We start from the raw sequence: 56,531 nt of genomic DNA, 5'->3' as shown, positions 1-56,531 counted from the left end.
TCCCGGCTGACCGTTGCCAGTGAAGACCACCCGCTTTCCAGGCACCTGTTCATGTAAACACCTGGCGATGATACAGCGGCCATGGCGAAAGACTTCGTGGAATTCGTACTTGATGCGGAAGGCCAGGCCATTGTTTCCAGATCAGGTTTCGTTTCCCAGAATCCACTCGCCGTCAAACCCGACTTGGCCGATACCACACCGCCCACCTTCAAGTTACTGACACAGAACTACAAGCGGCTGACCGTCAACTTCAGGTTCTCGGAAGGACGCACCAAACTGGACAATAAGGCGCAGAGAGACCTGCGACGGTTAGCAGAGTATCTCATCAGGGAAAGCCGCAGTGCCGACGACCTGATGCTAATCGGTTTCGCTGATCAGTAAGGTAACGAGTTGCGAGCCCAGATGATCTCGGAATTGCGAGCGCTTTCAGTGCGCAAGGCTCTCGCGGATTTCAATGTCCCGGATGTCGACTACACCGGCTACGGTCACTTCATGCCTGTAGGCATGGCCTGAGGCGCAAGCGGCCAGAAACGGAACGGACGCGTGGAAGTCTGGGTTCGCGACCGCTAAGGGCAATCACTTATCCGCAAAAAGCCCAAATATATGTTTGGGTTTCCTATACTGTCCGTGCCACTCTCAACCAACAGAACGGGAAAATGGACATCCATAACGACCAACGCTTTGCGATCAACCTGAATGTTCGCGGCATTCAGCCCTCGGCCACCTTGCGTATTAACGAACTGAGTAACCAGCTCAGATCCGAAGGTAAGGACATCATCAAGCTCGGGCTGGGGCAGTCACCCTTCCCTGTTCCTGAGCGTGTAGTGGATGCGTTAAAAGAACACGCCCACGAAAAGGACTACCTTCCAGTCAAAGGCCTCAAAAGCCTGCGTGAATCCATTGCCGGCTATATCAACCGCAGTGAGCGCATGCGTTGTACCTGGGAAGACGTACTGATCGGTCCTGGTTCCAAAGAACTGCTATTCATTCTGCAGTTGGCCTATTACGGCGACCTTCTCATTCCACGCCCAAGCTGGGTTTCCTATGCCCCCCAGGCCCGCATTATCGGTCGCTCGGTGCACTGGCTGCCCACCCACGCAGAGAACAACTGGCAGCTGACCGCTGAGGAACTGGACATCATCTGCCGGGACGACGTTTCCCGCCCACGCATTCTGATTCTCAACTACCCGTCCAACCCCACCGGTTGCACCTACACCGACGACCAGCTGCTGGCCATTGCCAATGTGGCCCGCAAATACAGACTCATCCTGCTTTCCGACGAGATCTATGGAGAAGTGCACTTCGAGGGACGCCACAAGTCTATCGCCCGCTACTATCCCGAAGGCACCATCATCAGCACCGGCTTGAGCAAGTGGGCGGGTGCCGGCGGCTGGCGCCTGGGCACCTTCATTTTCCCGAAAGAGCTGCGCCCGCTTCAGGATGCCATGGCCATCATCGCCAGCGAAACCTACACCGCCACCAGCGCTCCGATTCAGCATGCTGCAATCACCGCGTTTGACGGTGGCGATGACATAGACGAGTACCTCAAACAATCCCGCCGGGTGCTTAAAGTGATTGGTGAGTATATGCACCGGCGCTTGAGCGACATGGGGGCCGTCGTGCAGAAGCCGGAAGGCGCGTTTTATCTGTTCCCGGACTTCTCCAGCTTTCGCGACCAACTCACACGAAAAGACATCAAAACCAGCCAGGCGTTTTGCCAGTCACTGCTGGAAAACACGGGCGTTGCCATTCTCCCTGCCAGTGACTTCGGGTTTGCGCCCGACCACCTGGCCGCGCGCTTGGCGTTCGTGGACTTTGACGGTGCTGAGTCTCTGCGGCTGGCCGGCGGAGACTATGGTGATCAGGAGCTGGCTGATGACTTTATCGAGAAGGCCTGCCCGCGCCTGATGAAGGCCATGGACAAGATGGAGGCCTGGCTGAACCACCTGTAATCCAGCCATGGTAGACTGGCGACCTCACTCTTACGAGATCCAAACGAGGGCGCCATGTCTGATTCTGTTTCCCTGCGGGGCATTACCGATTTTGCTGAAGATCTGGCCCGGGAGGCCGGAGAACTGATTCGCCGGGAGCGTGATCACAACATCCTGCGCACCGATTATAAGCAGCAGACTGAACTGGTCACCCACGCCGACATCATGGCCGATGAGTTCATCACCGGCGCCATCCGCAAGCGCTTCCCCGATCACCGCATCCTGTCCGAAGAATCCATGCCGGATCTCAGCCAGGCTGAGGAGCTGGAAACACCCCTGTGGATCGTTGACCCCATCGATGGCACGGTAAACTATGCCTACGGCCACGCGCAGGTTGCAGTGTCCATCGCCTACGCTGAAAACGGCCGTGTACAGTCCGGCGTGGTACACGCACCTTTCCCGGGCGAAACCTTCCGCGCCACCCGCGGCGATGGCGCCACGCTCAACGGCAATCCTGTTTATCACAGCGGCGCTACGGTTCCGAGGGACTCGCTTTTTGCAACCGGCTTCCCCTACACCAAGGACAATCTGGCTCCCTTGATAAGCCGCCTGGATGCAATGATTCACCAGTGCCGCGACCTGCGCCGCATCGGCTCTGCTGCTCTGGATATCTGCTGGGTGGCCTGTGGTCGACTGGACATTTACTACGAAAACGTCAGCCCCTGGGATTTCGCCGCCGCCCGCCTGATAGCCCTGGAAGCAGGCGCTACAGCCGGCCACTTCAGCGAGGTACCTGACGGTTACCCCGCCGACCTCTGGGGCCGCGACATCCTGATTTCAGCGCCCGCCATCTGGGAACCTGTTCGCCAGATTCTTCGTTCTGCTTCCGGTTATGAGTGAGGTTTGACCCAGGGGAGTTTTCTTTTTGTAGCTTTCCATCTTCGGGGGCAGGCACGGTCAGGCCATAAAGAAAAAACCACCAAACTACGACCAAACAGCCTCAGCAACCAACCCCCAGCTTTCGTCGAAATCGGTTGAGGGCAGCCGGGAAAACGACGAGCGGATAAACCGCTGAATCCGGCCTTCCATGAACACCAGAACAAAATCCGCACCCCGAGTCGCACTGGTGCGCGGCCGCAAACCCTGGCGGATCTCGCCTTCTTTCAATGTTTGTCGCACCTGGGTTTCCAGACGCTCGAAGAACTGAGAGGCACGCTTGCGCAGCGCCTCATTTTCGCCCACCAAAGCATCTCCCGTAAGAACACAACACAACCCCGGATTGCGCTCGGCGAAGACGAGCACCAGATGCACCAGCTGCTGCAACCGGACTCGTACATCATCCTGTTCCTGAAGGATCACCTGGCAGCGAGAGAACACAGCTTCTTCCGCAAACTCCAGAAGCGCTTCAAACATTTTCCGCTTGCTGGGAAAGTGACGGTATAGTGCCGCCTCGGTCACACCAACAGACCTGGCAAGCACAGAGGTAGTGATTCTGGCCCCTGGATCGTTTTCCAGGAGTTCCAGAAGGGCGTGGAGAATCGCTTCCCGGCGACTGGGTTTCTGATCGGTCATGGCAATACTGCAGCGCTCTGTATCAGAAGAAGGTGCCATCAAGGGGCGACGACGCGCTCGCGTAGAGCTTTTTGGGCATCCGCCCCGCGAGATAGGCTTCCCGCCCAGCTTCAATGGCCAGGCGCATGGCGTTGGCCATTTTAATCGGGTCTTTCGCCTGGGCGATGGCGGTATTCATCAACACTCCATCACAGCCCAACTCCATGGCGATGGTGGCATCGGATGCGGTGCCTACACCGGCGTCCACCAGCACGGGCACCTTGGCATTTTCGACGATCAACCGGATGTTGTAGCGGTTCTGGATGCCCAGGCCAGAGCCAATCGGCGCACCCAGCGGCATGATCGCGATGCAGCCCATCTCCTCGAGGCGCATGGCCAGCAAGGGATCGTCGGAGCAGTAGACCATTACCTTGAAGCCGTCTTTGATCAGCTCTTCCGCAGCCACCAGGGTTTCCGGCATGTTCGGGTACAGGGTCTTATGTTCACCCAACACTTCCAATTTGACCAGATCCCGGCCGTCGAGCAGCTCCCGCGCCAGTTTGCAGGTACGTACAGCGTCTTTGGCCGTATAACAGCCCGCCGTGTTGGGCAGAATGGTGTAGCGCTCTGGAGAGATTACATCCAGAAGGTTGGGCTCATCCGGATTCTGCCCCAGATTCGAACGGCGAACGGCTACGGTCACGATTTCAGCGCCGCTCATTTCAATGGCGTGGCCGGTTTCCATCAGGTCGCGGTATTTGCCAGTGCCAACCAGTAGCCGTGACTGATAAATACGGCCTGCAATTTCAAGAGGCTTGTCTTCGGGCAACTGGATCTCTTGCGTGTCGGTCATAGTGTTTCCGGTTTGATAAAACGTAGTGATGTAAATTCTTCAAGAGGCATATCACGGCCAGGCTTTTACCCGGCCAGGCGAGGCTTTAGCCGCCCCCGATCGCGTGCACCACTTCAACGCGATCGCCGTTACTCAGTGTAAATTTGGCGTGCTGGCTGCGGGGTACAATGTCTTCATTCACTTCCACCGCCAGCCTCTTGCCCGCGAGGGTCATTCTTTCCACCAACGCTGCAACCGTGGCTCCTTCAGGGAGGTCCATGGCTTCACCATTTACCTGAACTTGCATATCGTCCTCAACCTCTGTCTTTATTTGCTTGCCGGCGTACGCCAGCTGTCAGCAACAATGCCCAGCCAATCATAAAGCATACGCCACCCATCGGCGTGATAGGGCCGACCCAGCGTATGTCGGTCAACACCAGTGTGTACAGGCTGCCACTAAACAGCAGGATACCCGTGAGAAAGAACCCGGCAGCGAATCCCAGCAGTCGCCGTGAAAGGCCAAACCCGGACAGCAGGGCAACCAGCAACAGTGCAATGGCGTGATACATTTGATAGGTAACCGCCGTCTGGAAGACTTCCAGGCTGCGCTCGCTCACAACATTGCGCAGCCCGTGAGCACCAAAGGCGCCTGCCATAACCGCCATAAGGGCAAAAAAAGCACCGGTAACTATGGGCAGGCGCATAAGGCCCAGGGAGTGCAGTTTTACGGATTCAGCAGTCACAATGGATCTTTTCTCCAGTATCCAGGTTCATCATCGTGAGTGTACCGCCCCAGACGCAGCCGGTATCTAACCCGATAAACCGGTCGATGCCGGTTTTGCCTTCAAGGGCAGCCCAGTGCCCGAAGATCACGCGCAGATCATCAGTGCGGGGGAATTCAAACCAGGGTGCAAAGCCTTCCGGCGCGCTGTCGGCGGACTCTTTGGCGGTCAGTTCAAGCCTGCCATCACTGGCAATAAAACGCATCCGGGTGAAGTAGTTAGTGATGACTCGCCAGCGATCCATACCTGCGAGATTCTCATTCCAACCCTCCGGCTTGTTGCCGTACATCCGCGCAAAATATTCCGGGGCATGCTCCCCGCGAATTACCTCTTCCACTTCACGGGCATAGGCCAAGGCCTGCTGAATGCTCCAGATATGGGGCACTCCAGCATGAGCCATCATGAAGTTGCGTTCAGAGTCGTGCACACACAGATGCTGCCGGCGCAGCCAGCTCACCAGCTTATCGCGATCCGGGGCGTTCAGTATTTCTGCAAGCGTATCCTTGCGCTTCGGCGCGTGGCCACCAAGAGCCACAGCCAACAGATGCAGGTCGTGATTACCCAGAACCACCACAGCCGAATCGCCAAGGCTTTCAATGTAGCGCAGGGTTTTCAGGGATGACGGTCCCCGATTGATCAGATCACCCGCCACCCAAAGGCGATCTCGGGAAGGTGAAAAATTCACCTTGGCCAGGACATCCTTCAAGCGATCGTAACAGCCCTGAATATCGCCTATGGCGTAGTCAGTCATTGCTGTCCCCACCACTGCCATCGATGCCTTTCTCGCCTACCAGGAAGTCCGCGATACTCACATAGTCCGCCAGACTGAGGTTTTCCGGTCGCAGGCCATCATTGATTCCCAGGGCCTGCAGCTGCTCAACGGTCACCAGGCCACCCAGCGCCTTGCGCAGGGTTTTTCTGCGCGCGTTAAACGCGGTTCTTACCACGGCTTGCAGCGTACCGAGATCTTTCGCCGGATGAGGCAGCTCAGTGTAGGGAACCAGGCGCACAATGGCAGAATCAACTTTAGGAGAAGGCCTGAACGCGTCGGGCCCCACTTCAAACAGGGGCTGAACCTTGCAAAAGTACTGGGTCATGATACCCAGCCGGCCATAATTGTTGTCGCCGGATACTGCGGCCATCCGCTGCACCACTTCTTTCTGCAGCATGAAGTGCATGTCCTGCACCACGCCCGCCTGAGACAGCAGGTGAAAAATCAGAGGCGTGGAGATGTTATAAGGCAGGTTGCCGATAATACGCAGGGGTTTTCCGTCTGTGAGCTGGCTGAAATCAAACTTCAGCGCATCGGCTTGGTGTAAACGGAATTCCGGGTAGTTAAAAAACTTGGTGCGCAGTATGGGAATCAGATCGCGATCCAGCTCCACCACCTGGAGCTTCGGATTGACGGCCAGGATCTCCTCCGTCAGAGCACCAAGGCCGGGGCCGATTTCTACAATGGCATCGTCCGGTTTAGGGTGAATGGCGCGAATAATGTGCTCGATAACGCCCGGATCGTGAAGGAAGTTCTGGCCAAACCGTTTCCTGGCCTGATGGCCGGCTTTTTTGCTCACTCAGATTTCTCTTTATTGGGGGCTTTGCGATGTTTAGCAGTTTTCGAATTCGCAGATTTGAGGGAGCGTGCCATCTGCTCACCCACTCGAATCGCGGTGTGCAAGCTGCCAGCATTTGCCTTGCCAGTGCCGGCAAGATCCAGAGCCGTACCGTGATCCACCGATGTCCGCACAATGGGCAAACCAAGGGTGATGTTTACCGCGCGACCAAAGCCCTGGAACTTGAGAACCGGCAGCCCCTGATCGTGGTACATGGCCAGTGCGGCATCGGCATCGTCAAGCCAGTGCGGAGTAAACAACGTATCTGCCGGTAGCGGGCCAGTCAGCTGCATGCCATCAGCACGAAGCTTCTCGAGCGTCGGCTCGATGACATCAATTTCTTCTCGCCCCAGGTGGCCGTTTTCGCCGGCGTGAGGGTTCAGGCCAGCTACAAGAATTCTTGGCCGCTCAATCCCGAAAAACTTTTTCAGGTCGGCATTCAGAATGGTGACGACCTGGGTCAGCCGTTCCTGCGTAATCGCGGCGGGCACATCTTTAAGGGGCAAATGCGTTGTGACCAATGCCACCCGCAACTCTTCTGTAGCCAGCATCATAACCACCCGCTCCACACCGCAGAGCTCCTGAAGGAACTCGGTGTGACCGCTGAACTCGATGCCCGCTTCGTTGATAACACCTTTATGAACCGGCGCCGTGACCATGCCGTCAAAGTCTCCTGCAAGGCAGCCTCTGGCAGCAACTGTCAGGGTTTCCAGCACATAGCGGCTGTTGGCAGTATCCAGTTTGCCAGCCTGAAGCGACGCACAACCCGCAACGTGCAATACAGAAAGCTCGCCCGCACCTTTTCTCGGCACCAGGCCCGGTTGCCAGGGGTGCAGCGTGACGTCGAGACCCAGCAATCTGGCTCGCTCCTCCAGCAATGACTGGCTGGCAATTACAACCACACCGACACCGCGCTGCCCGGTAGCCAACTGCAGGCAAAGCTCGGGGCCTATGCCTGCGGGTTCGCCGGCAGTCAGGGCCAGAACAACCTCATCGCTCATTATTCTGCGGCTTCCTGCGCATCGCTGGATTCGTCTTCAACGGCGTCTTTCGCGTACTCACCCTTGAATTCGATAAAGGCTTCATCACGGATTTCCCGAAGCCAGTTCTGCAACTCGGTTTCGAACTTGCGGCGATAGATTGCCTGGCGGGCCTCTGCTTCCTTCACGTCGCCACTGATGTCTTTCTGACGGCGCTCTTCAACCTGAAGAATGTGCCAGCCAAACTGTGAGCGGAACGGCCCTTTGAACTCGCCTACATCCGCCTCCTGAACTGCCTGCTCAAACGCCGGCACCATCTGGCCCGGGCTTACCCAGCCAAGATTGCCACCGTCAGAGCCGGATACGGGATCGTCTGAATACTCGCGTGCCAGCGCGGCAAAATCAGCCCCGTCCTGGATCTGCTGAAAAAGGTCCCGGATGGTGGCTTCCGCCTCAGCATCTGTTACCGCTTCGGACGGCCGTATCAGAATGTGCCGCACACGGTTCTGCTGAATGACCTGCTTCTGAGAACCTCCGCGCTTGTCCATCACCATCACCATGTGGAAACCGCTGTTATTCTCCAAAACCTCCGACGGTCTGCCAACTTCCAGTTCTGGCACAACCGGCGCAACCAGTGACGGTAACTGACGTTCACTGCGCCAACCCATATCGCCGCCTTCAAGCGCATTGCCGGCATCGGATTCAGCAACCGCCACTTCGCGGAAATCCCGGCCGTTCAGAATCGCAGCGCGGAGTTCTTCCGCTTTTTTACGGGTCGCGTCTACAGAGGCATCATCGGCGGGGTCATCCAGCTCAAGAAAGATATAGGCAAGCCGGTATTCCGCATCGTTACCACCGCTGGACTCCAGCGCCTGCAGATAGTTCTCAACCTCCCGATCCGTAACACGAACGCGGTTGCCCACCTGGCGCTGCTGTACCCGGCTGGTGATCATTTCCTGGCGGATCTGCTCTCTGGCCTGGCGGTAGCTTACGCCCTCAGCGGCAAGCTGGTCTTCAAACTCGGGCAAGCTCATGCCATTGCGCTCGGCGATATTGGCCAGAGTTTCATTAAGCTCGTTATCGCTGATGCGCATACCCATCTTGTCCGCCATCTGCAGCTGGACGGATTCGGTGATCAGCTGCTCCAGAACCCGCTCTTCAAGAAGGCGACGCGGCGGCAGGCCGGTGCCCTGAGCGCTGAGCCGCCCGGCAATGGTGGTAATTCTTGCTTCCAGCTCGGTCTGGAGGATCACATCGTCATCAACAATGGCAACCACCTGGTCGAGCAGTTTGCGCTCAGCCTGGACCGAAAAAGAAAGCGCCACTGCCAACAGCATCAGCAGTGTTTGTAAACCCTGGCGAATCGTCGCCTTCATAATCACCTCTTAATGAAGATATAAGCCTGCGGATAGCGTACCGGAATGGCACGGCTGTCGTCAGGGGGTACCAAAACGGCGCCGCTCGCGCTCATCGAAACCGTAAATGGCCTCGGAGATCGACGTCGAAGCCCCTCCGCTGCCGCCCAGGCCTTTGAGCTGAATCTGAAACAGGATACGGCTGTCCAGCTCCTCATCGTCAGTCAGATAGTTCTGATGAACCACCTGAACGCTCCAGCAGCAATTGTTGTACTCAATCCCGGCAAGGGAGCCTACGGTGCGATCCAGATCCGAATCGTACACCCAGCGGCCTATCAGACTAACACGGTCTGTTGCCGGTATAACCGCCGCAATATCCGACTGTTCCAGCTCGTCCTTGCTGTAAGTATGACCAACGCTGGCCAGATACCGATAGTCCTGCGAGTGGAAAATCAGTTGACTGCGACCCTCTTCGGTATCGCCGGTGTCCGGATCCCAGAGCCCGGAAGACCGGATTTGCAGATTCTGTAGCGGGTTAAGCACTACCTCACCAGCCAGTGGCGATCGACTGCGATTGCTCGCGCCTTCACCGAACAGCGTCACCTCGCGATCCTCGAAATACTGAATCTGGCCAATACTGAAACGGGCTCTCTCGGCACCGGTAACGAGATCATTGAATCGACTGGTCAGGGCCACCGTCAACTGGTTGGTATTACCGACCCGGTCGCCCCCGACAAAGCGGTCGGGCTGGAACAACTGCCCAAAACTGAAGCTCTGCAAGGCTGTGTCAAATGCCGGAATATCGTTCTGGTCTGCCTCAGCGTCGGCCCAAGCGTAATAGAGCCGGGGTTCCAATGTCTGATTGTAGGGTAAATCAAACAGACTCGACCGGCGATCAAAATACAGGCCGTTATCCCATTCCACCACGGGAACCGTACGATCAAACCCTCCACTCCCGGCGCTATAGTCTTCCAGCTCGTAACGGGTGTAGTCCAGACTGAATGACGGGCGACTGAAGCCCCAGAGTGCGCGCATTGGCAGAGCCAACTCGGGGCGGGCACGAAAGCGTTGGCCATTAGCCTTGTCGAGCCCGGTCAGCGAGTCGTTATCACGGTAAAACCAGCTGTATTGACTCTCCAGCCCGGCCTCAAACCAGCCCGCCTCGGCGGTTCCGGCATAAATAATTTCCGGCAACTGAGCATAGGGTCTGTCTGCCTGTGCAATCCGGTCAGTGACGGTCTGGTAGTCATTGAGGTACATATCGAAGTACTGGTTCGGGCCGTGATAGCGTATGCCGCCTTTGCGCTGCAGGTGCGTGGCCTGATTGATTTCCAGGCTGCGGTTCAGATCACCAAGGTAGTCCGCGTCACTGACCACGGAAAAATCGCCGTAGCCGTTCCAACCACTGCCAAGCGCCGCACGGGTGGAGGCATCCAGCGCCCAACGCTGACCAGATTCACCGGGGTTCTCGTCTGCGTATGCTGAATCGTTATCTATGTAGCCCAACTGCAACGTCGTCTGACCAAAACGGCTGAGGTACCGGCCTTCTGCCTCGTTAAACAGACCACGCCCATGAATGTATTGGGGCGTGAGCGTGGCATCGTAATGTGGAGCCAGGTTCAGGTAATAGGGTACCGCCAGAAATCCACCACTGCCGGCGCTGGAAGAACCAAACTGCGGATACAGAAAACCACTTTTGCGGCGGTCGTCAAGGGGAAAGCTGGCATAGGGCCAGTAAAACACCGGAACATCCAGAACCTCCAGGCGAACATGCTTTGCGGTTCCGAAGCCTTTCGCCTGGTTCAGCTCGATATCAGAAGCAACAAGCGCCCAGTCGTTCTGTTGCGGACCACAGGTGGTGAGCATGCCGTCACGAATCTCTACTCTGGAGTCATCCACCCGGGAGAGGCTTCCGGCACGCCCGCGCATTTCCGGGCCATGCAGCAGGAAGGTAGCGGTGTTGATATCCAAACGCCCCGAGTCCACGCTGTACTCGGCGCGCTCCCCGGTCAGCAGAAATCCGTTACCGCGGCTGACCAGAGGGCCCTGAATCGATACCTGGCCGATATTCTGACTGTAACGAGCCTCAGAGCCGGTCACCTGAAAGCTACCCTGGCGCAGGCGGACATCACCCTCAAGGTATAGCTCCCGGTCAATTTCGTAGCGGCCGTTCAGGCCACTGGCCTGCAAGGGAGCAGCCCCGCCAGTTCCTTCGCCAAAAACACCCGCGCCATCATCTCCGGCACCTGATGGCAGATACCCGCCCGCGCAGAACGCCGGCAGCGAGTTCCGGACAGAATCCGGGAGGTCGCTTTTCAGGCGCCAGTCCAGCTCGGCAGCAGATGGCGCTTCCTCAGCAGCAGAAAAGCCGGCCACTGACATCAGGGCAAATACGGCAAGCAGGCTCGCGAACCGGCGCTGCAACCTGCCTTTCTGCGCTCGCAGATAGCTGTCAGACATTGGCACGGTAGCAAGGTTCCTGTTCCGGGTGCGTGAAGGGGTGTGGATAGCGCAACGGGGCACGAATACACAAACAATTGCGCCCTAGTTTACACATGCCCCTGAGGCTTGTTAACGGAAACGGAGCCTGATAAGCGAAACTCCGCTGCAAAACCGTTTTACCCTCTTTATACTCCTTGCCAAGGAGTCTCTGAAAAAGCCCCTGATGTGGATGCCATTCAAGGCTCACTCACTTTTGCTCTCAATGCACTCATTACTTCAGGATAACAGCCCGAGCTATGGACAACCGCCTGCAGATGCTTACCGCATGGGTCAAACAGTTTCCCGGCTTTGAGAACGCCGAAGTCAGGCCCGTTTCCGGAGACGCCAGTTTTCGACGATACTTCCGGGTTTGCAAAACGGCAGCTAACAGCAGCAACGTGCCATTCATTGTTATGGATTCGCCTCCGGAGCAGGAGGATTGCAGGCCTTTCATCAGCATTGGCAGGCACTGGCACCAGGCCGGAATTACCGTTCCGAAGATATTCGAGGCCGACCCTGTAAGCGGTTTTCTGTTGCTGGAAGACTTCGGCGACCAGCTGATGCTGGGCCAGCTCAACCCCGGCAATGCAAGCACGCTTTACCAAAGCGCGCTGGAGGAACTCGTTCTTATCCAACAGGTGTCCGCACCGCCTGACGGCCCATTGCCAGTCTATGACGCAGCCTTGCTGAACCGTGAAATGGCACTGTTCCGGGACTGGCTGCTGGAAGGCTACCTGGGGCTGAAGCTGGACAACATCGAGAAGTCCATGCTCGATACCACATTTGCGCTGCTTCGCGAGAGCGCACTGGCCCAGCCCAAAGTAACCGTGCACCGGGATTACCACTCCCGGAACCTGCTGGTGCGACAACAGGGCAGGCGACCCGGCGTTATCGATTTTCAGGATGCGGTAACCGGGCCGGTCACCTATGATGCAGTCTCACTGCTCAAGGACTGCTACATTCAATGGCCCGAGGAGCGCATTTGCGAGTGGCTGGAAGCCTTCCGAAAACAGACTCTGGAAACAGGCCTGCACCGAGCCGACAGCGACACTTTCCGTCAGTGGTTTGAACTGATGGGCATGCAGCGCCACCTGAAGGCCGCTGGCATTTTTGCCAGACTGGCCATGCGCGATGGCAAACCACTCTATCTGGAGGATATTCCCCGCACGGTGGGCTATCTACTTAACGCCAGCAAACGGCTGCCAGCACTGATACATTTTCATGACTGGCTGAGAGCAGTAGCCGTACCCCGGATTGAACACCTGATTGGCCCCCTTCCGGGCCAGGAGAACCAGGCACTGTGAAGGCGATAATTCTTGCCGCAGGAAGGGGTGAGCGTATGCGGCCACTAACTCTTACCACCCCCAAACCCCTTCTCAGCGTAGGCGGAAAACCGCTCATTGAACACCATCTGGAGCACCTCCACCGTGCCGGCTTCCGGGATGTAGTGATCAACCACGCGTGGCTCGGGGAACAGATTGAGTACAGCCTGGGAGATGGTGAGCGGTTCGGGCTCTCTTTGCATTACTCACGTGAAGGCGAACCGCTGGAGACCGCGGGCGGCATTGCCCGCGCTCTGCCGCTGCTTTTTTCCCATGACACAGACTGGTTTATGGTTATAAACGGCGATGTCTGGGCCGATTTCGACCTGACCCGACTGCAGCCACCTGCATATGGTGAACAGCCTGCTCTCGATGCCATTTTGGTGATGGCAGACAACCCCTCATACCACCGCCACGGTGATTTTTGCCTGAATGACAACGGCATGCTCTCTGAAGAGTGTGCCGGGAAAGAGGGCGAGAAACTGACCTTTACCGGCATCAGCCTCCTGCGCCGCAGGTTGTTTGAAGGACTGACTGATCAAGCCGGAAAGCTCGGGCCTGTTTTACGGGCAGCCATGAGTGAAGGCCGGGTAGCCGGGCTACATCACTGCGGCCTCTGGGTTGATGTCGGGACGCCGGAGCGGCTGCGGGCGCTGGACCAACAACTGGCCATTCAGGAGCTTTAGTGCAATGGCGACCCGTCCCGCACAACCAGCCCTGCCGCCGCGAATGGAAGCCGTATTTTCCGGCCTGCTGCATAAGCTCTCTGCCTCCGGCCATCAGGCGCATAAACTCATCGGCGAGACCAGCCTGCCCCGGTGGTGCCGGCGCCCACTATTTTTCTTTCTGGGTTATATCGCTAAAGCGGATGGGCGGGTTTCGGAGCAGGACATTCGTTTTGCAGAAAACCTTATCGCTTCGCTGGGGCTATCAAAACGGCAGAGACGCAAAGCCATCAGCAGTTTCCAGAAAGGCAAAGCATCAGAAACACTTCCGCCGCTCAGCGGGCTTACATTAAAACTCAGCCACCGCATCTGGCCTGCCCCGGCCCTGAAAATAGCCATCTGCCTTTGCCACGCGGCTCAACTCGGGGGCCGGCCAGGCAAGCCCCGCCGCTACCGCTGCGAGGATACCGTTGACCAGATTGGCATGCCGGTCACCATCAGCGAAGACATCTTCGACAGCTACGCCACCCGGATGTGGGGCGACATCAGCGATGCGCCTTCAAAGCCGGTAAATCTCGAGCAGGCATGCGCCCTGCTTGGGGTCACCCGACGGGATCCGGTGGCGACAATCAAGCGCGCATACCGAAAAAAAGTCTCCGAGTGCCACCCGGACAAGCTGGCGCAGCAGGAGCTGAGCGCAGCCGAGCGCGCACTGGCCAAAGAGAGGCTGCTACGTTACCAGCAGGCCTGGGAACTGATCCGACGACATCACTAGCCGTTATTGGCGGCTATCAGATTTGAGCCAGGCCGATATCCTGCCCGCAAGAGCCTTTCCGTCTCGCGGCAAAAACGCAGTGCCCGCCCCCACAGGCTGAAGGCTGAAACCTTCCACTCTGGCTCGCTTCAGGCCGGCCGTGCGCTGCCCGCCCTCACCGGATGATGAAAGCTCCAGAATGCGCGGTACAGATGCCTTCTCCAGTGCCGATGTCAACCGGCGGGCATCGCGAGGATAGAACTTCGGGCCGACCCAGATCAGGGCTGAAGGTGTTTCCAGTTCCGCCGCGTAGGGCACAACATGATTGCTGCCCCGCCCTATACCGACCACGGCTAGGAGCTTGTATTCAAGCTTCTTGAGTTCCGCAGTTCCCGCCACAAATTCCTCGAGTATGCGCGCCCGATAGGCTGCTTCCAGCTCACTTGCCGCTTCCGACCCAATTACATCGATCGTGGCCGGGCTGGTGGGGCCCGGGCTCTGCTCTTCAGATTCTGCCTCAGGCGCCGGGTGCGGGCGCTCCAGAATCTGTTCAAGAGCAGCCCCCGGCGCCTCAAGACCGAGAGTAAGCACCGCAAATTTCCGGCGCGCCAGCTCCCGGGCCAGAGTTCCCGCCAGCCCCGATTCCGCGTTCTCGCCTTCATCAGCCAGAATGATCAGAGCACCTCTTGCAGGAATTTCAGTCTCGGGCCAGAAAAGCGCCAGTGTGCGGGCGCCGTCCTCAAGATCGAGCCAAAGTGCGGCGCCCGGAAATCTCTGGCTCAGACCCCATTCACCCAGTCCGGACGACACCACGCCCTGCATTTCTCCGGCCAGCGACTCTTTTCCCTGAGCGCATGCTGGCAGGCCGCTGCCTGCCAGCATAATAGCCAGCAGGCAACCGTATATCCTCCTGCCATACCCGCGTCGGCTTATTGTTCTGAATCGGCGCACAGTTCCTGCTCCTCTGGCTACGAAAAATCTCTCTTGAGCTGTTAGACTGTCATTATTATCAATGGCTGCCAATTGTTTGCGAGAACTGTGATGAACCCTTACCTGATTGCCCCATCCATTCTGTCCGCCGATTTTGCCCGCCTGGGTGAAGAAGTGGATAACGTCCTGACCGCCGGCGCAGACGTGGTGCATTTCGACGTTATGGACAACCATTATGTGCCCAACCTGACCATCGGGCCGATGGTTTGTGAAGCGCTGCGCAAGCACGGCGTTACCGCTCCCATCGACGTGCACCTGATGGTATCGCCGGTCGACGACCTGATTCGCATGTTCATTGACGCCGGCGCCAGCTACATCACCTTCCATCCGGAGGCATCCCGGCATATCGACCGCTCCCTGCAGCTGATTCGCGAGGGTGGCTGCAAAGCCGGCCTGGTGTTCAACCCGGCCACACCGCTGCACCACATGGATTACGTGATGGATAAGCTTGATATGGTGCTGATGATGTCGGTTAACCCCGGCTTCGGGGGCCAGAAGTTCATTCCCGGCACTCTGGACAAGCTGCGGGAAGCCCGCAAACGCATCGACGCCAGCAACTACAACATCCGGCTGGAAATCGACGGTGGTGTAAAAACCGACAACATTCGTGAAATTGCCGAAGCCGGCGCGGATACCTTTGTTGCGGGCTCGGCTATTTTCAACACAGACGATTATAAAGCCACCATCGACGCCATGCGTCTGGAGCTGGAACACGCCCGCACGGCACTGGGCCAAAAAGTGCCAGGCCTATGAGCCTGGCCGGCCTGTTCAACGAACACTGGCCAGGGGTTGCCCTGTTCGATCTTGATGGCACCCTGGTAGACAGCGCGCCGGATCTTGCCGCCGCGGTTGACCGCACCCTTGAACAACTGGGCCGCAAACCGGCCGGCATTGAACAGGTGCGCCAATGGGTCGGCCATGGTTCCCCGATACTGATACGGCGAGCGCTGGCCGGCAAGGCCGACTGGGAGCCAGCAAATATTAGTGACGAAGCCCTGTTCGATGATGCCCTGAAGCTCTTTTACCAAAATTATCAACAGCTCAATGGCCAGCACTCAACGGTCTATGCCGGCGTTGAAGCCTGTCTTGAAGCATTGAACGAACGTGGTTGCCGCATGGCCATCGTGACCAACAAACCGGAACAATTTGTGGGGCCTCTGCTTGAGCAGATGGGGCTTGAACATCATTTCCAGCTGATTGTTGGTGGCGACACGCTGAACACGAAAAAACCGGATTCCGCGCCGCTGCTCCATGCCATGGAGGCGCTTAAGGGCAGCCGAGGCACTACCGTGATGGTCGGTGACTCCGCAGCGGACGTCAGTGCCGCTCAGGCCGCGGGCATTCCCTGTGTGGCTGTCACTTATGGCTACAACTTTGGGCGTTCAGTGCAAACACTGGGAGCAGACGCTGTGGTTGATTCCCTGAGCGAGCTTTTGTAACCTCACAGGTCTTGGACTTTTAATCTTTTCATTTTGGGAGATTCCTGCCGTGCAGGGACTGAATCTGACTACAGCGGGAGGCTTCCTCACAACCCGCGTAACGCGATGGTGGCGATGGCGTACCGGCTGAAAACACTCAGCCTGGTGGATAGCGAGCACCTGCCCGTTTGATGCCACCACCCGACAGGCCCTGCCAGCATCGCCATGGCCTGCCCGAACGCAGATCAGATTTCAGGAAACCCGACCATGACCTCCGAACAATTCCACAAGCTGGCACAGGCTGGCTTCAATCGTATCCCCGTGTACCGCGAAGTGCTTGCAGACATGGACACCCCTCTCAGCACCTATCTCAAGCTCGCCAGCGGGCCTTACTCTTACCTGTTTGAATCGGTACAGGGTGGCGAAAAATGGGGCCGTTATTCCATCATTGGCCTGCCCAGCCAGGAAGTGTTGAAGGTCTTCAACCACCGCGTTGAAATCCGCCGCTTGGGCGAGTTGATAGAGAGCGCAGAAGTAGATGATCCGCTGGCGTTCGTTGCCAGCTACCAGGAACGCTTCAATGCCCCCGACCTGGAGGAACTGCCCCGTTTCAACGGCGGCCTGGTGGGCTATTTCGGCTACGACACCGTGCGCTATATCGAGAAGCGACTTGCAACCAGTTGCCCCCCGGATCGCATCGGCACACCCGACATACTCCTGATGGTGTCCAACGAACTGGTTGTGTTCGACAACCTGCGCGGCAAGCTGCACCTGATCGTTCACGTAGATCCGGCCGATGAAGGCGGTTTCGAGCAGGCTCAACTGAGACTCGACGAACTCGAACAAAAACTGCACCGGCAAACCGCTAACGCCCCGAAAACACCAGCGCACCTGCGCGGAAAAACCGTGGATGAAAGCGAGTTTGTTTCCGGCTTCAGCCAGGAAAAGTTCGAGGCAGCGGTCAACAAAATCAAAGACTACGTGCTGGATGGCGATGTGATGCAAACTGTCATTTCCCAGCGCATGTCGATTCCGTTTGAAGCGCCGCCGCTGAACCTGTACCGCTCGCTGCGGGTACTGAACCCCTCGCCATACATGTATTTCCTGGATCTGGACGACTTTCACATTGTCGGCTCGTCACCGGAAATCCTGGCCCGCATGGAAGATCGCGAAGTCACAGTGCGCCCCATCGCCGGCACCCGCAAACGCGGCGCCACTGACGCAGAAGATCGCGCTCTGGAAGCCGAACTGCTGGCCGACCCGAAAGAAATCGCCGAACACCTGATGCTGATTGACCTGGGCCGCAACGACGCCGGCCGCGTTTCGGAAACCGGCACCGTGCGGCTGACCGAAAGAATGGCGGTAGAACGCTACTCCCACGTGATGCATATCGTGTCCAACGTGACCGGCCAGGTCAAAGACGGCACCAGCTGCCTCGATGTGCTCAAGGCCACCTTGCCTGCCGGCACTCTGAGCGGCGCCCCGAAAACCCGGGCCATGGAAATCATTGACGAACTGGAGCCGGTAAAACGTGGCGTGTACGGCGGCGCTGTAGGCTATCTCTCGTTCAACGGCAATATGGACACGGCCATTGCCATCCGCACCGCCGTGATCAAGGACAAAACCCTGCATATACAGGCCGGCGCCGGCATCGTTGCCGACTCGGTGCCTCGCCTTGAGTGGAAAGAAACCATGAACAAGGGCCGCGCCATCTTCCGCGCGGTGGCCATGACCTACAACGATTTTGACCACTGAGGCGAGGGAAACATCATGCTATTAATGATCGACAACTACGATTCCTTCACCTACAACGTGGTGCAGTATCTCGCGGAGCTGGGCGCTAATGTGCAAGTGCACCGCAACGACGAAATCACCGTGGAGCAGATCGAAGCCCTGAACCCCGAACGGTTGGTGATTTCTCCCGGGCCATGCACCCCAAATGAGGCCGGGGTTTCCATGGAGGTTATCCGTCATTTTGCCGGCAAGATCCCCATACTCGGCATCTGCCTCGGCCACCAGGCCATCGGCCAGGTGTTCGGCGGCAACATCATCCGCGCCGGGCGTGTGATGCACGGTAAAGTGTCACCGGTTTATCACCAGAGCACTGGCGTGTTCCGCGGCCTCAACAACCCATTGCAGGCCACCCGCTATCACAGCCTGGTGATTGAACAGGCCAGCCTGCCGGAATGCCTCGAAATGACCGCCTGGACTCGCAACAGTGACGGTAGCGTGGAAGAAATTATGGGCGTGCGCCACAAAACCCTGGCCATCGAAGGGGTGCAGTTTCACCCGGAATCAATCATGAGCGAACAGGGCCACGAACTGCTGCGCAACTTCCTGCGAACCCAATAAAAAAGGCAAATCCAATGAACATGAAAGACGCACTGAGCCGGGTGGCCGAAAACCTCGATATGTCCCGGGACGAAATGAAACAGGTGATGCGCATCGTGATGAACGGCGAAGCTACCGACGCCCAGATCGGCGCTCTGCTGATGGGCTTGCGCATCAAAAGCGAAACCGTCGACGAAATTACCGGCGCGGTGGAAGTCATGCGCGAACTGGTCTCCGGAGTAACCGTCAATGCAGAACCTCTGGTAGACATAGTAGGTACAGGCGGAGACGGCTCCAACCTGTTCAACGTATCTTCTGCCTCGGCTTTCGTTGTCGCAGCCGCCGGCGGCTTTGTCGCCAAACACGGTAACCGTGCCGTCTCCTCCAAAAGCGGCAGCGCCGACCTGATCGAACAGGCGGGAATCAACCTGAACCTCTCGCCGGAACAGGTCGCCCGCTGCGTAGAGCAGATTGGCGTCGGCTTCATGTTCGCCCCAGCCCATCACGGCGCCATGAAACATGCCGTTGGCCCGCGTAAGGAAATGGGTTGCCGTACCCTGTTCAACATCCTCGGCCCGATGACCAACCCGGCAGGCGTCAAACGCCAGCTGCTGGGCGTGTTCAGCAAAGCTCTGTGCCGACCCATGGCCGAAGTGCTGCAAAAACTTGGCTCCGAACACATTATGGTAGTGGCCTCAAAAGATGGCCTCGACGAAATCAGCCTGGCCAGCGCCACCCACGTGGCTGAACTGAAAAACGGCCAGATCATCGAATACGACATCACTCCGGAAGACCTGGGCATCAAAAGCCAGAGCCTTGTCGGCCTGTCAGTTGATACTGCCGAAGAATCCCTGAATCTGATCAAAGCTGCCTTTGGCCGCGGTCATGACGAAATGGCCGAAAAAGCCCGGGACTTGATCGCCCTTAATGCCGGCGCGGCCATCTATATAGCCGGCCTGGCTCCAACAGCTAAAGTGGGCGTGGAAATGGCTCTTGATGCCATGGGCTCAGGGCTGGCGGCAGGCAAACTGGCGGAACTGGCGGATTTTTCACATTGCTTCTGAGCCAGGGACAACTCAAATGAACAAGCACAGCGACAAAACCCCAACCATCCTGCGCAAAATCGTCGACAGGAAATGGGAAGAAATCGAGGCCCGCAAGCGCACCGCAAGCCTCGAGGATCTCAAAGCCCGCGCCGGCGACCAGCCGGGCACTCGCGGCTTTACCAATGCCCTGCACCAGCGCATCGAAGCCGGCACGCCCGCAGTCATCGCCGAGATCAAAAAAGCCTCACCCAGCAAAGGCATACTCCGCGACCCGTTTGAACCCGCCGAGATCGCCGAAAGCTACGAAAAAGGTGGCGCCGCCTGCTTGTCAGTACTTACTGACCACGACTTCTTCCAGGGCCACGAAGACTACCTGATCGCTGCCCGCAACGCCTGCAGCCTGCCGGTTATCCGCAAAGACTTCATGGTAGCGCCCTATCAGGTCTACGAAGCCCGCACCATCGGTGCCGACTGCATACTCCTGATCGCCGCCTGCCTTACCAGAGACCAGATGCAGGAACTCGAAGGCATAGCCCACGAAATTGGGTTGGACGTACTGGTCGAAGTGCACAACAGCGAAGAAATGGACGACGCACTGACGCTGACCACACCGCTGATCGGCATCAACAACCGCGACCTGCACAGCTTCGACGTATCTCTGGAAACCACCTTCAACCTGCACCAGCGCATAGGCCCAGAGCGCATGGCAATCACCGAAAGCGGCATCATGACCCGTGCCGACGTGGAAGCCATGACCGGCCGGGGCATCTACGGATTTCTGGTGGGCGAATCCTTCATGCGAGCGGCCAGCCCGGGGGAGAAGTTGCAGGAATTGTTTTTTCCCGAGAACTGAGCAAGTACAAAGACAGACCCGGCATCAAAACTCTGGCGAATCAGGCAGGATTCGCCAGGGCTTCCTGCATAAGCAGTTGCAAATGCTCAGGCAATTGCGACGATAGCGCCAACGCCCGCTCATGGGCGCGGGGCGACATTTTGCCCCAGGTGCGGCGCACAATCCTCAGCCACTTCTCCCGCTCGTATTCAGCATTGTCCGCATAGAACTGCGCGAAGTATTTTTCCAGGAACACCATACACGCTACGTCTTCGAGCAACTGGGTGTCTGCGTCTTTGCGCAACTCCCGTTTGGTTAAAATCACCTCAACCCGCTCGCATTCACTGTCAGCATAACCGCAGCCTGCCATAATCTCAGCGGCCCTTCTGCCGTGCATACGCCCGCAAGCCTGGCGCCATTCGTAATAGGACTTTCGGCCCTCCGGGTAATTACTGCGGGGCATTTTCCAGCGTTCGATGTGCTGGGCGCGACAGGCTATCTGCATTCGCTCTGAAGGCGCAGGCTCTAATTCGTGCAGCCAACGAGTCATGTGCAGGCTATAGACGTACTCTCTGGGCAAGAGCTCGTCTACCATAGTCTCCATATTTGGATCTGCGCGATTTGCACTGTCGATCGCATCCAGAGCACACTTCACAGATGCACGCTCCATACTGTCTCCTTTTGCGACATAATTAACCCGCAGGGGTTATTGTGTCGGGCCTCGTATTGACTGATGATTAGAACTACTGGCAGCCGGATTATGATTATGGTGAGATTTTCAAGCCTCAAACCGCCATACAAAAAGGTACCACCCAAGTGGCTTCCTGCCTATGAGGCACACATACGGACAGTAGAAGGACAAGTAGCCATTGTTGCGGCCTGGGTACTTCTGATTACCGTGATTTTCTACCAGTTTTCCCACGAATTGCGCCTTGCCCACCGCCCGGACCTCTGGTTAACGGAGCTTTTTTTCCGGATACCGGTTCTGCTGAGCGCCTCATTAACTCTGCTCTCCCATTACACCGGCAAACCCCTATGCCAGAGCCGCTACCTGCTCAGAGCCATGGGGCTTTCGGTAATGGCCATGATACTTGGACTGTTTTTGATTCACTACAACGGACGAACTGCCGACACCTATCAGATAACCAACGGCATGGTTATAAGCTTTTTCGGCGTAGCCATCCTCTCGGTCAGGGGTTCAAGAGAATGGTGGTTAATGTTCGCCCTGCCTCTGACAATCTTTGCGCTGGTGGCCCAGGCGCAGGGCCTGGCCCTTCCAGCACTGCTGCCCTTCATGTTTGACCCTCTGGTCATGATGATCATTGGCATAGTGATGAGCGAAGCACTGAGACAGCTTCGGGCGGGAGAGTTTCTGGCCCGCCAGCAGCTCCGGGAACAGGCAACCACCGACCAATTGACCGGGCTTCTGAACCGCAGGGCCATGCATCAGCTGCTGAACCAGGAATATGCCCGCGCAAAGCGCCACGGAGCCACCTTCAGCCTGATCCTCGGGGATCTCGATCGGTTCAAGGGCGTGAACGATCGTTATGGCCACAATATCGGGGACATCGTGCTACAGGAAACCGCGCGCAGGCTGGGTAGCAACATGCGCGCACAGGATGCTCTTTGCCGCTGGGGTGGTGAGGAAATTCTGATGCTGTTGCCGGGAACCGTGCTGGATGGCGCCATGCATGTGGCCGAAAAAGTTCGCCGGTCACTCGCCGACGACCCCATGCTGGCCGGCGAACATAGCATCCCTCAAACCATCAGTCTGGGCGTCACCAGCTGCCATGGGGACGATGACATTGAAAGCGCCATCAAACGAGCTGATGACGCTCTCTACCAGGCCAAGGAAAACGGCCGCAATCGCATTGAGGCTATCGCGTCACCATATTCTGGGCATGTTTTATCAGCTCATCAGAGCTTTTGAGGCGCTCCGGCTTGTTGACTCCGGCTTGGCAACCCGGGCGAGCATATAGCTCATCGATCCAGCGGTTGAGATGCTCCAGCCCCTCAACCGAAGCCCCGGACCACTTGTGTGTGCGCACCCAGCACCAGTTGGCAAAGTCCGCGATGGTGAGTTCATCGCCCGCCAGATAGCGAGCCTTTGCCAGCCGGCTGTCCAGCACCTCGAACAACCTGCGACATTCCTTCTGGTAGCGATCGATAGCAGGCTGGATCTTTTCCGGGAAATACCGGTAGAACACATTGGCTTGCCCCATCATCGGGCCAACCCCACCCATCTGGAACATAAGCCACTGCAGGGCGCGGGAGCGTACTTTGGGATCCTGGGGATAAAACTGCCCATACTTTTCCGCCAGATAAACCATTATCGCGCCGGATTCGAACACCACAAAGTCATCGTTACCCCGATCCACGATAACCGGAATCCGGCCATTGGGATTGAGTGCCAGGAACTCCGGAGTTTTCTGGTCGTTTTTGGAGAAATCTATCGGGATCAGGTTGTACTCAACACCCATCTCCTCCAGCAGCACCGTAACCTTGTACCCGTTCGGCGTCGGCGCCGTGTATACATCAATCAAGCGAACCTCCTGAAGAGCTCATTCATCAGGCCTGCGCCGACGGGCGCGCCTTGATACGGTCATACCATGCCTGAAGACTGGTGTGCTCGGGCAGGATGCGAATATTCACTACCCGGGCGAACGCAACCGTTGTGAAGGCATTGATGTCGGCCGCGGTAAACCGGTCACAGCAGATGTATTCTTTGTCAGCAAGGTGGTCATCGAGGAACGCCATAAATTTGCTGACGCTCTGCCCGCAATCCTCACCCCATTCTTTGATGGGATTCATTCTGTCCTTGAAATAACCGCTGGTATGCTGGAAGCACATGCCTGTAGGCATAAAGAAGTAGAACTCGACCCATCTGACCCACTGCTCGATCAGGGCTTTCTCCACAGGCGTATCCCCCAGAAGAGTCGGCGCGTCCGGGTAGCTCTCCTCAAAGAAACGGCAAATGGCCATGGTCTCGGAGATGCAGGTTCCGTCATCCAGCTCCATAACCGGTACTTTCTTCATGGGGTTTCGTGCCACGTATTCCGGCGTCAGGTTCTCACCTTTCTGAAGATCAATCTCGATGAATTCGGCTTTATCAAGCAATTCTTTCTCTGCCATGAACATGCGCACGCGGCGAGGATTCGGTGCGGTTTTTGTTTCGAAAATTTTCATTATTATCAACTCCGTTCCGGATAAGTCAGGGTTACTCAGCGTAACAAACAAGCGAGAGACTGACCCGAAAAAAGGGTTGCGTCAAGCAACTGATCATAAGCCCCTTCAGCCGCTTGGATGCGCCTTCAGAAATGACGCATTTTCGTTAAAACCTTGTAACTGGGCTCAGTATCCTTATGCTGTTAGCTACGTGATAACCGAGATGAGTCATTTGTCCTATTCCCCGTATTACACGAAAACCGCAAAACAAAGAGCCTCTTCCGGTTACTTCCTGTCAGCAGTAAAAAAAATTAGCAAAACAACTAATACGAAAACAACCAGTACCAGAAACACAACAACAAACAGTTCGACCAGAATTCACCAACCCCCCTAACGGAGAAGTGACTATGCGAAAGCTTACGTCTGCTGCACTATTATGTGCGTTATCAGTGCCTGCTATGGCACAGGCCAACTGTGGTGAAGTATCCATCACGGAAATGAACTGGGCTTCCAATACAGTGGTCACCAACGTAGCCAAATTCATCATGGAACAGGGCTATGGCTGCGATGTATCGGTTATACCCTCCGACACCGTACCTGCAGTAACGTCTGTTGCAGAAAACGGCGAGCCGGATATTGTCACAGAGCTCTGGTTGAACTCAGCCGGCGAGGCTTATCTGCGTCTTGAAAAAGAAGGCAAGATTGAACGGCTTGCTAAAGTACTTGATCCCGGCGGCGTAGAAGGCTGGTGGATCCCCACTTACCTGGTGGACAAACACCCTGAACTGAAGACCATCGAAGGCGTGATGGCCAATCCTGAACTGGTGGGTTCAAGCTTCAACAACTGTCCGGACGGATGGGGCTGCCGGATTGTCAACGACAACCTGATCCGTGCCCTGAATCTTGAAGATTCCGGCATCAAGGTCTTCAACCACGGCTCAGGCGAAACCCTGGCCTCTTCAATGGCGTCTGCGGTCCAGGACGAACAGCCCTGGTTCGGCTACTACTGGGGCCCGACCGTGCCGCTCGGAAAATATGACATGACCCGAGTAAAGCTGGGTGAATACAAGGCAAAAGTCCACCAGAAGAACCAGACTGCCAACGCAGATAATCCTGGTGTCTCTGAGTTCCCGGCTGCAACCGTTCTTACCTCTGTTACCACCGACTTCAAGGATCGCGAACCGGAAGTGACTGCGATGCTCAGCAAAATGACGTTCAAAACGGATACCATGAGCGCGCTGCTGGCGTGGATGGATTCCAGCAATGCATCCGCAGAGGAAGCAGCCGTTTATTTCCTGAGCAATAACCGTGATGAATGGTCTGGCTGGCTGAATGATGAAGCCAGGACGAAACTTGCGGCCATTCTCGAAAACTGATTGACCCGCCCTCACCTCGCCCGGGCGCAGCATCTGTAAGATATGCCCCGGGCGAGGCTGGCAATGATAGCAATTGATTTCTTTGGCGCATGGCACCCCATGCGTATAAGAGGCTAAACGCAAATGGCAACCTACGATTCCCTGTTTTCTGCATTGGGTTTAAAAGACTGGTGCGCGGACGGTAAAGAAGATGGCCCGATGTCGATGGCTGATCTGCTCACCAAAGCTCAGGGCAAGGACGCAGTGCCTGACTCCTTGTGGGATCTTCCTTTCCCGTCCATGGACGCTCTTAACGAATCCTGCGCGGCATTCCCGCAGTCACGAGAGCTCACCAAAGGCCTGGAACAGGGCTTTCTTGCAATAAAAGACAACCTCAGCCTGGTACTCGACCCGCTGACTCAGCCGCTGAGCTGGGCTCTCGATGGCGCACTCTACGGTATGCTCAACACACCTTGGTGGATCGTTATTCCCATCATGCTCGCCGTGGTATTTATGGTGACCAAATCCTGGAAGCTGATGCTGTTTGTTGCCGGCAGCATCTGCCTGCTGGCATTCATCGATTACTATGAATATTCTATGCAAACGCTTGCCATTATTTTTGTCTGCGCCTTCCTCTGTGTGCTGCTTGGGGTACCCATAGGCATCGCCATGTCCCGAAGCGACACCATGCAACGGATAATGATCCCGGTGCTCGACATGCTCCAGACGTTGCCGCCTTTCGTTTACCTGATCCCGCTGATCTTCCTGTTCAGCGTGACCGAATCCAAACTCTACGGTATCGCCATCATTCTCTATGCCATAGTGCCGGTGGTCAGGCTGACCAATCTTGGCATACGTCTGGTGGATAAGGATGTGATCGAAGCCGCGGATGCCTTCGGCATGACAAACAGGCAGAAACTGTTCAAGGTTCAGATCCCGCTTGCTCTGCCCAACATTATGGCCGGCGTAAACCAGACCATCATGATGAGCCTCGCCATGGTTGTGATCGCATCGCTTGTTTCGGCGCCCGGCCTGGGTGTTCTGGTACTTCGCGGTATTCGTAACCTGGAGCTCGGCGTCGGACTGGTAGCCGGCCTCGGAATTGTCATCCTGGCCGTCGTTCTTGACCGGGTGACCAAGGCTTCTCTGGCACGCATTAATGCCAGCCAAAATCAGTGAGGACAGAACGTGGCAAACGATATAAAGATCTCCATCAAAAACCTCTACAAGATTTTTGGGCCAACGCCGGATGTAGCACTTGAATATGTAAAGCGCGGCATGAACAAGGCCGATCTCCTGGATCAGCAAAATCATGTGCTGGGACTCAGGGATATCAACGTTGATATCCGTGATGGTGAGATCACCGTTATCATGGGGCTTTCGGGCTCCGGCAAGTCAACGCTGATCCGCCATCTCAACCGTCTGATTGAACCCACTGCCGGAGAAATCCGGCTTGATGGCGATGATGTCCTGGATCTAAACGAAGAACAGCTGCGCCAGCTCCGGCGGGAACAGATGTCCATGGTGTTCCAGAAGTTCGCGTTACTGCCGCATAAAACCGTGCTTGAGAACGCCGGCATGGCACTCAATATTCGCGGTTCTACCGTCGCAGACTTTGAAAGCGAAGCCGTAAAATGGCTGGCCCGAGTGGGTCTTGAGGGCAATGAAAACCAGTATCCGCATCAGCTATCCGGTGGCATGCAGCAAAGGGTTGGTATAGCCCGCGCGCTGGTTTCCAATTCCCCCATCATGCTGATGGACGAAGCTTTCTCCGCACTGGACCCGCTGATCCGGTCAGACATGCAGGATCTGTTACTGGAGCTTCAGGGCGAGCTTCACAAGACTATTGTGTTCATCACTCACGATCTGGACGAAGCTTTGAAACTCTCGGATCATCTGGTCATTCTCAAAGAGGGCGAAGTGGTTCAGCAAGGTGATCCCCAGGACATCCTGCTCAACCCCAGTGACCCTTATATTGTTGCCTTTATAAACGATATAAATCGCGCTCGGGTGCTTCGGGTACGCTCCATAATGAAGCGCCACGGCGCGAACGATACTGACTACGCAGGGGATATTTCCGAGAAGGACAATCTGGAGACCGTGCTTTCCCGGTCCGGCGGAGACACAGACAAGATATTCCGGGTGGTTCGGGACGGCGAAACGGTGGGCAGTCTCAGCATGAAAGACCTGACTCTCGCCCTGGTTCCAACCGACGCTTCAACAACGAGCAACAATAGTAAGGATTAATTGGCCGGCGCCGATACAAAGGTCCGGGCGCGGGCTATTATCTCAGTACACGCCAGCCTTCACGGTACTTTGGTCTTACTCATGCCACGAGCAGTCCTGATTGCATTTCTTATTAGCCTGACCGGCTGCTCACCGTCGGAAGAGCAGCCGGTCGGAAGCCCTGTACAAGTCACTCTGCCATCGGATAAAGCCCAGGCCAAAAGCCGGGACGAATTTACCATTGTTATTGCTGCAGACCCCTGGTGCCCCCATAACTGCCTGACTGGCTCTGCCCGCGAAGGATATTCCATAGACATGGCAAGGGAGGTCTTCGCGGCAGCTGGATACGATATCGAATACCTGAATGTAAGCTGGGCGCGGGCTATTCAGCTGGCCAGAGAAGGCCGCATAGATGCAGTGGCAGGGGCGTTTACAGGGGACGCTCCGGATTTTGTTTTTCCTCAGGAGCCCATCGGGCTCTCACAAACAAATCTGTACACCAATGCTGCCAGCCAATGGAAATACCAGGGCATAGGATCCCTGAAAGGACAAACCCTGCTTGCGATTAACGGCTATTCCTATTCACCGGAACTGGACGCTTACATTGAGCGTAATCTGAACGACCCGAACTACGTGTGGATACTGTCCGGGCCTGCACCGCTTGACCGTGCTATCAGCCTGCTTGATCAACGCAGGGCAGATGTTTTTGTGGAAGATGAGCTTGTCATGAACTGGGCATTGCAGACCCAAAGCAACCTGCCGCCGCCTCGCAACGCCGGAAAATTTTACCAGGCACCTGTGTTTATTGCGTTTTCGCCAACCAACCCGAAAGCCGAAGAGCTCGCCAAGGTGCTTTCGGATGGCACCAGAGAGCTCCGGCAATCAGGGCGACTCAGTGAAATTATGGCCAGTTACGGGTTGCCCTTGCTTTCCGTTGACTGAAACGCCGTGATTTTCTCTCCTGTTGTGGTTGTCAGCACCAGCTCTCCGTGGCGCCCGATCGACGCGCGTTTTACCTTTGCCATGAACTCCAGAAAACGGTTTTCCTGATTCATGAGGGCCGGCGCGCAGGCCATTTTCGTAACGTACATATAGTCGAAGCTCACCCCTTCACCCGTAAGCTCGTACTGGCCTCCGTAGCGATTACAGGAAGCCTGACCGGCGAGACGATTCTCATCAAAAAACTCGATGGTCATGCGGGAACGGTCAATAATCCCGACACCTGCCAGGTCTTCAACAACCCATTCTGCGCCGCGAAAAAGACGCTCAGGGTCGCCACCACAGCCCTGAAAAACCTCTCCGTTCAGCTCAAGGCGCACTTGCGCCGGAAACTGGGAGCCAGACATAGTATCTTCACAGAGCTGACGGGCGACCTTGAGCGTCAGCTCCTGCCCATCCAGATCACCACGGAACTCGCGGCCATTGCGGTTAGCGACCATTGTTTCAAGCGCAACCTTTTCAGGCTCTCCGGATTCATAAGGACGTTTAAACAGCAGTTCTTCGCCCTCCACACGAGCGTCCCAGAAAGGTTCGTTGCCAGTGGCTTCAAACGGCATTTCCAGCGCGCCTGCTTGCAGGCACTCCGGGTACGCCTGTCCTTTTACGGTAAATGTTGCCCGCTCACCCTTGCTCCAGAAACTGGTTTCATCGTCTCCGGGGGCCACATAGAGCGCTCCGGAAGCACTCACTTTTGGCTTCAGCAGCAGCCGGTTTCCCTGATAATCAACACCCAACAGATCGCCGTCGCCTGCACTGGCAATCCTGACATCCAGCTGACCACACTGATAGCTGCCTGAAGCTATCGGCGCATCCGGGCCTGTGGCACACGCGGAGATAAAAAACCCGGTAGCTGCGACGACGGATGTCATCAAAAACCGCTGCAAGTACATAGACACATCCTATTATTATATCGTGAACGAATGCCGGCATTTTAAAGACAAGCCCGGGGTAAAACCATTTGGCGAAGCCAAACAACCATTAAAAACGCGAAATTCGTACAGCCGCGCCGCTTTTTATCCCTCGGGCTCAAGGCTATGCTGAAACCCATCACTCAGGAGGCACCGCATGGCTCTCAGGCTCTATCAATTCGCCATATCACATTACTGTGAGAAAATCCGCTGGGCACTGGATTACAAGAAGCTCAATTATGAAACCACCAACCTGCTGCCGGGGCAGCACGTAAAAACCGTACAGAGGCTCACCAGAGGTGCGGGCGCTTCTGTTCCAGTGCTGGAACATGATGGCGAGGTGATCCAGGGTTCATCCGACATACTCGACTACCTTGACCTGACATTTCCCGATAAGCCGCTCACCCCGGTTGATGAACTTGCAAAAGCGCAGGCCCTGACGTGGGAAAAGCGCCTGGATAAAGAGGCTGGTCCCGCAGTCCGCTGTTACTCCTACCATCATTTCCTGCAGCGCCCGAAAATTGTGGTGCCATTACTGACCGCAGGCACACCCTTTTACAATCGCATTCTGCTCAGCCTGACGTTCAGCCGGGTAAACGAAGTCATGCGGAAATGGATGAAAATCAACGAGAAAACCGCCGAAGAATCACGCAAAGTCATAGAAAGCCTGCTTAGCGAACTGGCGGAGACCTACAGTCAGCAGCCGTTCCTGGTCGGCGAGTCATTCTCGCGTGCGGATCTGACAGTTGCTGCGCTTTTCGCGCCGCTGTTTCAGCCCGGGGCCTACCCGGTACCCTGGCCAAAACCGGCGCGGATACCAAAGGAAATACAAACCTGGCTCAATCAGTGGCAGCCACAACTGCAGGTACTCAACAAAGTTTACAGCGATTACCGGTAGCCCCGTGGCGTAAATCGCTACTCCTGATGGCGTGATACGACATGCCCCGCCCCACGAGCTCGTGTCAGAATGGAGCGGAACCTATAACCGGGCAGAACCGTATGTCGCTGGCAGACATGATGTTATCTGTACTTGAAGAAAGTGGCCTGCTGGCTCTCTGGCAGTCGGCTTCCCCGTGGCTGGCGCTGGATGAGCGACAGCTTATATTTGTTCTTGCGACACCGGTTTTTCTTGCAGTAACAGTCTTGGAATACCTGAAAATACGGCACAACCCGCTGCTGATGGATACCCGGGAAGCGGTCCGCAATTTCACCCTGGGGGCGGGTTATCAAGCCACCGAGCTACTGTTTGCCGGCATCATTGCCTTTCCGGTTTACGCACTGTGCTACCACTACCGCCTTTTTGAGCTGGAGCTGAACTGGCTGACCGGCTTCCTTACCTTTCTGGGTGTGGACTTCTGCTTTTACTGGATGCACCGCGCCAGTCATCGCATACGCTGGTTCTGGGCCGCTCATGTGGTGCACCATTCCTCAGAGCGAATGAACTTCTCCACGGCCATGCGCCAAAACCCGACTAACATCTTCAATGGCGGATGGGCCTTTTACCTGCCCATGGCCCTGCTGGGCTTTAATCCGGTATGGATAGGCATCGCCTATGCACTGTCTCTGGTCTATCAGTTCTTTGTTCACACCACGCTGGTGGGGCGACTGCCGCGCTGGATCGAACGGGTATTCAACACCCCGGGCCATCATCGAGTTCATCATGGCCGCAACCCGGACTATATTGACCGTAATTATGGCGGCACCCTGATCATCTGGGATCGCGTGTTCGGAACCTTTACCGATGAGGACGCCAGGATCCCGGTCGATTACGGCATTACTCGCCCGGCGCCGTCCAACAACCTGTTTGTCCTCTGGACCCACGAATACGTGGATCTGTTCCGCGACATGGCCCGCCCTGGTGGACTAGTGTCTCGACTAAACCACCTTTGGAAACCGCCGGAGTGGGAACGCCCGGCCTCACCCGCTTCCGGAACACAGCATGCAAGAGCAACCCTTAAGCCTGAACGGCCAGAATAATCACACTATAACCGGAACGGTTGTTTGCCCCAGCTCGCCTCGCTCAGCTCTGGTTATCGCCCACGGCATGGCAGAACATGCGGGGCGCTACGCAGATTTCGCCCGCTGGCTGACCGAACGGGATATTGCCGTTGTTACGATGAATCACCGGGGCCACGGCCCTGAGTGCCCACCCGATCAACTTGGCCACTACAGTGATACGGACGGCTGGGGAAAGGTGGTCGACGATCTAAACCAGGTACTGCTTGATACCCGGGAACGCTTCCCTACTATTCCATTGGCTTTGCTTGGACACAGCATGGGGTCGTTCATCGCCCAAAGCTGCGCACAGCAGCATCCTGATTCTCTGGATAAGCTGATACTCAGCGCGACCAATCGCATTCACCGCCCGCAATTATGGATATCTGGAGTTTTGATTGGCGGAATCCGCCGATTACACGGTAGCCACCATCGAAGCCCAACCATTGCCAACATGTCCTTTGGCAAGTTTAACCGCATGTTCCGGCCAAACCGAACCGACTGCGACTGGTTAAGCCGGGATACCGGCCAAGTAGATGGATACGTATCGGATCCGCTCTGTGGGTTCGAATGCACCATAGGGCTGTGGCATGATTTCATTCAGGGTATGCTTGCTATTGAACCTTCAAGGTGGCGCAAGGATCTCCCCGTTCACCTGTTTTCCGGCTCAGACGACCCTGTTGGGGAAATGGGCAAAGGTGTTACCCGGCACTTTCAGAACATCCGCAACGCCGGCGTCCGGGAGACAAGCCTTCGGTTGTTTGAAGGTGGTCGACACGAGATGCTGAATGAAACCAATGTCAGAGACGTCCGAGAGCATGTACAGTCGCTGCTCGACCTGCAAACCTGACATAACAAAGGCCTGAAGGGGCTCGCATCCATGTTCAAAAAGCGGTACCACCAACGGGTGGCACTATGCCTGTTCCTAGCATTCAGCAGTATTGCTCACGCCGCCGATATTCGTCTTGCTGTGGCCGCCAACTTTACTGACACGACTCGTGACCTCATCGCGGCATTTGGCGAGGCCACCGGGCTCGAAGCGGTTGCAAGCTATGGTTCCACTGGGAAACTGTATGCGCAAATAGATAATGGTGCGCCATTTGACGTGTTTCTCGCTGCCGACAGCCGCCGGCCCGAGCTTCTTGAGCAGAACGGTCAGGGCTTAGCAGGCACCCGGTTCACATACGCCCGTGGAAAACTGGTGCTCTGGAGCCCTGTCCCCGGGACATTTGAAGACCCCAAGGCCTGGCTTGAATCCGGCGACTTTACCCGACTGGCCATTGCGAACCCGAAAACTGCACCTTACGGCTTTGCGGCCCAGGAAGTGCTGTCCAGGCTGAATCTCTGGGAACCTTTGCAGGATCGCCTTGTACGCGGCGACTCTATCGCCCAGGCTTTCCAGTTTGTCGCCACCACCAATGCCCAATCCGGCTTTGTAGCTCTCTCGCAGGTGCGAGCCTGGGATGAGCAAGGTGGCTCCCTATGGATGATTCCGCAAGCCTACTATTCCCAAATCAATCAACAGGCTATTCTTCTGAGCCGTGGCGAGAATAACGATGCGGCTCACCAGTTTCTTGAGTTCCTGCGCGGCGACAAAGCCAGGGGCATCATTGAAGAATTTGGTTATGAAACCGAACACTGAGCAATAACCCGGCCGATACCATGGACATATATTGGGAGCCCGTGTGGCTCACCCTGAAACTCGCGGGTTTTACCACAGCCGTGCTCCTGGTAGTGGGAACGCCTATCGCCTGGTGGCTGGCTCGCAGCCAGCACTGGGTAAGACAGCCCATTGCGGCGATTGTCGCATTGCCTCTGGTATTGCCCCCTACGGTTCTCGGGTTCTACCTTTTGGTGCTGATGGGACCAAAAGGCGTGGTTGGTCAGATCACCGAGCAGTTGGGGCTGGGCCTGTTACCATTCACCTTCGAGGGATTGGTTATTGCATCGGTCATTTATTCGCTGCCGTTTACCGTTCAGCCACTGCAAAATGCTTTTGGATCGATTAATCAGCAACTTCTTGAAGTGGCGTCTACACTCCGGGCCTCACCCCGGGACCGCTTTTTTTCCATTGTTATCCCACTCGCCCGGCCGGGCTTTCTCACCGCTGGCGTACTCACCTTCGCCCATACCATCGGCGAGTTTGGCGTTGTACTGATGATCGGCGGCAACATCCCCGGTGAAACCAAGGTGCTCTCGGTGGCTATCTACGATCACGTGGAATCCCTGGAGTATGCCCAGGCCCACTGGCTGGCAGCCGGCATGGTTGTCTTCTCCTTTGTGGTGCTCGTGATGCTGTATTCACTCAACGGCCGGATGCAGTCAGGACTGGTCAAATGACGGGCTCATCAGGAATACAGGCACGCTTCAGCTGCCACTTCGGGGCGTTTGCACTGGATGTCGATCTGGACCTTCCCGGTAGCGGGCTCACCGCCCTGTTCGGGCACTCTGGCTGCGGTAAAACAACGCTGCTGCGCTGTATGGCAGGCTTGCAGGCGGCAGAAGGCATCATGCGGGTTAACGGTGATGAATGGCAGAGAGAGGGTGAGAGTGGCGGCCGCCCTGTTCACCAGCGCCCTCTGGCCTACGTGTTTCAGGAAACCAGCCTGTTCCCCCACCTCTCGGTAAAACGAAATCTGATGTACGGATACCGGCGCACTCCGAAAAGCGAGCGCCAGATTTCCTTCGATCAGGCCACTGAATGGCTGGGCCTTTCCCACCTGCTTGAGCGCATGCCGGAAAAGCTCTCAGGTGGGGAGCGCCAGCGTGTTGCTATTGCCCGGGCGCTGCTGACCAGCCCCAGACTCCTGCTGATGGACGAACCCCTGTCTGCTCTTGACCAGCAAAGCAAACAGGAGATCATGCCCTATCTGGAAGCTCTGCGGGACAACCTGTCCATCCCCATGCTCTATGTTTCCCATTCCACCGCCGAAGTCTCGCGGCTGGCAGATCACATTGTGATGATGGACAAGGGACGGGTTGTTGCCGAAGGCCCGCTGCAACAGATCATGGCGCGAACCGATCAGCCCTTTGGCCTTGAAGACGATGCCGGCGTGATTCTCGATGCGACCATCTCGGAGCGTGATGATCAGTGGCACCTGTGCCGCGCTGATTTCGCAGGAGGCCATCTCTGGTTAAGAGCGGATGAAGACCTGGCAACCGGGCAAAGGATACGTCTGCAAGTGCTTGCCAAGGATATCAGCCTGGCTCTGAGCGAGCAGACCGATCAGAGTATCCAGAACCTTCTTCTCGCTACCGTTGACGAAATAGCCTCGAACGTCAGCCCGGGGACCTCCATGGTGCGCCTGCTGGCAGGACAAACTCCATTTCTCTCGCGTCTTACGACACGAGCCGTACACAACCTTGCTATTGCGCCCGGGCAGCAGGTCTGGATGCAGGTGAAGTCTGTAGCGATTGTTGACTGACGGGGCTTCTGGCTTAGAAACCCCGCAATGACTCAGCGGGTACCAAAAACCACCATGGTCTTGCCCTTGACCCTGACAAGACCCTGCTCTTCGAGAGTTTTCAAAACCCGGCCCACCATCTCGCGGGAGCAGCCCACAATACGGCCGATTTCCTGGCGGGTGATCTTGATCTGCATGCCGTCCGGATGAGTCATGGCGTCCGGCTCCTTGCACAAGTCCAGCAAAGTGCGGGCAACCCGACCGGTCACATCAAGGAACGCCAGGTCGCCGACTTTACGGGTAGTCTGGCGTAGGCGGGAGGCCATCTGCTCGCCAATAAAGTAGAGCACCCCAAGATCCTGCTGGGCAATTTCCCGGAATTTTGGGTAGCTGATCTCAGCCACCTCACATTCGGTTTTGGCCTTCACCCAGGCGCTGCGGGAATCCATGTTGTCAAACAGCCCCATTTCGCCAAAGAAGTCTCCGGCATTGAGGTAAGCCATAATCATCTCGCGGCCATCATCATCTTCAATAATGACCGTGACGGAACCTTTCACGATGTAAAAGAGGGAGTCGCTTTTGTCACCTGCATAAATGATGGTGCTCTTGGCCGGATACCGGCGGCGATGACACTGCGAAAGAAAATAATCGAGATGTTTGGTTTTCTGCTCAACCGGCTTGACGATAGTGGCCATGGTGCGAGTCCTGCCTCCTCAAATACTGGCGGGTTCCGATGTTTGTTGTTTACCCAGCTTTCCCTGCGGGTTCATTTATTTTCGCTACAAAACAGAGCAAGTTATAACAAGAAGGCCCGCTTCGGGCAACTGGAAACAGTATACAAGATGTATCCGGGATGTTTGCCACCAACTGTCAGGCAGCTATCAGTAAACCCGGGTTGTGCTAACATTCTGCCCCCGATTATTTCCGGGCTGGCCGATGCCCGCCCCTATGTAACAGGAGAACACCCGTCATGAAAGCAACTGTCGACTGGACAGGCAACGCCAGCTTCAAGGTTACCAGCGGCACCGGGCATTCTGTGCAACTGGATGGCCCTCCCGATCACGGCGGGGAAAATCTGGGCCCCCGCCCCATGGAAATGCTTCTGATGGGTCTCGGAGGCTGCTCATCATTTGATGTGATGAGCATTCTGAAAAAAAGCCGCCAGGACGTCACCGCCTGCCACGCCGAACTGGAAGCCGAGCGAGCGGATGCCGTGCCGTCGGTGTTCACAAAGATCCACCTGCACTTCGTCGTGACCGGCCGCAACCTGAAGGAAAACCAGGTAAAACGAGCAGTGAGCCTGTCCGCCGAAAAGTACTGTTCAGCTTCCATCATGCTTGAAAAAGCAGGCGTGGAAATCACCCACAGCCACGAAATCTGTGACGCTGAATAACCCTTACTCGCAACTACTATTCATCACCGGGCGCGGAGTGCATAATACCGCCCTTTCTCCGCCGGTCTGCGCAAAAGGTGAACAACCTGGTCAGTACTCGGTGGCGGCCTCCGCAGAGCGGGCAATTGCCGCTCTGCCGTCATTCATTTCCATAATCCGGAGGGGCTGAGTATGGAACCAAAACTCCAGTTGCACGGTTTCAACAACCTGACCAAATCTCTGAGCTTCAATATCTACGACATCTGTTACGCGCAGACCGAAGAGCAGCGCGAAGCCTACATTGATTACATTGATGAAATGTACAATGCGGAGCGCCTGACCCAGATCTTGACCGACGTAGTCAAGATTGTCGGCGCCAATGTACTCAACATCGCCCGTCAGGATTACGAGCCTCACGGCGCATCGGTCACTATGCTCATCGCTGAGCATGAGTTGGCTGGAGAAGAACCGGACAACGAAGAATCACCCGGCCCGCTTCCCGACACCATTGTGGCGCATCTGGACAAGAGCCACGTCACGGTGCACACCTATCCGGAGAGCCACCCACACGAAGGCATCAGTACCTTCCGGGCAGACATTGATGTGTCCACCTGCGGCCTGATCTCACCTTTGAAGGTGCTGAACTACCTGATCCACAGCTTCGATTCCGATGTGTTGACCGTCGACTACCGTGTGCGCGGATTTACCCGCGATGTAGACGGCACCAAACATTACATTGATCACGACATCAATTCGATCCAGAACTACCTGACTGAAGATACACAAAACGCCTACCAGATGATCGATGTAAACGTTTATCAGGAAAATCTCTTTCACACCAAGATGATGCTGAAAGAATTCAACCTGGACAACCATGTGTTCGGTGTGAATGCCGACGACCTGGATCCGCAGGTAGCGCAATCCATCGAGGACCGCCTGCGGCGCGAAAAGCTGGAGATATTCTACTCTCGCAACGTGGAATAGCGACCCACGGCAAGGATACTGCGAGGCGGGAGCCCGACAGTATCAGGCAAACGGTTTCCGGGCTATAAGGCGCTGCACCATGGGTCTTACGATCAGGTCCATAGCCAGTGCCATTTTTGTGCCCGGAATAACCAAGGTGTCGTGACGGGAGAGAGTGCTGTTCTGTATCGCCTGCAGCAGGTAGGAAAAATCCACTCCGGAGGCATCGCGGAACCGGATCACCAGCATGCTTTCATCTTCCGTGGGCACGTCCCGGACAACAAACGGGTTGGACGTGTCCACCAGAGGAATGCGCTGAAAGTTTATATGAGTGTGTGAAAACTGCGGCACTATATCGTGAACGTAATCATCCATTCGATTGATGATTGTTGCGACTACCGCTTCCTGGCTGTAACCACGCAGATGGGTATCCCGGTGTATTTTCTGGATCCACTCCAGATTCACAATGGGCACTACTCCGATGAGCAAGTCAACATACTGGGCAATGTTAAACGCCTCACTCACAACGGCCCCGTGCAGACCTTCGTAGAATAAAAGATCGGTGTCCGGTTGCAGCGCCCCCCAGGCCGTGAACGTTCCCGGCTTATGCCCCTCAGCCTGCAGGTCGCGATCTTCATCATGCACGTACTGACGATACCGGCCATTGCCTGAATGACCGTAGTCGTAAAACAGTGCTTCCAGCTTATCGATATGGTTGGCGGTAAGGGAAAAGTGGTTGCGCTCACCGAACTGGCCCTTGGCAGCCAGCCGCGCCATCTGCTCCCGGTTGTAGCGATGAAAACTGTCACCGCTGACCATTGCAGCAACGAGCTCCTCACTGGCGAACATACGCCGGAAAATCTGGCCGGTGGTGCTTGTGCCGGCACCGGATGAGCCGGTAACCGCAATAATGGGGTGACTTTTTGACATAACTGACCGGCGCCATGGGTTGAAAAAGAGCTGAACAAAAGTTGGGTCAGAGCCGAATAAGGATCAGGTAAGGCTATCGAGCGAGCGAGGCTTCTCGATCACGAACCCCTGAGCGTAATCCACGCCCAGTTGCCTCAGTGTATCCAGCACGTCGCGGGATTCAACCTGGGCAGCAATCACTTCCCGATCCATATAGTGAGCCATATCCACCATGGATCGCACCATGGCCCGATCTTTTTCACTGGTATTGAGCTGGCCGGTGAACGCGCTGTCAATCTTGATCAGGTCAACCGGCAGCGATCGCATGAACTCAAAAGAGCTAGGGCCGCTGCCGAAGTTTCCGAGGCAGAACCTGCACCCCAGCTCCTTCATCTCAATAATGAAATCTGCCACCGCCTGTACGTCATTGATCGCCGAAGCTTCGGTTACCTCGAACCAGAGACGCTCAATGGGCGCATCCTTTTCACTCAGTTTTTCATAAATGTATTCAAGCAAAGACTGATCGTTCAGCGAATAGCCGGACAGATTAATACACACTCCGCCAAGTTGACGAGGATCCGGCGCCTTTACCCGCAGCCAGTCCAGCATATGGCCGACCACCCAGCGATCGACGGCCTGCATGCGATCATACCGCTCTGCCATGCGCACAAAATCACGGCCGGTAATCAGCACCCCGGCATCGTCATACATGCTGATCAGCACTTCGTACTGGGCGGCCATGTTAGTGTGGCCGTGCAGAGGAATAATCTTCTGGCAGCGCAACAGCATTCGCTCTTCGTCCAGATCACCAAGACTGGCAACCTTGGCTGCAATCTGTTCCTGACGGGCCTGATCATCCGCATCAAGGGCGTATTCAGCGATCTTGCCATGCCCTTTCTGCCTGGCAGCACCCAGAGCCTGCTCAGACGCTCTCAGCCAGCGCTCAGCGCTGACCAAACCTGGCAACTCAGGCACAAGACCGACACTGGCTGACAGCCTGTAGCTGCGGCCTCCATAGACAAACTCCGCGTTCTCTACAGCAGCGATCAGACCACGGGCGGCATCGCCTGCGTTTTCAGACGGCACTAACATACCAAATTCATTTCCCGACAGTCGGGCCACGGGCATTCCGTCGCCCACATGTTTGCGCAGCAGGTCCGCGACATTTTTCAGAGTGTCATCACCAGCCTGATAGCCGGCAGTGTCGTTCAACAGGCGGAACTTGCGCAGATCCAGCCGCAACAAGGAGCGCTCGTCTTCACGCCGGGCCAGTTGCTGATCAAGCATGCGCTCGAACTCGCGGCGCCCGAGGAGGCCAGTCAGTTCGTCATGGGTAGAAGCCCAGGACAACTGGTCATAGACCTTGCGAACCATACGGTCAATACTTTCATCCACCAACGGCCGCTCATACTGGCCATCGGGCACGGTTATGCCTTTGCGCATCTGGCGCGCCAGAGCTTCCAGCTCAAGCTCCACAACCCGCATGCCCTGGTGATTCACAAAGACAAACCGGCTAAACCCACGGGCCACCCAGACAAGCCGGATGTACTGCGGTTCGTCGGGTTTTTCCTGATCCCGCAGCCAGTCACCTGTCCGAAGCTTCTGGGCCCGGTTTATCCAGCGCTGAAGACTGCGCTGCTCACGTTCCGACAACGACTGTTTGAGATCTTTTTCCGTCAGTGTCGGTGGCACATCCACCATTTCCGGTGGTTTATCAGGACTGCGCACCAGAAACTGCTTTAGCTCATCACGTATCTGGGAAGACGGCATGTGGTTGCTGGAAATAGACGCAAGGCCATCCTGGATAACTCTGAGCAACTCCGGCAGATTCACTTTGCTATCACGGTCTTCAGCAAACGCCAGCAATGAATCAACCACCGAGAGGTAATCCTGCCAGGCCTGGCTGTCTGGTCCTTGTCGGATCCAGGTCAGCGACAACAAGTCCCGCCAGCCACCATCAAGCAGACTCAGCACGGCTTTCGGTATTTTGCGTCCCGCCAGCTTCCCGTTCAGCACATCTACAACCGCAGCCTTGGACTCGGCAACTTTCTGGGCGCCCTCCGCTGCGGCTGTTACCCGCTCAACGTTACGGCGGTAAACCAGATTCTGGCGATCAATCAGGCCGTCGAGTTCCTGAACCGTATGTTCAAAAACCCCGGTATCCTGCTCAAACTCCGTGGCAATGCGCTGGATAAGCTCATCGATCCGGCGCTGAACCACCGGATTAAGCCGACCACCCTTAACACCAAGCTGAGCCAGCCGGTTCATCACCCCTCTGACAGGGCTATTCTTATCATCAAAAAATGCGGGGTCGCGCATCACAACTTTCAGAACCGGCACTTCAAGCTGGCGCATTCGCTCCTGAGCATATTCGCTCAGCTTCGGGCTCTCAGTAACCGAGTTAAAGAAGCGGTCGACAACATCCAGCGTGCCCTGCTGTTCATCATCCAGTTTTTTTGCACCACTTTCGCGGACTTTCCCGACCACCCGTTCCCGCAACGGGATGACATTGCTGGCACCGTCAACCGGTTCTACCTGAAGCTGCTGAAGCTCGCGCTGAAACTCACCAGAAGACATTGGCTGGGCGTTGACCGGGAAGGGTGCTGGCTCGGTATCACCCCGCGTTGCGCGACTGGCCGCGAGGGTTCCAAGCAGATTTCGTACAGTCGCAAAAGCGGTTTGAGCGGCCTGGGCATAACTTCGGAACTCGCCGCCGGGGCGCGCCTTTCCGGCACCCTTATCGCGGCTCGAGGATGGCTCCGCCGTGGATTCAGCACGGTCATTTTGCGATGGCGCCGATGGCGCTGCAGCAGTTTCTGGCTGCGGGATGTGCTGCTTTGAATCATCCTGATTTTGCGCAGACTGATTCTTGTCTGGTACCGGTTTACTTTGCGAGCTGCCAACGGTCTGCTCAGTCAAATATTTGCTGAGATCCAGCTCCGGCAACACTCCATGGCGAATCAGGATATTGTTCAGTTCTTTGTACAGTGGTCCCAGGTGGAACAGAACCGACTGTTCAAACACCTTCAGGCAGATCTTTTCAACCTCTCTGGAGCCTTTGAGCTGGCTTAGTCCCGCATGAAACGACTCGCACACAAGCGACGGGCCAAGCGGGTTATGATGCCCGGTTGCATTGGCAATACCGAGATTGTCCAGACGGAGCTTGAGCTGCAGAAGATCTTTACGGTACTGGGTGTCTGCCTTGGTAACCATAACCCGGATTGTCAGCCAGTCTTCAAACTCACCCTTGTCCACCATAGAAAGCTCGGAGCCGGGGAAGCCCTTAGGGGCCGGCTTGAGGGGGGATTCCAGGTTTCGGGCTATCTGGTGCCATATTACTCGCTGCCGGGCCTTAACCTGGCCCGAAAAATCCATCAGTTCGTTAGCCTGCTGGTCGTTCTTGGCTTTCTGGGCCGCTCCTTTCAGGGCTGCGGCCATTTGCGCGAAGCAGGCATCCATGAGTGGTTCTATGTGCTGGATAACCGCGCGCGCAGATTGGTGCAGAACAAACTGCACGCGTTCACTCGGGGCGCGCAATGACGCACGCTCCTGGTCATGGGAGCCGCCGCACTGCTTAAGCATCGCCGCAACGGCTTCCGGGTTCGTACGCGTAAAATTAACGCCCATGGCACCGTCAATACGCCGGACAATACTGACATGAAGTTCATGCCGGCGTTTTCCATCCAGGTCCCGGAAGCGCACAATCAGCTCAGATGGCGTGGCGGAAGCAAACGCCCGGTCAAGCTTGCGTGATGTTTCACCGGAATAGCGGACAAACAGGCCCTCGGGGCAAAAATCCGCAATCTGACATGGCCAGGACTCGCCCGTACCCAGGTCAATCTGGGCAGCAAGTTTGATGGGTTTGCGGGGGCTACTGCGTCGTTCTCTCGAATCCATGAACTACCTGATATTGCGCAAAGCCGGAAGGAGCCGGGTAATCTGCCCACTATCGACTAACGTCACTGAAAATAGTGGCGACTGCCACTTGCCGTTATGAAAAATATGACGGTACTTATAACCGCAACGGTGAGTGTACTATAGCGGCTAGTTGCGGACACCCAAACATAGCCGTCTTTACGTCGTAACCTATGAAACAGCTTAGTCAGATCTATACGGTTTTGCTACTGATAACATTTATGAGTGGTTGCTCCTCCATCAGCTACTACGCCCAGGCAATTCGTGGCCACCTTGCTCTGACGATGGCGGGCGAACCGGTCGACAGTTTTATCGCTAACAAAGGTACCCAGGACGGGCTCCGTAACAAGCTGATTCTGTCCCGGCAGGCCCGTCGTTTTGCAAGTGAGCGTCTGGGTCTGCCAACCGGAGACGCGTTCAAAGACTATGTGGCCCTTGATCGCCCCTGGGTGGTGGTTAACCTGGTCGCAGTGCCCGAGTTTTCCCTGCAACCACACCAGTGGTGCTATCCGGTTCTCGGTTGTCAGGCCTACCGGGGGTATTTCCACCTTGAAAGTGCCCGGCGGGAAGAGCAACACTTCCGTGCTGAAGGCTACGACACCTTTATCGGCGGTGTAACAGCGTACTCGACGTTGGGATGGTTTGACGACCCGTTGCACTCCGCTTTTACCAACCTGGCCGATGACCGTATGGTCGCCCTGATGTTCCACGAGCTGGCCCACCGCGTTGTTTACATTAAAGGGGATACCGCCTTTAACGAAAGCTTTGCTACCGCCGTCGAACTGGAGGGCCTGAAACTCTGGCTGACTAAGCAGGGTGACACGTCAGCATTCGGCCAGGCGCTTACCCGTCTTGAGCTGCGCAACAGAACCCACGCACTGGTAGAAACCGCCAGCACTGACCTTGAACAGCTTTACCAGCAACAGGGCGCGCTTTCTGAAAGCCATCTTCGCGAACATAAACAGCGCATTTTTGAGGAGCTCAATGTCGCCTACGAGCGCCTGCTTGCTAACGGCAGCGGAGGAAGAGAGGGACCTTTCGGAGCCCCGCCTGTGGCTTTCAACAACGCCCGCATTGCCCTGTTTACGCAATACAATCAGCACGTGCCGGCCTTTCGACAGCTACTGAAACAGTCCAGTTATGACTTCCCGGCGTTTTACCGCGCCGTGGAGTCGCTTTCACGGCAACCTGATAAGCAGCGCCGGCAGGCGCTGCAAGACCTGTCAGAGCGGTTTGAAGAAAACTTTTGAGTTGCGCTGAGTGTTATATGAGGCAAGCTTTGGCCCGGGCAAAGCCTGAACCGTGCTGGGCTGGAAGCCCCGCTCACGAAACCAGTGCTCTGTTTGTGTGGTGAGCACGAACAGCTTCTGGATACCCTGGCTGCGGGCTTGTTTTTCGACCATCAACAGAATCTCGTCGCCACGCCCGGCGCGGCGATAGGCGGCATCCACCGCAAAACAGGAGAGCTCACCCGCGCCCTCATCCGGATAGTTATGCAGAGCGGCGCAGCCAACAATAGTGCCGTCGCGCTCGGCGACAACAAAGTGCTCAATATCAGTTTCCAGCATTTCCCGCGGCCGCCTTACCAGGATACCCTGCTCTTCCAGCGGCTCAATCAGCCCCAGAATTCCGCCGATATCCTCGGCACGGGCCTGCCGGATCTGTTCGTAGTGATCACCACTGACCAGCGTACCCGTGCCGTCCCGGGTGAACAGTTCTTCCAGCAACGCGCCGTCGTTCACGTAGCTGATAATGTGCGCGCGCCTCACACCCTTCACACAGGCATCACAGGCAGCCCTCAACAGATCTGCATCGTGCCCGGAAACGGTCCCATCGGCCAACCGTTCCGGAGCCTGGCGTGCTGTAAGCTCACGGATAAGAGAACCGTCCTGTTCCAGCAACCCCTGGTCATCAATGAACACTATGAGCTTTTCCGCCTGCAGAGCCGCCGCCACCTGACTACCGACATCTTCGTACAGCAGATTAAAGGCGTCCCCTGTGGGCGAGTACCCCATAGGGGGAAGTAAAACGATATGCCCCTGCTCCAACAGCTTCTCGATACCGGCCACGTCAACACGCCGCACCTTACCGGTGTAACCGAAATCGATTCCATCCAGCACACCAACCGGCTTCGCGGTCACATAGTTGCCGCTGCTTACCCGGATACGAGCATTGTGCATGGGCGAATTCACCAGCCCCATGGATAACTGGCTCTCGAGGTGCGCCCGCAAGCCACCGGTTGCCTCCATAACCAACGACAAATGGCTTTCGGGGGTGATACGCAGGCTGCGAGAGAACGACGATTCCAGGCCGGCATCATCCAGGCGATTCTGAATCTGCGGGCGCGCGCCGAAGGCAACAACCAGGCGCACACCCAAGCTGCTCAGCAGCGCGATGTCATGGATGATGTTGATAAAGTTTTCATGTTCAACCGCATCACCCGGAATGGTTAACACAACCGTACGGCCACGGTGAGCGTTGATATAAGGCGATGAATGGCGAAATGAATGCAGCCAGCCGTTTGATTTCAAGTATTGCTCTCCAATCCGTGTTTCTTGCGAGTGCCAGGTTGCTTAAAGGCAAAACTGCTGGATAAGGCCCCTGAGAATTTTCACCGTGGGCTCCAGCTGCGACAACTCCAGAAACTCGTCCGGCTGGTGTGCCTGATCAATAGAACCTGGGCCCATAACCAGGGTTTCCATGCCAAGCTTCTGCAGCCAGGGAGCCTCGGTCGCAAAGGCAACCGCATGGGCAGTATGGCCGGTAAGCTGCTCACAGGCCTTCACCAGCGCGGCATCTGCCGGTGTTTCAAAAGGTGGAACGCCTTCAAAAAGCGGTTCAAACTCCATTATAAGTTGGCGTCGCTCAGCCACCGGCTGAACCCTGTGCAGAATATCCTGACGCAGGTTTTCCATACTCATTCCCGGCAGCGGGCGCAGGTCAAAGTGCAACTCACACCTGGCGCAGATGCGGTTCGGGTTATCGCCGCCGTGGATACAGCCAAGGTTGAGCGTTGGTACCTGCACGTCAAAATTCGGGTTGCTGTATTGCGCCTGCCAGTCTGTGCGCAAGGCAAGAAGTTCGCCAAGTGCCTCGTGCATCCCCTCAAGTGCATTGCGACCCAGCCCTGGGTCGGAAGAGTGACCAGACTGACCCTCAAACGTTAACCGCTCCATCATGATGCCCTTGTGCATACGCACAGGCTTGAGGCTCGTGGGCTCACCGATGACCGCGTAGCGGGCTTTCGGTTTGCCGGCCTCGGCCAGAGCCTTTGCACCATTCATGGAGCTTTCCTCATCCGCTGTAGCGAGGATAATCAGAGGCTGCTTCAGATCGGCGGCTGTAAACGCCTTGGCGGCTTCAATCGCCAGAGGGAAAAAACCTTTCATGTCACAGGTGCCCAGGCCGTACCAGCGATTGTCACGTTCGGTCAGGGTAAAGGGATCGCTTTGCCAACGCTTGTCATCAAAAGGCACGGTATCCGTGTGACCGGAAAGCACAAGGCCACCGGAACCACTGCCCAGAGTAGCAATCAGGTTGTACTTGCCGGGCATGCCGGGCACCGCAAGGATCTCCACCGAGAACCCCAGGGCTTCCAGCCACTCCCCAAGCGTTCGCACCACCGGCTCGTTGCTGTGATCCCACTCTGCCGATGCGCTGCTGATAGAGGGCAGCGAGATCAGCGTAGCAAGCATCTCACGCACGCCCGGGACGGTCTCGGCCCTGCTGGAAACTTTGCGGCTGTCAGTATCGTCACGGAAGTGCTGCATTCTAACTCCTTGCTCCAGCGTGGTTGCTATTGTGCGTGGCCGCGCCGCCAGACTTCAAAAGCCGTAATAGCGCGGATAGCTATCGGGTAGGCTACCTCCCCTCCTGCAACTTCCCGGGCAACTTCAAGTTCCCGTTCGGTAACGCTCGCCAGACGGCCTTCCACTAAGTTACCGTTCGAGAGTGACACTCGAATCTTGCGCCCGATCCATGCGGTCGCCTGCTCAAGATCTTCGGTATACCAGCTGGTAATCTCCGGATTCTCTCGGGGCACTACCGGCTCAAGGGCTTCTTTAGGAAGCTCAGGGGCAACCGGTTCGGCTTTGCGAAGGAAAACATCTGGCACCATGGCGCCATTGTATTGCAGCTCCCAAGCCACGGTACCATCCGCATTTTCACCCTCTGAGCGCACCGGTATACCCAGCGCCTCTGAACCCGGCCGCACAGACGCTGTTATTTCCCCACCCTCAAGCAGCCACTGCCGGTATAGCGCCAGTAACTGATCGCTGGCATGCCAGCCACGGGCCTTTAGCCCGGCCTCGAAAGCGTCCAGGGCATGCCCCGCCCACTGAGACGGATCTGCACCGGATTCACGGGCACAGTAGGCTGCAACCCGACGCATAAGCCCGCCGTCTCTCAAAGTAACTTCAATGGGTTGAGAGGAGCTCGTCAGCGTCGCTTCAGGCGATATCATGTTGATACGTGCACCCGGCCAATTAAGCTCCAGGCTGCCGGTGTTGGCGGAGTTCAGCTCAAGATGAACGCGATCAGAAGTCTGCTTAACAATAAGCTCGCCGGCCAAACGCGTGATCCCCATACGCAACAGATCACCACTACCAAGCTGCTGACGCGGATCCGGTGCACAGGGAAGCGCAAACAACGCCGCCTGCTCACCCCCGCTGGCTCCATCTGCGGTAACCCAGTTGCGGAACATGGTTGCCTCGAGCACCAGTGCCAACCCTTCTGCCTGCAGCGACCAGCTGGCTGGCAGATCGGAGGGATCCACAAGCGCCTTCAGCAGGGCAACGGGCGAGCCCGCGTCAAATTCTGCCCGGCCAATAGCCAATGGCTGGGTCAGCTCAAAATCCTGCCAGTATGCGCCAGACAGTACCAAGCGGCCCTCGACTCCGGAGCCAATCTTGCCACGTTCCAGAACCCCGCTCCCGCCAAGCGCCTGACGCGCTTCTGACAAGCGCTGATCCGTCAGCCACCAGACTCCCGCCTTAAACGCGGCAAAACCAAGCAGAGCGGCCAGAATCAGAGTTGTGAGCAGACGTTTCATTCGGAAAGTCCTCAGGCAGCGCCGTCAGTTGCGGGAAATCAGGGTGCCGACACCCTCATCCGTAAAGATTTCCAAAAGGCAAGCGTGAGCCACCCGGCCATCAATAATATGGGACGTTCGTACGCCATTTTCTACCGCGCTCAGAGCGCAGCGGATCTTCGGCAACATGCCGCCGTGAATAGTTCCGTCTTCAATCAGGTCGTTCACCTGCTGCGCGGTCAACCCGGTGAGCACCTTGTCTTCCTTGCTCTTGAGGCCGGATACGTTGGTCAGCAGCATCAGCTTTTCGGCCTTCATGGCCTCTGCGACCTTACCGGCAACCAGGTCTGCGTTGATATTGTAAGAAGCGCCATCGGGACCAACGCCAATCGGCGCAATCACCGGAATCACGTTACTCCGGGTGAGCATATCAATCACGTCCACATTGATACTGGCCACCTCGCCAACTCGCCCTATATCAATAATCTCAGGGCGCTCCAGCTCCGGCGAACGATCCATCACTTCCAGCTTCCGGGCGCGAATGAGGTTGGCATCCTTCCCGGTCAGGCCTATGGCGGTGCCGCCCTGGGCATTGATCAGAGAAACAATTTCCTTGTTTACCAGGCCCCCCAGCACCATTTCCACCACATCCATGGTTGCGGCATCGGTAACACGCATGCCGTTCACAAAGCGGGACTGGATATTGAGGCGCTGCAGCAGTTCGCCAATCTGGGGACCTCCACCATGGACAACAATCGGGTTGATGCCCACCAGCTTCATAAGTACGACGTCGCGGGCAAAACTGCTCTTCAACTCCTCGTTCTCCATGGCGTTGCCGCCATACTTGATAACAACCGTTTTCCCGGTAAACCTTTGGATGTACGGTAACCCGCGACTCAGAACTGTCGCCACCTGCATTGCTGTTTCACGATCCAGCGTCATCTTGTTGCCTTAATAAATCAGTATTAAAAATCGGGAAGCCTGGGCACCAGCATGACTGATATCAGAAGTCAGCCACGAGATCCGGCGCCACCTTTTTGAGCTGAGCCCGGAAAACATCTTTTATCCGCTCCAGAGCCTCTTGCGTTTCGGCCTCAAAGCGCAGCACCAGAACTGGCGTAGTATTGGAAGCGCGACACAAACCCCAGCCATCGGCGTAATCCACACGGATCCCGTCTATATTGCTGATATTACCGTCGCCAAAGTCACCCTCCTTGCCCAACTGTTCAATGATGGTGAACTTACTGCTTTCGGTCACTTCGATGTTCAGCTCTGGTGTGCTGATATCCTCCGGAAAATCTTCAAACACCTCATCACTGTGGCGGTCTTCAATGCCCAGTATTTCCAGTAGTCTGGCAGCCGAATAGAGCCCGTCATCAAACCCGTACCAGCGCTCCGCGAAGAAAATGTGGCCACTCATCTCGCCCGCCAGAAGAGCTCCGGTTTCCTTCATTTTGGCCTTCATCAGTGAGTGGCCAGTTTTCCACATGATGGGGCGTCCGCCAGCTTCGGAAATCACGCCAGCAAGCCTGCGGCTGCATTTCACGTCGTAAAGCACATCGGCGCCAGGGTTTCGCGACACCACATCACGGGCAAAGAGCATCAGCAGGCGATCCGGCCAGATAATCTTGCCGGTATTCGTCACCAGGCCCAGGCGGTCACCGTCACCATCAAACGCCACGCCGAGGTCTGCGCCTTCGGCTTTTACCCTCTCAATCAGGTCAGCAAGGTTGGCGGGTTTACCCGGGTCCGGATGGTGGTTCGGGAAGTCTCCGTCAACATCGCAGTACAGCGGGATGACTTCACATCCAAGCTCTTCAATCAGCATGGGGCCTAACTCGCCCGCAATACCGTTTCCAGCATCAACCACAACCTTGAGCGGCGCTGCGACGGCGATATCACCAACAATACGGTCAAGATACGCCCTTCGAACGTCTTCAGAGGACCGGGTGCCGCGGCCAGCGGCAAGGTCGCCTGTCTGCACCCGCCGGTAGAGCGCCTTAATTGCATCGCCGGAGAGGGTCTCCCCCCCCAGCATGATCTTGAGGCCGTTATAGTTGGCCGGGTTATGACTGCCAGTCACCATAACACCCGACCCATTCTCAAGATGATGGGTTGCAAAATAGAGCACAGGCGTTGGTACTGCACCCACATCAATGACGTTACAACCCGCGGCCATAACGCCTCGTGCCAAAGCATCCGCCAACTCAGGGCTTGAGTGCCGACCATCGTAGCCGATGCATAGTGATGCCAACCCGCGGCTGATTGCTTCTGAGCCAATAGCTGCGCCAATCCGCTCGACAACGGACGAAGACAGAGTCTCGCCGACAATGCCCCGGATATCGTAGGCGCGGAAAATACCCGGTGACATCTCTACTGCCGGCTCATCCGTCTCTTCAACCTCCGGCATCTCTCCACCGGTAAACAATGAACTGTCATTGTTGCCGCCACCAAAGCCCAGAACATCTTCGTCACCGTCCAGCATGTCGATATCCGGCACCTCCTTGTCCTGAAACAGGGGCTCGGCGTCTGCCGCTTCTGTCGTCCTGGTGCCCTTCACGGGCTTTGGCCGAGCGTTTTCTGCCGCCTTGGCCAAGCGCTTGTCCACCACCTGGGATAGCCGATACAGCACCTCGCCGGCGGAGGCAACCATGTTCCACTGGAAGGCAGGCAGCTTCTGGCGCTCACCGCTAAACACCTTATGGGCCCATTGAATCAGATTGGTCACTTCGTGGCGCAGGCTTTTTTGGGCAATGACCAGCAACCACCAGACCAATATCGCAGCTACCAAAGCCGGCACGCCCACCAACAGCGCCACCATCAGGATACTGACAGGGGGCTCCGGCAGGACGCCCGGTTTATAGCTAACAGTCCAGTCCGGGTTGGAGAGCGCACGGATTTCCCTGGTGCTCGCGCCGACACCCCCACCGTTCCCCTTTCCAACGAAGGTGCTGGAAGTCCCCGTGACGGTTTGCACCAGCGTAAGCTCACCGCCGAGCCGTGTGTTTACGACTGAAAGAAGCGGCTGCATAAGTGATGCGTCGAAGACCACCAGAAGGCTGCCCACAACGGCTCTACTAGCCGGATTACGCACAGGCGCTGCCATTTGCATATACCATTGGCCTTCCCGGGGAAAGGCGTCCGGATGCAGGGTCTGACCGCTTTCCGCACGGCGCGCCATTTCAAGTCCTGCAAAACCCAGCAGACCGTTTCCGTTCCCTGTCCTTGGAATCTGGCGATAAGGGAAAAGAAAAGCAGCTTTAACTCCTGGCAGGGCAGTAGCCAGTTTTTGCTCAACAACCCCCGTATCGACATCGGCGCGCCCCATCAACGTATCCACCACGTGAGGCTGAGTTGCCAGGCCGTTTACACTCTGTTGCATCAGCGCAAGGTACTGATTTATACGTTGCGCGGCCGCATCTGCCTCAACGGTTTTCCAGGTATTAAAGCGTTTGTCTGCAGCAGGCTGCAGCACCAGAAAATGCACCAGAACAACGGCTGCCACGCCTGCCAGCAGAACCACCAATGCCTGGCTTAAAGCCGTTGAGCCGAGGCGTTTCAGTTTTGAGCCTGCGGGCGCCCGGGCTTTCGGTTTTTGTTCAGCTTGTGCGGCCGGCTGCTCATCAACAGACGCCTCGGGAGTTTTCTTCTTACCCAGCTTCATAGTTAATCCTGCAATTATTTTTTTGCCCTGGACAAGCACTTAACGGCAAAGTATAGCCGTCACAACAGGTTTCTGCGCTGCCGTTAGGCGGTGCCTGTAGAGCCAAAGCCACCTTCGCCCCGGCTACTTGCGTCAAACTCGGAAACCACTTCAAAATCTGCCTGGACAACGGGCACCAGCACCAACTGGGCTATTCGCTCACCGACCTCAATCGTAAAAGTGGTGCTGCCGCGGTTCCAGCAGGACACCATCAACTCACCCTGATAGTCGGAATCAATCAATCCCACCAGATTGCCTAGCACGATACCGTGTTTGTGCCCGAGACCGCTTCTGGGCAGAATCATGGCAGCCAGCGACGGATCGGCAATATGTATGGAAAGCCCTGTGCGGATCAATTGTGTCTCGCCCGGCGCCAGCGTTAAGGGCTCATCAAGGCAAGCCCGCAAATCCAGGCCGGCAGAGCCTTCGGTGGCGTATTCAGGAAAAGCGATCTGACTGCCAATCCGGTCGTCGAGAATGCGTACCTGTAAACTCTTTCTGCTCATATTATCCCTGCTTCAGGTGTTGGCCAATTAGCGCCACAAGGCGTGACCCGATCGCCTGCTTGGTATCCGGGCCTATCGTTTCCTGTCCTCCCGACCAGAAAACAGTCACAGCGTTATTGTCACTGTTGAACCCCAAACCAGGGGCAGAAACATCATTGGCAACGATCATGCGCAAGTTTTTGCGCTGCATTTTGTCTTTGGCGTAGCGGGCAACGTCTGAGGTTTCAGCCGCAAAGCCCACAGTAAATGGTGCATCCTGGCGCCCGGCAATGGTAGCCAACGTATCCGGATTGCGCACCAGTGGCAGCGCCATGGCCTCATTGGTTTTCTTTATCTTGTCACTGGCACAACTCTCTGGCCGGTAATCTGCCACCGCAGCGGTCGCAATAAACAGATCACAGCCTTCGTCCACCGCTTGCGAGGACGCCTGCAGCATATCGTCCGCAGTAACGACACTGCGGACTTCAATCCCTGCCGGAGCCCGCAAAGCGACTGGCCCGCTGATCAGAAGAACACTGGCTCCTGCATCCCGGGCCGCGACGGCCAATGCATAACCCATTTTGCCTGAACTGTGATTACTGATATAGCGCACCGGGTCGATAGGTTCGCGCGTGGGGCCTGCGGTAATGACCACTCGCTTACCTGCAAGCTCGCCAGAGCCATTGCCTCCCTCCATTACCAGCCCGGCGATCGTTACCGGCTCAAGCATGCGCCCGGGTCCGTTATCGCCACAGGCCTGCTCGCCCTGATCCGGGCCCCAGAGCGTTATCTGCGGATCTTCGCTCAACAGGCGGATGTTGCGCTGCGTGCGTGCGTTACTCCACATCGCCTGATTCATCGCAGGCACCACTGCAATGGGAGCCTCAGTTGCGCAGCAGACCGTGGTCAGCAGGTCGTCGGCCATGCCCTGGGCAAGGCGCGCGATAAAATCCGCAGAGGCAGGAGCAATGACCACCTGATCGGCCCACTTCGCAAGCTCTATATGCCCCATTCCGGCTTCGGCTTCAGGGTCCAGCAGGGAGGTGCGCACCGGCTCTCCACTGAGAGCCTGAAAAGTCAGCGGCGTCACGAAGGCCTCGGCTCCCCGGGTCATAACAACCCTGACCTCGTTGCCGGACTTTTTCAGCAGGCGCACAAGCTCGGCACTTTTATAGGCCGCAATGCCGCCGGTTATACCCAGCAGAATCTTTCTGACCACCATAAAGGCTCCGTATCCACTTAAAAAGAAAGGCTTATAAGATAGCATGCCCTGACGATACCGACAGCCTGCCAGAACCCCAGTACGTTTACCGTTTGTTGCTTTTTGAAGTAACCTTTGTAAATGAAGAACGCTGGCAACGCCTTTTTGAGACGGTTATCGCGTTCGCTACCAAGGTGCAGGAAGCACTAAAGCCATCGAATTATACGCAAGGAAGCCGAAATGACCGATTCCGCCTGGCCCATAGACGAACGTCCCCGGGAACGACTGCTTGCCCACGGGCCTGAGAGCCTATCTGACGCCGAACTCCTGGCGATTTTCTTGCGCACCGGCACCACCGGAATGCCGGTAATGGTGCTCTCACGATTTTTGCTACAGGAGTTTTCTGGATTGCGCGGGCTGCTGACCGCTTCCCGCAGGCAGTTCTGTGGCGTAAAAGGGCTGGGCACTGCAAAGTATGCGCAGGTTCAGGCTGCCATGGAAATGGCCCGGCGGGTTATGGACGAGCCGCTGCGCCAGGGTGACCCACTGCGTTCACCGGAGGATACCCGGCGCTTTCTCACCAGCCGGCTGGGCACCTATCCTCACGAAGTCTTCGCAGGCCTTTTTCTCGACAATCGGCACCGGGTTATTCAATACCGTGAGCTGTTTCGCGGCACAATTGATGGCGCCGCCGTGTATCCACGGGAAGTTGTCCGGCAGGCCCTGGAAGACAATGCCGCCGCCGTTATTTTTGCTCATAACCACCCTTCCGGGGTAGCCGAGCCCAGCCAGGCTGACATCTCGTTGACCAAGCGCCTGAAAGATGCTCTCGGACTGGTGGATATCAGGGTTCTTGACCATATGGTAATTGGCCACGGTGAGGTAATATCCCTCGCGGAACGTGGACTGATGTAAGTCGCCACAAATCAGATGTCGGAAAACTGGCCAAATTCCCAACAATTTTTTGCGTTGGGGGGCTGGTTCTGGTATAAAAGCGTCCCTTTCTGGCGGCGTCTGGCGAGCAGCGTTCAGTTTAGAGGCGCAAACAGGGGCTAACCGTTCCTTGGCAACCAGAGACGCATTAAAAATTGAATTCGCATTTATTGAGACCATTGCTCAGGTCGGAGGCAAGTATGTCCAGAGTCTGTCAGGTTACCGGTAAGCGTCCGGTTTCCGGTAACAACGTATCCCACGCGATGAATCACACTCGTCGTCGTTTTCTGCCTAATCTGCAGAGCCACCGCTTCTGGGTTGAAACCGAGAAGCGTTTCGTGAAGCTGCGCGTATCCACCAAGGGTATGCGCATCATCGACAAAAAAGGTATTGACGCTGTACTGGCCGATCTTCGTGCCCGCGGCGAGAAATTTTAAGGAGCTGCATCATGCGCGAAAAAATCAAGCTGGTATCTTCAGCAGGCACTGGTCATTTCTATACGACCATCAAGAACAAGCGTAACACTCCGGAAAAAATCGAACTCAAAAAGTACGATCCGGTTGTCCGCAAGCACGTTGCGTACAAGGAAGCCAAGATCAAGTAACTACTGATCCGGCATCCACAAAAAAACCCGGCAATTGCCGGGTTTTTTTGTGGATGCTTCCTTTGTGGGTGACTCAGAACTTTTCCAGATACCCATCCGGAAGTGCAATATCCATGGCGATCGGCAAATGGTCTGACATAGGATAGCTCACCACTTCCGCGCGCCGGATCTGCAGGCTAGGACTCACCAGAATATGGTCAAGCGCTTTTTCAGGACGCCAGCTCGGAAAACTGTGCGCAGTATCAGGCAGAGGCACCAGATCGGTGTTCCTGAGCGGAGTCCGGGTCAGAAGCTCCTCAGCGTGGTTGTTCATATCCCCCATCAGAATCACATGCCGATACTTTGAAATCAGCTCACTGATAAAGCCGAGCTGACGCTGCTGCGCCGCCTTGCTCAACGAAAGATGCATCAGCACCAGGACCAGAGGGTCCTCTTCGGTGCCGTATCGGGCAACGATGGCGCCACGCCCCGGAATCAGCCCCGGCAACTTGTATTCTGTAACGTCCAGCGGCCGGAACCGGCTGAGCAAGCCATTGCTGTGCTGGGCAAGCTGCCCCAGGTTGCGGTTCAGCTGCTGATGCCAGTAGGGAATTCCCGCCGCCTCAGCGAGATACTGCACCTGATTGATGTACCCACTGCGCAGACTCCCGCCATCGCACTCCTGCAAAGCGACCACATCGTAGTTACTCAGCAGGGACGCTATGCGATCCAGGTTTTGAATACGGTTGCGATGGGGAAGAAAATGCTGCCAGCTTCGAGTTACGTAGTGGCGATAGGAGGACGTGCTGATCCCCACTTGTATGTTGAACGTCAGCAGCCTGAGATAACGCTGGGGCTCAAACGCAGGCACATGCTCCAGACCCGAGTTCGAGCCTTTCGGCTCGTCCCGGGCACTGATAATACCGTCCAGCCGCTTCCTGAAGCGTTTATACATAGACAACCTGCTGCCCTGCCCCGCTTGATAACCCTGCGAGTGAATAAGCTTCCCGGCGGAGCAATACTTTATTGTTCCGCAGCGTGCTCTTTCTCAACCAGATAATCGACAACCTCCAGCATCGCCTCAAGGCTACCCGCCATGGATGCGCTGACCGTGTACTTGCCATTTACCAGCATAGTCGGTGTACCGGTAACACGCGCACCCCGGATTTTTGACTGCGCCTGCTGCATGCGGGCATTTACGCCGAAGCTATTGTAGCTATCAAGGAATTCATCGCGATCCACGTCATGATCAGCAACAAAATCAGCCAGGGACTCTCCATCATTAAGAGGCAGATGCTGACCTGCCAGAGCATCAAACAAAGCATCGTGCAATTTATCCAGAGCATTGATGGCTTCAAGCGCATAGAAGGCCCGAGCGTGTGGCTCCCAGGAGCGGCCCAGGGCGGCGGGAATTCGCACATAGTTTACATAATCCGGAGCCTTTGCTTCCCAGCTCTCTGCCAGCGGCTTGAAATTGTAGCAATGCGGACAGCCGTACCAGAAGACCTCCGCCACCTCAACGCCGGAATCGGTTGCTGTGTGCACGGGGGTGTCCAGTTTTTTGTAGTGCGTACCTTCCTTCCAGTCGGCCGCATTGGCCTGGCCGAATACTGCCAAGGCTGTTAGCAGCAAGCCGATCGTTCTGAGCGCTCGGAACATGGAATATCTCCAGATTATATGAATGTCGTTATAGGGGGATTATGACCCGCCGAACCTGAAAAGTTCCACCATTCATGGATTACAGGATCGAAAGACAAAAAACCCCGCGCAAGGCGGGGTTTTTCAGGCGCCGAACTACTGAATCAGTTCAGGCCGGAAATGTAACTGGCAACGGCCTCAATCTCTGCATCCGTCAATCTGGACGCAACGTCCATCATGATGGCCGCGTTAGAACCGTTGGCTCGAGTACCGTCACGGTAGGCATTCAGCTGCTTGGTCAGATATTCAGCATTCTGCCCACCAAGGTGCGGGAACCCCGCAGGTTCGTTACCCTTACCCCGTGGGTTGTGGCAGCCAGCACAGGCCGGAACGCCGGAAGCCATATTACCACCACGATATACCGCAGCGCCTTTCTCTACCAGCTCCGGATCTGCTTGGCTGACGCCCATATCCTGCGTTGCAAAATACGCTGCCAGATCCTGAAGATCCTGCTTGGATTTACCATCAAGCTGGCCGGTCATCTCCGGAATAGCGCGAGCATTTTCCTGAATGGCCACCAGCTGGTTATACATATACTTTTCACCCAGCCCGGATATTTTTGGATAGACGCCCATAATCGGCTTCGCTCCACCCTGGCCATGACACGCCTGACAGGCCGCTGCACTCTGCTTGCCCGCTTCAGGATCTCCTGCTCCGTGCGCCATGGCTGTAAGGCCTACGCCGAAAACAAACCCTGCGATCAGTTTCTTCATGCTCGCTCCGCTTCTCTCATCTCGAAAATATTCTTTGTGTGCAGCCGGCAGGCGCTGACCAGTCAGGCTCAAAACCGGGACTGACAGCGGTTACG

At 56.3% G+C, this 56,531-nt stretch carries 58 protein-coding genes (1 of these 58 running past the window's edge); 30 read left to right on the top strand and 28 right to left on the bottom strand.

Going from position 1 to position 56,531, the window contains the following annotated elements; genetic code table 11:
- Window positions 1-23, top strand: the final stretch of a protein-coding gene (locus tag BUA49_RS17980) for a substrate-binding domain-containing protein (RefSeq protein WP_228704405.1). 589 nt of this gene lie to the left of the window's left edge; 23 of the gene's 612 nt are visible here — the last part of the coding sequence; its start codon lies beyond the left edge, outside the window; it ends in the stop codon at window positions 21-23.
- 58 nt (window positions 24-81) lie between these two features.
- Window positions 82-381 (top strand): ABC transporter substrate-binding protein, encoded by a 300-nt coding sequence (locus BUA49_RS17975; protein WP_228704404.1) that lies wholly within the window; start codon window positions 82-84, stop codon window positions 379-381.
- A 45-nt stretch (window positions 382-426) separates the two neighbouring features.
- Here the strand turns inward: BUA49_RS17975 and BUA49_RS17970 are convergent, their stop codons facing one another.
- On the bottom strand, window positions 427-576 hold the full coding sequence (locus BUA49_RS17970; protein WP_228704403.1) for a hypothetical protein: 150 nt from the start codon (window positions 574-576) through the stop codon (window positions 427-429).
- Between the two features lie 80 nt (window positions 577-656).
- Here BUA49_RS17970 and BUA49_RS04810 point away from each other — a divergent pair, with 80 nt between their 5' ends.
- Both BUA49_RS04810 and BUA49_RS04805 read left to right on the top strand, forming a co-directional pair.
- The gene (locus BUA49_RS04810) at window positions 657-1,952 is read left to right on the top strand and encodes a pyridoxal phosphate-dependent aminotransferase (protein WP_072795979.1); all 1,296 of its coding nucleotides are present in this window, start codon (window positions 657-659) and stop codon (window positions 1,950-1,952) included.
- Window positions 1,953-2,006: 54 nt separating this feature from the next.
- Window positions 2,007-2,831, top strand: coding sequence for an inositol monophosphatase family protein (locus tag BUA49_RS04805; protein WP_072795977.1), 825 nt, complete (start codon window positions 2,007-2,009; stop codon window positions 2,829-2,831).
- An 84-nt stretch (window positions 2,832-2,915) separates the two neighbouring features.
- Here BUA49_RS04805 and slmA read toward each other — a convergent pair whose 3' ends face one another.
- From slmA to BUA49_RS04760, 9 genes are all read right to left on the bottom strand, one after another.
- Window positions 2,916-3,503 carry a nucleoid occlusion factor SlmA gene (gene slmA, locus BUA49_RS04800; RefSeq protein WP_072795975.1) on the bottom strand — a complete coding sequence of 196 codons (588 nt, stop codon included), beginning with the start codon at window positions 3,501-3,503 and terminating at the stop codon, window positions 2,916-2,918.
- A 22-nt stretch (window positions 3,504-3,525) separates the two neighbouring features.
- Window positions 3,526-4,335, bottom strand: a complete 810-nt coding sequence (locus BUA49_RS04795) for a thiazole synthase (protein ID WP_072795973.1) — start codon at window positions 4,333-4,335, stop codon at window positions 3,526-3,528.
- Window positions 4,336-4,420: 85 nt separating this feature from the next.
- Window positions 4,421-4,621, bottom strand: coding sequence for a sulfur carrier protein ThiS (thiS, locus tag BUA49_RS04790; RefSeq protein ID WP_072795971.1), 201 nt, complete (start codon window positions 4,619-4,621; stop codon window positions 4,421-4,423).
- A 7-nt stretch (window positions 4,622-4,628) separates the two neighbouring features.
- Window positions 4,629-5,018, bottom strand: coding sequence for a DUF423 domain-containing protein (locus BUA49_RS04785; RefSeq protein WP_072797666.1), 390 nt, complete (start codon window positions 5,016-5,018; stop codon window positions 4,629-4,631).
- Window positions 5,019-5,046: 28 nt separating this feature from the next.
- A complete protein-coding gene (locus tag BUA49_RS04780) occupies window positions 5,047-5,847 on the bottom strand; it encodes a symmetrical bis(5'-nucleosyl)-tetraphosphatase (RefSeq protein WP_072795969.1) in 801 nt (266 codons plus the stop codon).
- On the bottom strand, window positions 5,840-6,667 hold the full coding sequence (gene rsmA / locus BUA49_RS04775) for a 16S rRNA (adenine(1518)-N(6)/adenine(1519)-N(6))-dimethyltransferase RsmA (RefSeq protein WP_072795967.1): 828 nt from the start codon (window positions 6,665-6,667) through the stop codon (window positions 5,840-5,842). The genes BUA49_RS04780 and rsmA overlap by 8 nt, the downstream gene beginning before the upstream one ends.
- Window positions 6,664-7,707, bottom strand: coding sequence for a 4-hydroxythreonine-4-phosphate dehydrogenase PdxA (pdxA, locus tag BUA49_RS04770; protein WP_072795965.1), 1,044 nt, complete (start codon window positions 7,705-7,707; stop codon window positions 6,664-6,666). Before pdxA ends, rsmA begins: the two co-directional genes overlap by 4 nt.
- Complete coding sequence (locus BUA49_RS04765; RefSeq protein ID WP_072795964.1) at window positions 7,707-9,062, bottom strand: peptidylprolyl isomerase; 1,356 nt, start codon at window positions 9,060-9,062, stop codon at window positions 7,707-7,709. Before BUA49_RS04765 ends, pdxA begins: the two co-directional genes overlap by 1 nt.
- Window positions 9,063-9,122: 60 nt before the next feature.
- Window positions 9,123-11,501 carry an LPS-assembly protein LptD gene (locus tag BUA49_RS04760; RefSeq protein WP_084063490.1) on the bottom strand — a complete coding sequence of 793 codons (2,379 nt, stop codon included), beginning with the start codon at window positions 11,499-11,501 and terminating at the stop codon, window positions 9,123-9,125.
- Window positions 11,502-11,779: 278 nt separating this feature from the next.
- Between BUA49_RS04760 and BUA49_RS04755 the strand changes: the two genes are divergently transcribed.
- From BUA49_RS04755 to BUA49_RS04745, 3 genes are read left to right on the top strand one after another with little or no spacing between them, the layout of a single operon-like run.
- Window positions 11,780-12,826 (top strand): aminoglycoside phosphotransferase family protein, encoded by a 1,047-nt coding sequence (locus BUA49_RS04755; protein WP_072795962.1) that lies wholly within the window; start codon window positions 11,780-11,782, stop codon window positions 12,824-12,826.
- Window positions 12,823-13,530, top strand: a complete 708-nt coding sequence (gene murU, locus BUA49_RS04750) for an N-acetylmuramate alpha-1-phosphate uridylyltransferase MurU (RefSeq protein ID WP_072795960.1) — start codon at window positions 12,823-12,825, stop codon at window positions 13,528-13,530. Before BUA49_RS04755 ends, murU begins: the two co-directional genes overlap by 4 nt.
- Window positions 13,531-13,534: 4 nt before the next feature.
- A complete protein-coding gene (locus BUA49_RS04745) occupies window positions 13,535-14,284 on the top strand; it encodes a co-chaperone DjlA (RefSeq protein ID WP_072795958.1) in 750 nt (249 codons plus the stop codon).
- A gap of 3 nt (window positions 14,285-14,287) precedes the next feature.
- On the opposite strand, the gene BUA49_RS04740 is transcribed toward BUA49_RS04745, so the two are convergent.
- Complete coding sequence (locus BUA49_RS04740; RefSeq protein WP_072795956.1) at window positions 14,288-15,214, bottom strand: DUF3530 family protein; 927 nt, start codon at window positions 15,212-15,214, stop codon at window positions 14,288-14,290.
- 90 nt (window positions 15,215-15,304) lie between these two features.
- On the opposite strand from BUA49_RS04740, the gene rpe reads away from it, so the two are divergent.
- From rpe to trpC, 6 genes are all read left to right on the top strand, one after another.
- Window positions 15,305-16,006 (top strand): ribulose-phosphate 3-epimerase, encoded by a 702-nt coding sequence (rpe, locus tag BUA49_RS04735; RefSeq protein WP_072795955.1) that lies wholly within the window; start codon window positions 15,305-15,307, stop codon window positions 16,004-16,006.
- Window positions 16,003-16,692 carry a phosphoglycolate phosphatase gene (locus BUA49_RS04730; RefSeq protein ID WP_072795953.1) on the top strand — a complete coding sequence of 230 codons (690 nt, stop codon included), beginning with the start codon at window positions 16,003-16,005 and terminating at the stop codon, window positions 16,690-16,692. Before rpe ends, BUA49_RS04730 begins: the two co-directional genes overlap by 4 nt.
- A 246-nt stretch (window positions 16,693-16,938) precedes the next feature.
- On the top strand, window positions 16,939-18,426 hold the full coding sequence (gene trpE, locus BUA49_RS04725; protein WP_072795951.1) for an anthranilate synthase component I: 1,488 nt from the start codon (window positions 16,939-16,941) through the stop codon (window positions 18,424-18,426).
- A 15-nt stretch (window positions 18,427-18,441) separates the two neighbouring features.
- Window positions 18,442-19,023 carry an anthranilate synthase component II gene (locus BUA49_RS04720; protein ID WP_072795949.1) on the top strand — a complete coding sequence of 194 codons (582 nt, stop codon included), beginning with the start codon at window positions 18,442-18,444 and terminating at the stop codon, window positions 19,021-19,023.
- A 14-nt stretch (window positions 19,024-19,037) separates the two neighbouring features.
- Window positions 19,038-20,066 carry an anthranilate phosphoribosyltransferase gene (gene trpD, locus BUA49_RS04715; RefSeq protein ID WP_072795947.1) on the top strand — a complete coding sequence of 343 codons (1,029 nt, stop codon included), beginning with the start codon at window positions 19,038-19,040 and terminating at the stop codon, window positions 20,064-20,066.
- 16 nt (window positions 20,067-20,082) lie between these two features.
- Window positions 20,083-20,901 (top strand): indole-3-glycerol phosphate synthase TrpC, encoded by an 819-nt coding sequence (gene trpC, locus BUA49_RS04710; RefSeq protein ID WP_072795945.1) that lies wholly within the window; start codon window positions 20,083-20,085, stop codon window positions 20,899-20,901.
- 40 nt (window positions 20,902-20,941) lie between these two features.
- Here trpC and BUA49_RS04705 read toward each other — a convergent pair whose 3' ends face one another.
- Complete coding sequence (locus tag BUA49_RS04705) at window positions 20,942-21,550, bottom strand: DUF4202 domain-containing protein (RefSeq protein WP_072795944.1); 609 nt, start codon at window positions 21,548-21,550, stop codon at window positions 20,942-20,944.
- A 96-nt stretch (window positions 21,551-21,646) separates the two neighbouring features.
- Here BUA49_RS04705 and BUA49_RS04700 point away from each other — a divergent pair, with 96 nt between their 5' ends.
- The gene (locus BUA49_RS04700; RefSeq protein ID WP_072795942.1) at window positions 21,647-22,810 is read left to right on the top strand and encodes a GGDEF domain-containing protein; all 1,164 of its coding nucleotides are present in this window, start codon (window positions 21,647-21,649) and stop codon (window positions 22,808-22,810) included.
- Here the strand turns inward: BUA49_RS04700 and BUA49_RS04695 are convergent.
- Window positions 22,758-23,423, bottom strand: a complete 666-nt coding sequence (locus BUA49_RS04695) for a glutathione S-transferase family protein (RefSeq protein WP_072795940.1) — start codon at window positions 23,421-23,423, stop codon at window positions 22,758-22,760. The two genes, BUA49_RS04700 and BUA49_RS04695, sit on opposite strands and share 53 nt — an antisense overlap.
- A 25-nt stretch (window positions 23,424-23,448) precedes the next feature.
- Entirely contained in the window at window positions 23,449-24,066 is a 618-nt protein-coding gene (locus tag BUA49_RS04690; protein WP_072795939.1) for a glutathione S-transferase family protein, read from the bottom strand.
- Window positions 24,067-24,452: 386 nt separating this feature from the next.
- Here BUA49_RS04690 and BUA49_RS04685 point away from each other — a divergent pair, with 386 nt between their 5' ends.
- The 4 genes from BUA49_RS04685 to BUA49_RS04670 all read left to right on the top strand — a co-directional run bounded on the left by BUA49_RS04685 (window position 24,453) and on the right by BUA49_RS04670 (window position 28,568).
- On the top strand, window positions 24,453-25,421 hold the full coding sequence (locus BUA49_RS04685; protein ID WP_072795938.1) for an ABC transporter substrate-binding protein: 969 nt from the start codon (window positions 24,453-24,455) through the stop codon (window positions 25,419-25,421).
- A gap of 123 nt (window positions 25,422-25,544) precedes the next feature.
- A complete protein-coding gene (locus tag BUA49_RS04680; protein ID WP_072795937.1) occupies window positions 25,545-26,579 on the top strand; it encodes an ABC transporter permease in 1,035 nt (344 codons plus the stop codon).
- A 9-nt stretch (window positions 26,580-26,588) separates the two neighbouring features.
- Window positions 26,589-27,647 carry a quaternary amine ABC transporter ATP-binding protein gene (locus tag BUA49_RS04675; protein ID WP_072795936.1) on the top strand — a complete coding sequence of 353 codons (1,059 nt, stop codon included), beginning with the start codon at window positions 26,589-26,591 and terminating at the stop codon, window positions 27,645-27,647.
- An 81-nt stretch (window positions 27,648-27,728) separates the two neighbouring features.
- The gene (locus BUA49_RS04670) at window positions 27,729-28,568 is read left to right on the top strand and encodes a substrate-binding periplasmic protein (protein WP_072797662.1); all 840 of its coding nucleotides are present in this window, start codon (window positions 27,729-27,731) and stop codon (window positions 28,566-28,568) included.
- On the opposite strand, the gene BUA49_RS04665 is transcribed toward BUA49_RS04670, so the two are convergent.
- Window positions 28,538-29,494 carry an META domain-containing protein gene (locus BUA49_RS04665; RefSeq protein WP_072797661.1) on the bottom strand — a complete coding sequence of 319 codons (957 nt, stop codon included), beginning with the start codon at window positions 29,492-29,494 and terminating at the stop codon, window positions 28,538-28,540. The two genes, BUA49_RS04670 and BUA49_RS04665, sit on opposite strands and share 31 nt — an antisense overlap.
- 196 nt (window positions 29,495-29,690) lie before the next feature.
- Here BUA49_RS04665 and BUA49_RS04660 point away from each other — a divergent pair, with 196 nt between their 5' ends.
- The 6 genes from BUA49_RS04660 to modC all read left to right on the top strand — a co-directional run bounded on the left by BUA49_RS04660 (window position 29,691) and on the right by modC (window position 34,953).
- Window positions 29,691-30,431, top strand: coding sequence for a glutathione S-transferase family protein (locus BUA49_RS04660; protein WP_072795935.1), 741 nt, complete (start codon window positions 29,691-29,693; stop codon window positions 30,429-30,431).
- A gap of 101 nt (window positions 30,432-30,532) precedes the next feature.
- Complete coding sequence (locus tag BUA49_RS04655) at window positions 30,533-31,510, top strand: sterol desaturase family protein (RefSeq protein ID WP_072795934.1); 978 nt, start codon at window positions 30,533-30,535, stop codon at window positions 31,508-31,510.
- Entirely contained in the window at window positions 31,473-32,378 is a 906-nt protein-coding gene (locus tag BUA49_RS04650) for an alpha/beta hydrolase (RefSeq protein WP_072795933.1), read from the top strand. The genes BUA49_RS04655 and BUA49_RS04650 overlap by 38 nt, the downstream gene beginning before the upstream one ends.
- 30 nt (window positions 32,379-32,408) lie before the next feature.
- Window positions 32,409-33,170, top strand: coding sequence for a molybdate ABC transporter substrate-binding protein (gene modA, locus BUA49_RS04645; RefSeq protein ID WP_072795930.1), 762 nt, complete (start codon window positions 32,409-32,411; stop codon window positions 33,168-33,170).
- A 20-nt stretch (window positions 33,171-33,190) separates the two neighbouring features.
- Entirely contained in the window at window positions 33,191-33,868 is a 678-nt protein-coding gene (gene modB, locus BUA49_RS04640) for a molybdate ABC transporter permease subunit (RefSeq protein ID WP_072795926.1), read from the top strand.
- Entirely contained in the window at window positions 33,865-34,953 is a 1,089-nt protein-coding gene (modC, locus tag BUA49_RS04635) for a molybdenum ABC transporter ATP-binding protein (RefSeq protein WP_072795922.1), read from the top strand. The genes modB and modC overlap by 4 nt, the downstream gene beginning before the upstream one ends.
- Window positions 34,954-34,985: 32 nt before the next feature.
- Here modC and crp read toward each other — a convergent pair whose 3' ends face one another.
- Window positions 34,986-35,627 carry a cAMP-activated global transcriptional regulator CRP gene (gene crp, locus BUA49_RS04630; protein WP_072795919.1) on the bottom strand — a complete coding sequence of 214 codons (642 nt, stop codon included), beginning with the start codon at window positions 35,625-35,627 and terminating at the stop codon, window positions 34,986-34,988.
- A gap of 275 nt (window positions 35,628-35,902) precedes the next feature.
- Between crp and BUA49_RS04625 the strand changes: the two genes are divergently transcribed.
- Together BUA49_RS04625 and speD are read left to right on the top strand one after the other, a co-directional pair.
- Window positions 35,903-36,325 carry an OsmC family protein gene (locus BUA49_RS04625; RefSeq protein ID WP_072795915.1) on the top strand — a complete coding sequence of 141 codons (423 nt, stop codon included), beginning with the start codon at window positions 35,903-35,905 and terminating at the stop codon, window positions 36,323-36,325.
- 171 nt (window positions 36,326-36,496) lie between these two features.
- On the top strand, window positions 36,497-37,288 hold the full coding sequence (gene speD, locus BUA49_RS04620) for an adenosylmethionine decarboxylase (RefSeq protein ID WP_072795911.1): 792 nt from the start codon (window positions 36,497-36,499) through the stop codon (window positions 37,286-37,288).
- A gap of 42 nt (window positions 37,289-37,330) precedes the next feature.
- Here the strand turns inward: speD and BUA49_RS04615 are convergent, their stop codons facing one another.
- Together BUA49_RS04615 and BUA49_RS04610 are read right to left on the bottom strand one after the other, a co-directional pair.
- Window positions 37,331-38,197, bottom strand: coding sequence for a phosphoribulokinase (locus BUA49_RS04615; protein WP_072795909.1), 867 nt, complete (start codon window positions 38,195-38,197; stop codon window positions 37,331-37,333).
- 63 nt (window positions 38,198-38,260) lie between these two features.
- Window positions 38,261-42,073, bottom strand: a complete 3,813-nt coding sequence (locus tag BUA49_RS04610; protein WP_072795908.1) for a DUF1631 family protein — start codon at window positions 42,071-42,073, stop codon at window positions 38,261-38,263.
- A gap of 239 nt (window positions 42,074-42,312) precedes the next feature.
- On the opposite strand from BUA49_RS04610, the gene BUA49_RS04605 reads away from it, so the two are divergent.
- Window positions 42,313-43,341, top strand: a complete 1,029-nt coding sequence (locus BUA49_RS04605; RefSeq protein ID WP_228704402.1) for an aminopeptidase — start codon at window positions 42,313-42,315, stop codon at window positions 43,339-43,341.
- On the opposite strand, the gene argA is transcribed toward BUA49_RS04605, so the two are convergent.
- The 7 genes from argA to coaBC form a co-directional block, all read right to left on the bottom strand.
- Window positions 43,315-44,622: an amino-acid N-acetyltransferase gene (gene argA / locus BUA49_RS04600; RefSeq protein ID WP_072795906.1), complete on the bottom strand. Its 1,308-nt coding sequence runs from the start codon at window positions 44,620-44,622 to the stop codon at window positions 43,315-43,317. The genes BUA49_RS04605 and argA overlap by 27 nt on opposite strands.
- Before the next feature lie 42 nt (window positions 44,623-44,664).
- On the bottom strand, window positions 44,665-45,861 hold the full coding sequence (gene argE, locus BUA49_RS04595) for an acetylornithine deacetylase (RefSeq protein WP_072795905.1): 1,197 nt from the start codon (window positions 45,859-45,861) through the stop codon (window positions 44,665-44,667).
- A gap of 26 nt (window positions 45,862-45,887) precedes the next feature.
- The gene (locus BUA49_RS04590) at window positions 45,888-47,141 is read right to left on the bottom strand and encodes an acetylornithine deacetylase (RefSeq protein WP_072795904.1); all 1,254 of its coding nucleotides are present in this window, start codon (window positions 47,139-47,141) and stop codon (window positions 45,888-45,890) included.
- Window positions 47,142-47,165: 24 nt separating this feature from the next.
- Window positions 47,166-48,062, bottom strand: a complete 897-nt coding sequence (gene argB, locus BUA49_RS04585; protein WP_072795902.1) for an acetylglutamate kinase — start codon at window positions 48,060-48,062, stop codon at window positions 47,166-47,168.
- 61 nt (window positions 48,063-48,123) lie between these two features.
- Window positions 48,124-50,784, bottom strand: a complete 2,661-nt coding sequence (locus BUA49_RS18175) for a phosphomannomutase/phosphoglucomutase (protein WP_072795900.1) — start codon at window positions 50,782-50,784, stop codon at window positions 48,124-48,126.
- Window positions 50,785-50,867: 83 nt separating this feature from the next.
- Window positions 50,868-51,329: a dUTP diphosphatase gene (gene dut, locus BUA49_RS04575; RefSeq protein WP_072795898.1), complete on the bottom strand. Its 462-nt coding sequence runs from the start codon at window positions 51,327-51,329 to the stop codon at window positions 50,868-50,870.
- A 1-nt stretch (window position 51,330) separates the two neighbouring features.
- Window positions 51,331-52,530 (bottom strand): bifunctional phosphopantothenoylcysteine decarboxylase/phosphopantothenate--cysteine ligase CoaBC, encoded by a 1,200-nt coding sequence (gene coaBC, locus BUA49_RS04570; RefSeq protein WP_072795896.1) that lies wholly within the window; start codon window positions 52,528-52,530, stop codon window positions 51,331-51,333.
- A gap of 219 nt (window positions 52,531-52,749) precedes the next feature.
- On the opposite strand from coaBC, the gene radC reads away from it, so the two are divergent.
- From radC to rpmG, 3 genes are all read left to right on the top strand, one after another.
- Entirely contained in the window at window positions 52,750-53,424 is a 675-nt protein-coding gene (gene radC, locus BUA49_RS04565) for a RadC family protein (protein ID WP_072795894.1), read from the top strand.
- 218 nt (window positions 53,425-53,642) lie between these two features.
- Window positions 53,643-53,879 (top strand): 50S ribosomal protein L28, encoded by a 237-nt coding sequence (gene rpmB, locus BUA49_RS04560; RefSeq protein ID WP_072795892.1) that lies wholly within the window; start codon window positions 53,643-53,645, stop codon window positions 53,877-53,879.
- Window positions 53,880-53,890: 11 nt separating this feature from the next.
- Window positions 53,891-54,046, top strand: coding sequence for a 50S ribosomal protein L33 (rpmG, locus tag BUA49_RS04555; RefSeq protein ID WP_072795890.1), 156 nt, complete (start codon window positions 53,891-53,893; stop codon window positions 54,044-54,046).
- A gap of 73 nt (window positions 54,047-54,119) precedes the next feature.
- Here the strand turns inward: rpmG and BUA49_RS04550 are convergent, their stop codons facing one another.
- The 3 genes from BUA49_RS04550 to BUA49_RS04540 form a co-directional block, all read right to left on the bottom strand.
- Complete coding sequence (locus tag BUA49_RS04550) at window positions 54,120-54,980, bottom strand: endonuclease/exonuclease/phosphatase family protein (RefSeq protein WP_072795888.1); 861 nt, start codon at window positions 54,978-54,980, stop codon at window positions 54,120-54,122.
- 68 nt (window positions 54,981-55,048) lie between these two features.
- Window positions 55,049-55,684 (bottom strand): thiol:disulfide interchange protein DsbA/DsbL, encoded by a 636-nt coding sequence (locus BUA49_RS04545; protein WP_072795885.1) that lies wholly within the window; start codon window positions 55,682-55,684, stop codon window positions 55,049-55,051.
- A gap of 143 nt (window positions 55,685-55,827) precedes the next feature.
- Window positions 55,828-56,436 carry a c-type cytochrome gene (locus BUA49_RS04540; protein ID WP_072795883.1) on the bottom strand — a complete coding sequence of 203 codons (609 nt, stop codon included), beginning with the start codon at window positions 56,434-56,436 and terminating at the stop codon, window positions 55,828-55,830.
- Window positions 56,437-56,531 lie beyond the last annotated feature (95 nt).

The sequence above is a fragment of the Marinobacter antarcticus genome, from assembly GCF_900142385.1.
GTDB classification, from domain to species: domain Bacteria; phylum Pseudomonadota; class Gammaproteobacteria; order Pseudomonadales; family Oleiphilaceae; genus Marinobacter; species Marinobacter antarcticus.
Note: the sequence above shows the minus strand (reverse complement) of the source record. Positions and strands in the feature narration are given on the sequence as shown.

Coding starts and splice junctions, on each gene's coding strand:
- BUA49_RS17975 (WP_228704404.1), top strand. CDS start 82: ATGGCGAAAGACTTCGTGGAATTCGTACTTGATGCGGAAGGCCAGGCC.
- BUA49_RS04810 (WP_072795979.1), top strand. CDS start 657: ATGGACATCCATAACGACCAACGCTTTGCGATCAACCTGAATGTTCGC.
- BUA49_RS04805 (WP_072795977.1), top strand. CDS start 2,007: ATGTCTGATTCTGTTTCCCTGCGGGGCATTACCGATTTTGCTGAAGAT.
- slmA (WP_072795975.1), bottom strand. CDS start 3,503: ATGACCGATCAGAAACCCAGTCGCCGGGAAGCGATTCTCCACGCCCTT.
- BUA49_RS04795 (WP_072795973.1), bottom strand. CDS start 4,335: ATGACCGACACGCAAGAGATCCAGTTGCCCGAAGACAAGCCTCTTGAA.
- thiS (WP_072795971.1), bottom strand. CDS start 4,621: ATGCAAGTTCAGGTAAATGGTGAAGCCATGGACCTCCCTGAAGGAGCC.
- BUA49_RS04785 (WP_072797666.1), bottom strand. CDS start 5,018: ATGCGCCTGCCCATAGTTACCGGTGCTTTTTTTGCCCTTATGGCGGTT.
- BUA49_RS04780 (WP_072795969.1), bottom strand. CDS start 5,847: ATGACTGACTACGCCATAGGCGATATTCAGGGCTGTTACGATCGCTTG.
- pdxA (WP_072795965.1), bottom strand. CDS start 7,707: ATGAGCGATGAGGTTGTTCTGGCCCTGACTGCCGGCGAACCCGCAGGC.
- BUA49_RS04765 (WP_072795964.1), bottom strand. CDS start 9,062: ATGAAGGCGACGATTCGCCAGGGTTTACAAACACTGCTGATGCTGTTG.
- BUA49_RS04760 (WP_084063490.1), bottom strand. CDS start 11,501: ATGTCTGACAGCTATCTGCGAGCGCAGAAAGGCAGGTTGCAGCGCCGG.
- BUA49_RS04755 (WP_072795962.1), top strand. CDS start 11,780: ATGGACAACCGCCTGCAGATGCTTACCGCATGGGTCAAACAGTTTCCC.
- BUA49_RS04745 (WP_072795958.1), top strand. CDS start 13,535: ATGGCGACCCGTCCCGCACAACCAGCCCTGCCGCCGCGAATGGAAGCC.
- rpe (WP_072795955.1), top strand. CDS start 15,305: ATGAACCCTTACCTGATTGCCCCATCCATTCTGTCCGCCGATTTTGCC.
- BUA49_RS04730 (WP_072795953.1), top strand. CDS start 16,003: ATGAGCCTGGCCGGCCTGTTCAACGAACACTGGCCAGGGGTTGCCCTG.
- trpE (WP_072795951.1), top strand. CDS start 16,939: ATGACCTCCGAACAATTCCACAAGCTGGCACAGGCTGGCTTCAATCGT.
- BUA49_RS04720 (WP_072795949.1), top strand. CDS start 18,442: ATGCTATTAATGATCGACAACTACGATTCCTTCACCTACAACGTGGTG.
- trpD (WP_072795947.1), top strand. CDS start 19,038: ATGAACATGAAAGACGCACTGAGCCGGGTGGCCGAAAACCTCGATATG.
- trpC (WP_072795945.1), top strand. CDS start 20,083: ATGAACAAGCACAGCGACAAAACCCCAACCATCCTGCGCAAAATCGTC.
- BUA49_RS04705 (WP_072795944.1), bottom strand. CDS start 21,550: ATGGAGCGTGCATCTGTGAAGTGTGCTCTGGATGCGATCGACAGTGCA.
- BUA49_RS04700 (WP_072795942.1), top strand. CDS start 21,647: ATGGTGAGATTTTCAAGCCTCAAACCGCCATACAAAAAGGTACCACCC.
- BUA49_RS04690 (WP_072795939.1), bottom strand. CDS start 24,066: ATGAAAATTTTCGAAACAAAAACCGCACCGAATCCTCGCCGCGTGCGC.
- BUA49_RS04685 (WP_072795938.1), top strand. CDS start 24,453: ATGCGAAAGCTTACGTCTGCTGCACTATTATGTGCGTTATCAGTGCCT.
- BUA49_RS04680 (WP_072795937.1), top strand. CDS start 25,545: ATGGCAACCTACGATTCCCTGTTTTCTGCATTGGGTTTAAAAGACTGG.
- BUA49_RS04670 (WP_072797662.1), top strand. CDS start 27,729: ATGCCACGAGCAGTCCTGATTGCATTTCTTATTAGCCTGACCGGCTGC.
- BUA49_RS04665 (WP_072797661.1), bottom strand. CDS start 29,494: ATGACATCCGTCGTCGCAGCTACCGGGTTTTTTATCTCCGCGTGTGCC.
- BUA49_RS04660 (WP_072795935.1), top strand. CDS start 29,691: ATGGCTCTCAGGCTCTATCAATTCGCCATATCACATTACTGTGAGAAA.
- BUA49_RS04655 (WP_072795934.1), top strand. CDS start 30,533: ATGTCGCTGGCAGACATGATGTTATCTGTACTTGAAGAAAGTGGCCTG.
- BUA49_RS04650 (WP_072795933.1), top strand. CDS start 31,473: ATGCAAGAGCAACCCTTAAGCCTGAACGGCCAGAATAATCACACTATA.
- modA (WP_072795930.1), top strand. CDS start 32,409: ATGTTCAAAAAGCGGTACCACCAACGGGTGGCACTATGCCTGTTCCTA.
- modB (WP_072795926.1), top strand. CDS start 33,191: ATGGACATATATTGGGAGCCCGTGTGGCTCACCCTGAAACTCGCGGGT.
- modC (WP_072795922.1), top strand. CDS start 33,865: ATGACGGGCTCATCAGGAATACAGGCACGCTTCAGCTGCCACTTCGGG.
- crp (WP_072795919.1), bottom strand. CDS start 35,627: ATGGCCACTATCGTCAAGCCGGTTGAGCAGAAAACCAAACATCTCGAT.
- BUA49_RS04625 (WP_072795915.1), top strand. CDS start 35,903: ATGAAAGCAACTGTCGACTGGACAGGCAACGCCAGCTTCAAGGTTACC.
- speD (WP_072795911.1), top strand. CDS start 36,497: ATGGAACCAAAACTCCAGTTGCACGGTTTCAACAACCTGACCAAATCT.
- BUA49_RS04615 (WP_072795909.1), bottom strand. CDS start 38,197: ATGTCAAAAAGTCACCCCATTATTGCGGTTACCGGCTCATCCGGTGCC.
- BUA49_RS04610 (WP_072795908.1), bottom strand. CDS start 42,073: ATGGATTCGAGAGAACGACGCAGTAGCCCCCGCAAACCCATCAAACTT.
- BUA49_RS04605 (WP_228704402.1), top strand. CDS start 42,313: ATGAGTGGTTGCTCCTCCATCAGCTACTACGCCCAGGCAATTCGTGGC.
- argE (WP_072795905.1), bottom strand. CDS start 45,861: ATGCAGCACTTCCGTGACGATACTGACAGCCGCAAAGTTTCCAGCAGG.
- BUA49_RS04590 (WP_072795904.1), bottom strand. CDS start 47,141: ATGAAACGTCTGCTCACAACTCTGATTCTGGCCGCTCTGCTTGGTTTT.
- argB (WP_072795902.1), bottom strand. CDS start 48,062: ATGACGCTGGATCGTGAAACAGCAATGCAGGTGGCGACAGTTCTGAGT.
- BUA49_RS18175 (WP_072795900.1), bottom strand. CDS start 50,784: ATGAAGCTGGGTAAGAAGAAAACTCCCGAGGCGTCTGTTGATGAGCAG.
- dut (WP_072795898.1), bottom strand. CDS start 51,329: ATGAGCAGAAAGAGTTTACAGGTACGCATTCTCGACGACCGGATTGGC.
- coaBC (WP_072795896.1), bottom strand. CDS start 52,530: ATGGTGGTCAGAAAGATTCTGCTGGGTATAACCGGCGGCATTGCGGCC.
- radC (WP_072795894.1), top strand. CDS start 52,750: ATGACCGATTCCGCCTGGCCCATAGACGAACGTCCCCGGGAACGACTG.
- rpmB (WP_072795892.1), top strand. CDS start 53,643: ATGTCCAGAGTCTGTCAGGTTACCGGTAAGCGTCCGGTTTCCGGTAAC.
- rpmG (WP_072795890.1), top strand. CDS start 53,891: ATGCGCGAAAAAATCAAGCTGGTATCTTCAGCAGGCACTGGTCATTTC.
- BUA49_RS04550 (WP_072795888.1), bottom strand. CDS start 54,980: ATGTATAAACGCTTCAGGAAGCGGCTGGACGGTATTATCAGTGCCCGG.
- BUA49_RS04545 (WP_072795885.1), bottom strand. CDS start 55,684: ATGTTCCGAGCGCTCAGAACGATCGGCTTGCTGCTAACAGCCTTGGCA.
- BUA49_RS04540 (WP_072795883.1), bottom strand. CDS start 56,436: ATGAAGAAACTGATCGCAGGGTTTGTTTTCGGCGTAGGCCTTACAGCC.